General features: G+C 70.3%; 39 protein-coding genes and 6 pseudogenes (1 of these 45 only partly in view). 27 read left to right on the forward strand and 18 right to left on the reverse strand.

Annotated features, from left to right (window positions below):
• The 3 genes in view from StrepF001_RS31740 to StrepF001_RS31750 are tightly spaced (at most 25 nt apart) and all read left to right on the forward strand, a layout consistent with a single transcriptional unit that may run on beyond the window.
• Positions 1–651: the end of an iron ABC transporter permease gene (locus StrepF001_RS31740; RefSeq protein WP_346656971.1), read on the forward strand. Its footprint begins 1,023 nt before the window's first position; only the last 651 of its 1,674 coding nucleotides appear in the window; its start codon lies beyond the left edge, outside the window; the stop codon is at positions 649–651.
• The gene (locus tag StrepF001_RS31745) at positions 651–1,670 is read left to right on the forward strand and encodes an ABC transporter ATP-binding protein (protein ID WP_129801612.1); all 1,020 of its coding nucleotides are present in this window, start codon (positions 651–653) and stop codon (positions 1,668–1,670) included. Before StrepF001_RS31740 ends, StrepF001_RS31745 begins: the two co-directional genes overlap by 1 nt.
• Positions 1,671–1,695: 25 nt before the next feature.
• Positions 1,696–2,493 carry a maleylpyruvate isomerase family mycothiol-dependent enzyme gene (locus StrepF001_RS31750; protein WP_129801613.1) on the forward strand — a complete coding sequence of 266 codons (798 nt, stop codon included), beginning with the start codon at positions 1,696–1,698 and terminating at the stop codon, positions 2,491–2,493.
• A gap of 60 nt (positions 2,494–2,553) precedes the next feature.
• On the opposite strand, the gene StrepF001_RS31755 is transcribed toward StrepF001_RS31750, so the two are convergent.
• The 7 genes and pseudogenes from StrepF001_RS31755 to StrepF001_RS31785 all read right to left on the reverse strand — a co-directional run bounded on the left by StrepF001_RS31755 (position 2,554) and on the right by StrepF001_RS31785 (position 9,278).
• Complete coding sequence (locus StrepF001_RS31755; protein WP_240797768.1) at positions 2,554–3,225, reverse strand: LAETG motif-containing sortase-dependent surface protein; 672 nt, start codon at positions 3,223–3,225, stop codon at positions 2,554–2,556.
• A gap of 196 nt (positions 3,226–3,421) precedes the next feature.
• Positions 3,422–4,549 (reverse strand): LOG family protein, encoded by a 1,128-nt coding sequence (locus StrepF001_RS31760; RefSeq protein WP_129801615.1) that lies wholly within the window; start codon positions 4,547–4,549, stop codon positions 3,422–3,424.
• A gap of 26 nt (positions 4,550–4,575) precedes the next feature.
• Positions 4,576–4,983, reverse strand: a complete 408-nt coding sequence (locus StrepF001_RS31765; RefSeq protein ID WP_129801616.1) for a VOC family protein — start codon at positions 4,981–4,983, stop codon at positions 4,576–4,578.
• Between the two features lie 98 nt (positions 4,984–5,081).
• Positions 5,082–6,463, reverse strand: a pseudogene (locus StrepF001_RS31770) (hypothetical protein).
• On the reverse strand, positions 6,445–7,185 hold the full coding sequence (locus tag StrepF001_RS31775; protein ID WP_129801617.1) for an ATP-binding cassette domain-containing protein: 741 nt from the start codon (positions 7,183–7,185) through the stop codon (positions 6,445–6,447). The pseudogene StrepF001_RS31770 and the gene StrepF001_RS31775 overlap by 19 nt, the downstream one beginning before the upstream one ends.
• 189 nt (positions 7,186–7,374) lie before the next feature.
• Positions 7,375–8,757, reverse strand: a complete 1,383-nt coding sequence (locus tag StrepF001_RS31780) for an aspartate aminotransferase family protein (RefSeq protein WP_165396419.1) — start codon at positions 8,755–8,757, stop codon at positions 7,375–7,377.
• Complete coding sequence (locus StrepF001_RS31785; protein ID WP_129801619.1) at positions 8,742–9,278, reverse strand: Lrp/AsnC family transcriptional regulator; 537 nt, start codon at positions 9,276–9,278, stop codon at positions 8,742–8,744. The genes StrepF001_RS31780 and StrepF001_RS31785 overlap by 16 nt, the downstream gene beginning before the upstream one ends.
• A 165-nt stretch (positions 9,279–9,443) precedes the next feature.
• Between StrepF001_RS31785 and StrepF001_RS31790 the strand changes: the two genes are divergently transcribed.
• Positions 9,444–10,883: a gamma-aminobutyraldehyde dehydrogenase gene (locus StrepF001_RS31790; RefSeq protein WP_129801620.1), complete on the forward strand. Its 1,440-nt coding sequence runs from the start codon at positions 9,444–9,446 to the stop codon at positions 10,881–10,883.
• Positions 10,884–11,161: 278 nt separating this feature from the next.
• Positions 11,162–11,980 carry a universal stress protein gene (locus StrepF001_RS31795; RefSeq protein WP_240797773.1) on the forward strand — a complete coding sequence of 273 codons (819 nt, stop codon included), beginning with the start codon at positions 11,162–11,164 and terminating at the stop codon, positions 11,978–11,980.
• A gap of 14 nt (positions 11,981–11,994) precedes the next feature.
• Here the strand turns inward: StrepF001_RS31795 and StrepF001_RS31800 are convergent, their stop codons facing one another.
• The gene (locus tag StrepF001_RS31800) at positions 11,995–12,342 is read right to left on the reverse strand and encodes a hypothetical protein (RefSeq protein ID WP_129801622.1); all 348 of its coding nucleotides are present in this window, start codon (positions 12,340–12,342) and stop codon (positions 11,995–11,997) included.
• Positions 12,343–12,534: 192 nt separating this feature from the next.
• Positions 12,535–13,584 (reverse strand): lactonase family protein, encoded by a 1,050-nt coding sequence (locus StrepF001_RS31805; protein WP_129801623.1) that lies wholly within the window; start codon positions 13,582–13,584, stop codon positions 12,535–12,537.
• A gap of 290 nt (positions 13,585–13,874) precedes the next feature.
• Here StrepF001_RS31805 and StrepF001_RS31810 point away from each other — a divergent pair, with 290 nt between their 5' ends.
• From StrepF001_RS31810 to StrepF001_RS31830, 5 genes are all read left to right on the forward strand, one after another.
• Positions 13,875–14,924, forward strand: coding sequence for an NAD(P)-dependent alcohol dehydrogenase (locus StrepF001_RS31810; RefSeq protein WP_129801624.1), 1,050 nt, complete (start codon positions 13,875–13,877; stop codon positions 14,922–14,924).
• A gap of 49 nt (positions 14,925–14,973) precedes the next feature.
• Positions 14,974–16,803, forward strand: a complete 1,830-nt coding sequence (locus tag StrepF001_RS31815; protein ID WP_129801625.1) for a glycoside hydrolase family 15 protein — start codon at positions 14,974–14,976, stop codon at positions 16,801–16,803.
• Positions 16,800–18,233, forward strand: coding sequence for a glucose-6-phosphate dehydrogenase (locus StrepF001_RS31820; protein ID WP_129801626.1), 1,434 nt, complete (start codon positions 16,800–16,802; stop codon positions 18,231–18,233). The genes StrepF001_RS31815 and StrepF001_RS31820 overlap by 4 nt, the downstream gene beginning before the upstream one ends.
• A gap of 10 nt (positions 18,234–18,243) precedes the next feature.
• Positions 18,244–18,786, forward strand: coding sequence for a gluconokinase (locus StrepF001_RS31825; protein ID WP_129801655.1), 543 nt, complete (start codon positions 18,244–18,246; stop codon positions 18,784–18,786).
• Between the two features lie 61 nt (positions 18,787–18,847).
• Entirely contained in the window at positions 18,848–19,381 is a 534-nt protein-coding gene (locus StrepF001_RS31830) for a hypothetical protein (RefSeq protein ID WP_129801627.1), read from the forward strand.
• Here the strand turns inward: StrepF001_RS31830 and StrepF001_RS31835 are convergent.
• Entirely contained in the window at positions 19,371–20,528 is a 1,158-nt protein-coding gene (locus StrepF001_RS31835; protein WP_129801628.1) for a serine hydrolase domain-containing protein, read from the reverse strand. The two genes, StrepF001_RS31830 and StrepF001_RS31835, sit on opposite strands and share 11 nt — an antisense overlap.
• Before the next feature lie 377 nt (positions 20,529–20,905).
• Between StrepF001_RS31835 and StrepF001_RS31840 the strand changes: the two genes are divergently transcribed.
• On the forward strand, positions 20,906–22,606 hold the full coding sequence (locus tag StrepF001_RS31840) for a sigma-70 family RNA polymerase sigma factor (RefSeq protein ID WP_129801629.1): 1,701 nt from the start codon (positions 20,906–20,908) through the stop codon (positions 22,604–22,606).
• A gap of 6 nt (positions 22,607–22,612) precedes the next feature.
• Here the strand turns inward: StrepF001_RS31840 and StrepF001_RS31845 are convergent, their stop codons facing one another.
• Positions 22,613–23,299, reverse strand: coding sequence for a glycerophosphodiester phosphodiesterase (locus StrepF001_RS31845; RefSeq protein WP_129801630.1), 687 nt, complete (start codon positions 23,297–23,299; stop codon positions 22,613–22,615).
• A 20-nt stretch (positions 23,300–23,319) separates the two neighbouring features.
• Positions 23,320–24,484, reverse strand: a pseudogene (locus StrepF001_RS31850) (adenosine deaminase).
• A 61-nt stretch (positions 24,485–24,545) separates the two neighbouring features.
• Between StrepF001_RS31850 and StrepF001_RS48575 the strand changes: the two are divergent.
• On the forward strand, positions 24,546–25,781 hold the full coding sequence (locus StrepF001_RS48575) for a hypothetical protein (protein WP_240797769.1): 1,236 nt from the start codon (positions 24,546–24,548) through the stop codon (positions 25,779–25,781).
• A gap of 2 nt (positions 25,782–25,783) precedes the next feature.
• Here the strand turns inward: StrepF001_RS48575 and StrepF001_RS31860 are convergent.
• Positions 25,784–26,367, reverse strand: a pseudogene (locus tag StrepF001_RS31860) (NADAR family protein).
• Between the two features lie 210 nt (positions 26,368–26,577).
• Between StrepF001_RS31860 and StrepF001_RS31865 the strand changes: the two are divergent.
• Genes StrepF001_RS31865 through StrepF001_RS31890 form a run of 6 tightly spaced genes read left to right on the forward strand, consistent with a single transcriptional unit; the run spans position 26,578 to position 33,747 of the window.
• Positions 26,578–28,131 carry a gamma-aminobutyraldehyde dehydrogenase gene (locus tag StrepF001_RS31865; RefSeq protein ID WP_129801632.1) on the forward strand — a complete coding sequence of 518 codons (1,554 nt, stop codon included), beginning with the start codon at positions 26,578–26,580 and terminating at the stop codon, positions 28,129–28,131.
• Between the two features lie 38 nt (positions 28,132–28,169).
• Positions 28,170–29,414: a spermidine/putrescine ABC transporter substrate-binding protein gene (locus StrepF001_RS31870; RefSeq protein WP_129801633.1), complete on the forward strand. Its 1,245-nt coding sequence runs from the start codon at positions 28,170–28,172 to the stop codon at positions 29,412–29,414.
• Positions 29,415–29,419: 5 nt separating this feature from the next.
• Positions 29,420–30,574: an ABC transporter ATP-binding protein gene (locus StrepF001_RS31875; RefSeq protein WP_206306999.1), complete on the forward strand. Its 1,155-nt coding sequence runs from the start codon at positions 29,420–29,422 to the stop codon at positions 30,572–30,574.
• The gene (locus StrepF001_RS31880; protein WP_129801635.1) at positions 30,574–31,497 is read left to right on the forward strand and encodes an ABC transporter permease; all 924 of its coding nucleotides are present in this window, start codon (positions 30,574–30,576) and stop codon (positions 31,495–31,497) included. The genes StrepF001_RS31875 and StrepF001_RS31880 overlap by 1 nt, the downstream gene beginning before the upstream one ends.
• Positions 31,498–32,298: an ABC transporter permease gene (locus StrepF001_RS31885; RefSeq protein ID WP_129801636.1), complete on the forward strand. Its 801-nt coding sequence runs from the start codon at positions 31,498–31,500 to the stop codon at positions 32,296–32,298.
• Positions 32,299–32,319: 21 nt separating this feature from the next.
• Positions 32,320–33,747 (forward strand): FAD-dependent oxidoreductase, encoded by a 1,428-nt coding sequence (locus StrepF001_RS31890; protein ID WP_129801637.1) that lies wholly within the window; start codon positions 32,320–32,322, stop codon positions 33,745–33,747.
• Positions 33,748–33,760: 13 nt separating this feature from the next.
• Here StrepF001_RS31890 and StrepF001_RS31895 read toward each other — a convergent pair whose 3' ends face one another.
• The 3 genes and pseudogenes from StrepF001_RS31895 to gabT all read right to left on the reverse strand — a co-directional run bounded on the left by StrepF001_RS31895 (position 33,761) and on the right by gabT (position 36,235).
• Positions 33,761–34,393, reverse strand: a complete 633-nt coding sequence (locus tag StrepF001_RS31895) for a phosphatase PAP2 family protein (protein WP_129801638.1) — start codon at positions 34,391–34,393, stop codon at positions 33,761–33,763.
• 172 nt (positions 34,394–34,565) lie between these two features.
• Positions 34,566–34,747: pseudogene (locus tag StrepF001_RS48580) on the reverse strand (phosphoesterase); the annotation flags it as partial.
• A 153-nt stretch (positions 34,748–34,900) separates the two neighbouring features.
• Positions 34,901–36,235, reverse strand: a complete 1,335-nt coding sequence (gabT, locus tag StrepF001_RS31900; protein WP_129801639.1) for a 4-aminobutyrate--2-oxoglutarate transaminase — start codon at positions 36,233–36,235, stop codon at positions 34,901–34,903.
• 285 nt (positions 36,236–36,520) lie between these two features.
• Here gabT and StrepF001_RS31905 point away from each other — a divergent pair.
• The 3 genes and pseudogenes from StrepF001_RS31905 to StrepF001_RS31915 all read left to right on the forward strand — a co-directional run bounded on the left by StrepF001_RS31905 (position 36,521) and on the right by StrepF001_RS31915 (position 41,937).
• Positions 36,521–38,636 (forward strand): annotated as a pseudogene (locus tag StrepF001_RS31905) (ATP-binding protein).
• Between the two features lie 128 nt (positions 38,637–38,764).
• Positions 38,765–40,346 (forward strand): annotated as a pseudogene (locus StrepF001_RS31910) (PucR family transcriptional regulator).
• A gap of 145 nt (positions 40,347–40,491) precedes the next feature.
• Complete coding sequence (locus StrepF001_RS31915) at positions 40,492–41,937, forward strand: aldehyde dehydrogenase family protein (RefSeq protein ID WP_129801640.1); 1,446 nt, start codon at positions 40,492–40,494, stop codon at positions 41,935–41,937.
• A gap of 85 nt (positions 41,938–42,022) precedes the next feature.
• Here StrepF001_RS31915 and StrepF001_RS31920 read toward each other — a convergent pair whose 3' ends face one another.
• Together StrepF001_RS31920 and StrepF001_RS31925 are read right to left on the reverse strand one after the other, a co-directional pair.
• A complete protein-coding gene (locus tag StrepF001_RS31920; protein WP_129801641.1) occupies positions 42,023–42,802 on the reverse strand; it encodes a hypothetical protein in 780 nt (259 codons plus the stop codon).
• Between the two features lie 273 nt (positions 42,803–43,075).
• Positions 43,076–45,895, reverse strand: coding sequence for a glycoside hydrolase family 3 C-terminal domain-containing protein (locus StrepF001_RS31925; RefSeq protein WP_129801642.1), 2,820 nt, complete (start codon positions 45,893–45,895; stop codon positions 43,076–43,078).
• Between the two features lie 381 nt (positions 45,896–46,276).
• Here StrepF001_RS31925 and StrepF001_RS31930 point away from each other — a divergent pair, with 381 nt between their 5' ends.
• The 6 genes from StrepF001_RS31930 to StrepF001_RS31955 all read left to right on the forward strand — a co-directional run.
• Complete coding sequence (locus tag StrepF001_RS31930) at positions 46,277–47,971, forward strand: extracellular solute-binding protein (protein ID WP_129801643.1); 1,695 nt, start codon at positions 46,277–46,279, stop codon at positions 47,969–47,971.
• Positions 47,972–47,998: 27 nt separating this feature from the next.
• On the forward strand, positions 47,999–49,033 hold the full coding sequence (locus StrepF001_RS31935) for an ABC transporter permease subunit (RefSeq protein ID WP_129801644.1): 1,035 nt from the start codon (positions 47,999–48,001) through the stop codon (positions 49,031–49,033).
• Positions 49,030–49,965 (forward strand): carbohydrate ABC transporter permease, encoded by a 936-nt coding sequence (locus StrepF001_RS31940; RefSeq protein ID WP_129801645.1) that lies wholly within the window; start codon positions 49,030–49,032, stop codon positions 49,963–49,965. The genes StrepF001_RS31935 and StrepF001_RS31940 overlap by 4 nt, the downstream gene beginning before the upstream one ends.
• Positions 49,966–50,121: 156 nt before the next feature.
• The gene (locus StrepF001_RS31945; RefSeq protein ID WP_129801646.1) at positions 50,122–52,329 is read left to right on the forward strand and encodes a sialidase family protein; all 2,208 of its coding nucleotides are present in this window, start codon (positions 50,122–50,124) and stop codon (positions 52,327–52,329) included.
• A complete protein-coding gene (locus StrepF001_RS31950; RefSeq protein WP_129801647.1) occupies positions 52,329–54,308 on the forward strand; it encodes a beta-galactosidase in 1,980 nt (659 codons plus the stop codon). The genes StrepF001_RS31945 and StrepF001_RS31950 overlap by 1 nt, the downstream gene beginning before the upstream one ends.
• Positions 54,305–54,486: glycoside hydrolase N-terminal domain-containing protein (locus StrepF001_RS31955; RefSeq protein WP_129801648.1), on the forward strand; the 182-nt coding region annotated here is incomplete at its 3' end. The genes StrepF001_RS31950 and StrepF001_RS31955, both read left to right, overlap by 4 nt.

A 54,486-nucleotide genomic window follows, 5' to 3' on the forward strand; every position in this document is an offset into this window, starting at 1 on the left:
GGGACCTTCCTCGTCCCGCCGATCGATGCGATCGGCAATTCGCTCACCTACGCCGTCGTCGCCACCGCCATCGCCGTGCTGATCGGCGGCCTCGCGGCCGTGGCGCTGACCCGGAGGGATGCCGGGCGGTTCGTGCGCGGGTTCGACGCGCTGCTGATGCTGCCGCTGGGCGTGTCCGCCGTGACCGTGGGCTTCGGGTTCCTCATCGCCCTCGACGAACCGCCGCTGGATCTGCGCAGTTCATGGATCCTGGTGCCGCTCGCGCAGGCACTGGTCGGGGTCCCCTTCGTCGTACGGACCATGCTGCCCGTGCTGCGGGCCGTGGACGCGCGGCTGCGGGAGGCGGCGGCGGTGCTCGGGGCGTCGCCGTGGCGGGCATGGCGCGAGGTCGATCTGCCGATGGTGCGGCGGGCGCTGCTGGTCGCGGCCGGGTTCGCCTTCGCGGTGTCGCTCGGGGAGTTCGGCGCGACGGTCTTCATCGCGCGGCCGGACAACCCGACGCTGCCGGTCGCGGTGGCACGGCTGCTGGGGCGGCCCGGCGAGCTCAACTACGGGCAGGCGATGGCCCTTTCGACGATTCTCATGGTGGTGTGCGCGGTGGCGCTGCTGGTGCTGGAGCGGTTGCGGACCGACCGGACGGGGGAGTTCTGATGCTGCTGAGCCTCGAGGGTGCGACCGTACGGTTCGGCGGGCGGGCTGCGCTCGACCGCGTCGACCTGGGCGTCGCCGAGCACGAGGTGGTGTGCGTGCTCGGGCCGAGTGGCAGTGGCAAGTCGACGCTGCTGCGGGCGGTCGCCGGGCTGCAGCCGCTGCATGCCGGACGGGTGGTGCTCGACGGACGGAACCAGGCGGGCGTGCCCGCTCACAAACGGGGCGTGGGGCTGATGTTCCAGGACCATCAGCTGTTCCCGCAACGGGATGTGGGCGGCAACGTGGCGTTCGGGCTGCGGATGCACGGGGCGTCGAAGCGGCAACAGGACGAGCACGTACGGGAGTTGCTGGAGCTCGTCGGGCTGCCGGGTGCCGCGCGCCGGGCCGTCGCCGCGCTGTCCGGGGGTGAGCAGCAGCGGGTTGCGTTGGCCCGGGCGCTGGCGCCGCGGCCACGGCTGCTCATGCTGGACGAGCCGCTCGGCCAGCTGGACCGGTCGCTGCGGGAACGGTTGGTGGTCGAACTGCGGGAACTGTTCGGCCGGTTGGGGACGACCGTGCTCGCGGTGACGCACGACCAGGGTGAGGCCTTCGCGCTCGCCGACCGGGTGGTCGTGATGCGGGAGGGGCGGATCGCGCAGTCCGGTACGCCGCTCGAGGTGTGGCAGCGGCCGGCGGACGAGTTCGTGGCCCGCTTCCTGGGCTTCGACAACGTGGTCGCGGCGACGGTGAGCGGACAGGCCGCGGACACGCCGTGGGGCAAGCTGCCGGTGCCCGAGGAGGCGGCGCAGGGGGCGGGCACGGTCCTCGTACGGCCCGCCGGTGTGCGCCTCGTGCCGGCCGATGCCGGGCTGCGCTGCACGGTGGCCGCGCGCACGTTCAAGGGCACCCATGTCGCCGTACATCTGCAGCCCGAGGGCGCCCCGCGGCTTGAGGCGGCGTGTGCGCTGCGGGAGGCGCCGGAGGTGGGGGACGCGGTCGGGGTCGAGTTCGACGTGGCCGAAATCGTCGTGCTCCCGTGATCGACCGCACCGTAGGGTGCCGCCCATGACGCACCTCGCACACGACCGGTACTGCGACGAAATCGCCCACCAGATATGGTTGCTGAGGTCCGTGGTGACCTCCGGAGCCGATCTGTCCGCCACCGTGCCGACCTGCCCCGACTGGTCCCTGGAGCAGCTCGTACGGCATGTGGGCCGCTCCCTGCGCTGGGTGGAGCTGCTGGTGCGCACCCGGTCCGCGGAGGACATCCCGGAGGATCAGGTACCGGGTGGCGAAGGGCCGAAGACCGAGGGGGACGCGGCCGCGCTGGACGCCTGGCTGGCCGAGAGCGGCGACATGCTCGTCGGCACCCTGCGGGAGGCCGGGCCGGACGCCGAGGTGTGGGGTTGGGCCGGGATCCTCGACGCCGGCTTCTGGGCCCGTCGGATGACCCACGAGGTCACCGTCCACCGTGCCGACGCCACACTCGCCGCGAAACTGCCGTACGACGTCGCGCCCGACGTGGCCGTGGACGCGATCGACGAGTGGCTGCAGATCGTCGAGTTCGTCCAGCGGACGGCTCCGCACGACTCGGCACGGGAGTTGCGTGGCCCGGGTCGGAGCATCCATCTGCACGCTACGGACACCGAGCCTCGGCTGAACGCCGAGTGGTTGATCGAGCTCACCGAGGACGGGCTCGGCTGGCGGCGCGGACACGAGAAGGCGACGGTCGCGCTGCGCGGCCCGCTCACCTCCGTACTGCTCGCCTTCTACCGCCGGCTGCCGCTGGACAGCCCCGAGGTGGAGGTCCTGGGGCAGCGGGAGTTGCTGGAGTTCTGGCTGGAGCGGGCGACGTTCGGCTGAGACGGCTGTGGCCCGCCCCGGGAACGGGACGGGCCACAGCCGGTCGGGCCGGGCGGAGGATCAGCGGTCGCTGCTCGCCCCGCGGCGGCGCATGCCGAAGAACACCGCGCCGCCGCCGACGGCGACCAGGGCGGCCGCGATGCCGGCGATCAGACCGGTGTTGGAGCCGGCGCCGGTCTCGGCGAGGTTGGAGTCGCCGGCACCGGCCGCGGGCGACGGAGCGTTGCTCGCGGTGTCCGCGGGCGCGCTGCTGCCGTCCTCCGAGGCCGACGGGGTCGGGGTGTCGGACTCGGCCGGGGCCGACGGGGTCGCCGACTCCGACGGCGCCTCGGACGGGGTCGGGGTGGGGCTCGGGGTCTCCTCGGTCGTGCAGGCGGTGGCCGGCGTGACCAGGTTCGGCTTGATGTCCTCGTCGACCTGGTTGCCGGCCTTGACGTGGATGCGGTACGTCGCGCCCGGCTTCCAGTCCTCGGCGAAGGTGATCGTGACACCTTCGCGGGAGCCCTTGACCACCTGCTTGCCGACGAGCCGCTCGTCGGCCCCGTTGTTCTCGAGGTAGACGGAGACGGTCGCCGGGGTGCCGGCCGGGTCCTTGTCGGTGACCGTGATGACGCCCTTGGTGCCGTCGCACTCGGCCGCGGCCGAGAACTCACTGATGTGGCAGGCGAGCGCGTTGCCCGCGGCGCCGAGCGCGAGCGCGGCAGAGGCGGAGACGACTCCGAGGATGCGCACGGAACGGCGTGCGTTACGGCGAGTTATGGACACGTTTGTCCTTCATGGGATGCGCGTAATGCGGGGGGTTTGAGGGGGAGATGAGGCGACAGCGTTTGCCGATGCTCACCACCCCCAGGAGACTCACAGGTTTATAAGCGCTCCATAAGGAGTGTCAATCCGTCTGCACATCATGACGATTGGCTTTGCCCGCTTATTAACCGCCGAGACGTTTCAACGCCGCCGGAGCCTCCTCGATTCCGTCGACCAGGGCGATCCGGGCCTCCATCGAACGCTCCCGCGCGAGCGCCCGGAGCAGCGGCCATGTCGGCAGCTTCTCCGTCCAGTGGGCGCGGTTCACCAGGACCATGGGGGTGGGTTCGCCGCGGGACTCGTAGTAGTTGGGGGTGGCGTTGTCGAATATCTCCTGCACGGTGCCGGCGGCGCCCGGCAGGAAGACCACGCCCGCGGTGCAGCGGGCCAGCAGGCCGTCCTCGCGGGTCGCGTTGGCGAAGTACTTGGCGATGTGCGCGGCGAACGGGTTCGGCGGCTCGTGGCCGTAGAACCAGGTGGGGATGCCGACGGAGGGGCCGCCGTCCGGCCAGCGGCCGCGCACCTCGAAGGCGGCGCGTGCCCAGTCGGTGATCGACGGGGTGAACTTCGGTGCCTTGGCGAGGAGTTGGAGGGCGTCCACGAGCATCTCGTCGCCGTACGGAGCGGCGTACGCGCCGAGGTTCGCCGCCTCCATCGCGCCGGGGCCGCCGCCGGTCGCGACGGTGAAGCCCGCGCGGGCCAGCTCCCGCCCGAGGCGGGCCGCGCCCGCGTAGGCCTCCGTGCCGCGAGCCATCGCGTGACCGCCCATGACGCCCACCACGCGGGCGCCGACGAGGAGTTCGTCCAGCGCGTCGGAGACGGCGTCGTCGTGGACCGCGCGCAGCATGGACGCGAAGACGTCGCCGTCTGCCTTCGTCTCCTGGAGCCAGGCGTACGACAGGGCGTCCGGCGTGGCCTCGTAGCCCTGGTCGAGCGAGTCGAACAGTTCGTCGGGGGTGTAGACGAAGCTGCGGTACGGGTCGAAGGGGAGGTCCGGGACGGGCGGGAAGACCAGGGCGCCGGCGGCGCGCACCCGGGTGGCCGCCGACTCGTCCATCGGACAGCCGAGGAAGACGGCGCCCTTGGTATCGACGGACAGCAGTGTGTCCGTACGGTCCGTCAGGTCGACGGCCTGGATCCGGAAGTGGGCGAGGGTCCCCTGTGCGACGACCTCGTCGAACTCGGCGAGGGACTCGATCTCGCGGTCGTGGGAGGCGGTGTGGGGCGCGTGGGCGGGTGGTGTCGGCTGCACCCGCCCATGCTAGGCATGCCTGCGGCTCAGCCCTCGACGGCCGCCGGGTCCATCCACATGACCTCCCAGGTGTGGCCGTCCAGGTCGTCGAAGGCGCGGCCGTACATGAAGCCGTGGTCCTGGACCTGGTCCGACGCCGTGCCGCCCGCCGCCACCGCCTTCTCGACCAACTCGTCGACCTTCTCGCGGCTTTCGGCGCTCAGACAGATCAGCACCTCGCTGGTCCTCGTGGCGTCCGCGATCTCCTTCTTCGTGAACGTCGCGTAGAACGGTTTGGTGAGCAGCATCGCGACGATCGTGTCGCTGATCACGACGGATGCCGCGTTCTCGTCGCTGAACTGCGGGTTGAGCGTGTAGCCGAGCTCCGTGAAGAACTTCTTCGAGGCGTCGAGGTCGTTCACGGGCAGGTTCACGAAGATCATCTGCTGGTACATGTGTGGTCTCTCCCATCGGGCTTGTGCCGTTCGGTGGGGTAGACCCGAGGGCCGTCGGAAACTCATCGGCGGTCGGAGAATTTTTTTCCGTACGAGCTTCAGCGGGCCAGTGGCCGGGCCGCTAGCTCGGCGACGAACACGGCCAGCGGGCCGAACACCGCGAGGAGGGCGCCGGCGCGGAGGGCGGCGGCGCCGCGCAGCATCGTGGCCGGGGCGCCGAGGCGCAGCAGGGCGGCGGTGGTGTCGGCGCGGGCGTGCTTGGCCTCGACGGCGGTGGTGAGCAGGGTGGCGAGCGTGCAGCCCGCGACGAGGAGGACGCCGAGGGTCGTCAGCGGGCCGAAGGCCGGGCCGTCCGGGTCCTGCAGGGTGGCCACGGCGTACGCGGCGGACCCGGCCGCGCAGACGACGCCGACGGGACGGCCGAGGCGGGTGGCTTCCTCCATGAGGACGCGGCCGGCGAGGAGGCGCACGGCGCCGGGGCGGGCTGCCTGGAGGAGGTGGCCGCAGAGGTGGGTGAGGCCTGGGCCGGCCAGGGTCAGGCCCAGGGCGGCCAGGGCCCAGCCGAGGAGCAGGCCCAGGGGACCGCTGGGTGGGCTGCCGGGCATGGAGAGACCGGTGGTGCTGGTGTGGGCGGCGTAGGCCTCTGCGGCCAGGCCTGCGGCGAGGGTGGCGATTCCCCAGGGGAGGGTGGCGGTGGGGTGGGGTGGGGTGCGGGTGGGGGTGGGTGCGGTCGGGGCGGGGGTATCAGGCGCCCAGTGTGCGGCTGAGGGGTCGGTCGCGCTGCCGGCGCTTGCGGGATGCCTCCTCCAGAGGGGGGACCCCAGCGCCCACCCTCCCCACTCTCGGCTTCTCCCCCATTCTCGGCTTCGCTCGAGCGGGGACCCCATGAGCGGGGGGACCCCATCGCCCCATCGGCGCGACTGCCCGCGGTGGCGCGGGCTGGGCGGGGTGGGCGGGACGGGCGACGCGGCTCTCTGGGGCGTAGGACCAGGGCGACCGACAGGGACGCGGCTGCCGGGACCAGGGTGAGGAGGGTCAGGGTTGCGGGGAGGGGGAGTGGGGTGCCCGCGGCGAGGAACTCGGTCGCCGCTCCGTCGAAGGGCATGCCCGTGAGGTCGCCGCGCAGGTGGAGGAAGAACAGCAGGGCCAGCATCGAGCCGAGGGCCGTGGACAGGGCCGTCGTCGTGGCCGAGAAGGCCATCTGGCGGGCCGGGCCGAGGCCGATCGCCGAGAGGCCGTCGCGCGGCCGGGTGCAGGGATCGGTGCGGGCGACGGCCACCGCGAAGTGGACCGTGGCGGCCGCCGGCACGGCACACCAGGCCAGACGGAGGACGGATGCGGCCGGCGTGTCCGGGTGGCTCATCGCGTGGCCGAGGGTGCACAGCAGGAGGAAACCGGTCCCGGCCGATGCCGCAGCCACCAGGAGACGGCGCAGCTGGACGGCCGGGTGGGCGCGGCGGGTCAGACGGAGAGCGAGCACGCCGCCCGGCCTTCCGCCTCGGGGACCGGCGGCAGGTGCACGGTGTTCACGCGCCGCCCGTCGAGCAGGGAGACCGTGCGGTCGGCGAGCGCCGCGGTCTCCGGGTCATGGGTGGCCAGGACCACGGTGATGCCGTGCGAGCGGGCCGCCGTGGTGAGCGTACGCAGCACGTGCCCGCGGTCGGCGCGGTGCAGCGGGGCGGTGGGCTCGTCGGCGAACAGGACCGTCGGGGAGGGGGCCAGCGCACGGGCGATGCAGACCCGCTGCCGCTCGGCCTGACGCAGTTGGTGCAGGCGCCTGCGGGCGCTGTCGCCGACATCGAGACGCTCCAGCCACTCCAGGGCGATCTTCTTGGCCCGTCGGCGGCTGGTGCCGCGCAGCATCAGGGGGAGCGCGGCGTTCTCCCAGACGTTCAGCTCGGGGACCAGGACGGGGGCCGGGTCGATCCAGCCGAAGCGGTCGCGGCGCATCCGTTCCCGGGCGAGGGGGCCCATCCTGTGCACAGGGATGCTGTTGAACCACACCTCGCCGCTCCCGGCCCGCAGCAGTCCGGACAGACAGCCCAGAAGCGTGCTCTTGCCGCTGCCGCGCGGGCCGCTGACGGCGAGGATCTCGCCCTCCTGGACGCCGAGCGAGACGCCTTGCAGCGCAGGGGAGCCGTCGTGGTGCTGGAAATGCAGGGCGCGTGCCCAGAGCACGTCGTTGTCCGGCGGGGCCACCATGGGCGTACTCCTCAGTTGATCCGCTTTCCTGTGCCAAGTCCCCCAAGCGGGGGAACGAAGGCTGGGCCGATCGGTCACTGGCACGCTAGGTACTCAAAGGAGCCGGGCCGGACAGCACACAGCCCCGGGCCGCCGTTTCTCACTCGAACGGACGGCACCGGGGCCGTAGTTGATCACAGCGTCAGTTGATCAGAGCTTTGTCCACGCCTCCGTCAGCGTCGCGCGCAGGATCTGCTCGATCTCGTCGAACGTCTCCTGGTCGGAGATCAGCGGCGGGGCGAGCTGGACGACCGGGTCACCGCGGTCATCGGCACGGCAGTACAGGCCGTTGTCGAAGAGGGCCTTGGAGAGGAAGCCGTACAGGACGCGCTCGGTCTCCTCCTCGTTGAAGGACTCCTTGGTCGCCTTGTCCTTGACCAGCTCGATGCCGTAGAAGAAGCCGTTGCCGCGGACGTCGCCGACGATCGGCAGGTCGTGCAGCTTCTCCAGGGTGGTGCGGAACGCGCCCTCGTTGTCGAGCACGTGCTGGGTGAGGTTCTCGCGCTCGAACAGGTCGAGGTTGGCGAGGCCCACGGCCGCGGAGACCGGGTGGCCGCCGAAGGTGTAGCCGTGCAGGAAGGTGTTGTCGCCCTTGTAGAACGGCTCGGCCAGGCGGTCGGAGATGATGCAGGCGCCGATCGGGGAGTAGCCCGAGGTCATGCCCTTGGCACAGGTGATCATGTCCGGGACGTAGTCGAACTTGTCGCAGGCGAACATCGTGCCCAGGCGGCCGAAGGCGCAGATGACCTCGTCCGACACCAGCAGCACGTCGTACTTGTCGCAGATCTCGCGGACCCGCTGGAAGTAGCCGGGCGGCGGCGGGAAGCAGCCGCCGGCGTTCTGCACCGGCTCCAGGAAGACGGCCGCGACCGTGTCCGGGCCCTCGAAGAGGATCTGCTGCTCGATCTGGTCGGCGGCCCAGCGACCGAAGGCCTCGGGGTCGTCGCCGAAGATCGGGGCGCGGTAGATGTTGGTGTTCGGGACCTTGTGCGCGCCCGGGACGAGCGGCTCGAAGGGGGCCTTCAGGGCCGGCAGGCCGGTGATGGACAGGGCGCCCTGCGGGGTGCCGTGGTAGGCGACCGCGCGGGATATCACCTTGTGCTTGGTGGGCTTGCCGGTGAGCTTGAAGTACTGCTTGGCGAGCTTCCAGGCGGTCTCGACCGCCTCGCCGCCGCCGGTGGTGAAGAAGACCTTGTTGAGGTCGCCCGGCGCGTGGTGGGCCAGGCGCTCGGCCAGCTCCACGGCCTTGGGGTGGGCGTAGGACCACACCGGGAAGAACGCCAGCTCCTGCGCCTGCTTGAAGGCGGTCTCGGCGAGCTCGACCCGGCCGTGACCGGCCTGGACCACGAACAGACCCGCGAGACCGTCGAGGTAGCGCTTGCCCTTGTCGTCGTAGATGTAGGTGCCCTCGCCCCGGACGATGGTGGGAACGGGGGAGTTCTCGTACGAGGACATGCGGGTGAAGTGCATCCACAGGTGGTCGTACGCGGAGCGGCTGAGGTCCTTGGTACTCACGGTTATCGGGTTCCCCACATATAGGTCTGCTTCTTGAGCTTGAGGTAGACGAAGCTCTCGGTGGAGCGCACTCCGGGGATGGCCCGGATGCGTTTGTTGATGACGTCCAGCAGGTGGTCGTCGTCCTCGCAGACGATCTCCACCATCAGGTCGAAGGAGCCTGCGGTCATCACCACGTACTCGCATTCGGACATGGAGGTCAGTGCGTCGGCGACGGACTCCACATCACCTTCCACGTGAATGCCGACCATCGCCTGTCGGCGGAAGCCCACGGTGAGCGGGTCCGTGACGGCGACGATCTGCATCACGCCCTGGTCGAGCAGCTTCTGCACGCGCTGGCGCACGGCCGCTTCGGAGAGGCCCACGGCCTTGCCGATGGCGGCGTACGGCCGGCGGCCGTCCTCTTGGAGCTGTTCGATGATGGCGAGGGAGACGGCATCCAGCTGCGGATTGCCGTTCCGGGGGTCGCGAGAGGACTCGCGGATGTCCCGGGAGGTCCTCTGGTCTGCGCTTCGACTGGCCACGAGCTCACTCTGCACGAGGTCTCGTCGGTTTCGCAAGGCTGGATCGATGAAATTCGTTGTTTACGAGTTCGAGACTTGCGGATTTCGCAGATCTGGCGCGTCGGGGGGTGTTGAAACCGTGGGCTTACGGATTAGGGTGGGTGTCTCAGTGATTGGACACCCGAACTTGGAGGGCCGGCAGTGAGCACCGAGCTGCGTCGTCTGCGCAACTACATCGACGGAGAGTTCCGGGACGCCGCCGACGGACGGACCACCGAGGTGGTGAACCCCGCGACCGGCGAGGCGTACGCCACCGCGCCGCTGTCCGGGCAGGCCGACGTCGACGCCGCGATGACGGCCGCCGCCGCCGCGTTCCCGGGGTGGCGGGACACCACGCCCGCCGAGCGGCAGAAGGCCCTCCTGAAGATCGCGGACGCGTTCGAGGAGCGTGCCGAGGAACTGATCGCGGCCGAGGTGGAGAACACGGGCAAGCCCGTCGGGCTGACCCGCTCCGAGGAGATCCCGCCGATGGTCGACCAGATCCGCTTCTTCGCGGGCGCGGCCCGGATGCTGGAGGGCCGCTCGGCCGGTGAGTACATGGACGGGATGACCTCGATCATCCGCCGTGAGCCGGTCGGCGTCTGCGCGCAGGTCGCGCCGTGGAACTACCCGATGATGATGGCCGTGTGGAAGTTCGCCCCGGCGATCGCCGCGGGCAACACGGTGGTGCTGAAGCCCTCGGACACCACCCCCGCCTCGACGGTCCTGATCGCGGAGATCCTCGGCTCGATCCTGCCCAAGGGCGTCTTCAACGTCATCTGCGGCGACCGCGACACCGGCCGCATGATGGTCGAGCACCCGACCCCGGCGATGGCCTCCATCACCGGTTCCGTGCGCGCGGGCATGTCCGTCGCCGAGTCGGCCGCCAAGGACGTCAAGCGAGTCCACCTGGAGCTGGGCGGCAAGGCGCCGGTCGTCGTCTTCGAGGACACCGACATCGCCAAGGCCGTCGAGGACATCTCCGTGGCGGGCTTCTTCAACGCCGGGCAGGACTGTACGGCCGCCACCCGCGTCCTCGTCCACGAGGCGATCCACGACGAGTTCGTGCAGGCCCTCGCCAAGGCCGCCGCCGACACCAAGACCGGACAGCCGGACGACGAGGACGTGCTGTACGGCCCGCTGAACAACCCCAACCAGCTCAAGCAGGTCGCCGGCTTCATCGAGCGGCTGCCCGCCCACGCCAAGGTCGAGGCCGGTGGTCACCAGGTCGGCGACAAGGGCTACTTCTACGCCCCGACCGTCGTCTCGGGCCTCAAGCAGGACGACGAGATCATCCAGAACGAGGTCTTCGGCCCGGTCATCACCGTCCAGTCCTTCACCGACGAGGACCAGGCCACCGAGTGGGCGAACGGCGTCGAGTACGCCCTCGCTTCCTCCGTCTGGACCAAGGACCACGGCCGCGCGATGCGCATGTCCAAGAAGCTCGACTTCGGCTGTGTGTGGATCAACACCCACATCCCGCTGGTCGCCGAGATGCCGCACGGCGGCTTCAAGAAGTCCGGCTACGGCAAGGACCTCTCGGCGTACGGCTTCGACGACTACACGCGGATCAAGCACGTGATGACGTCGCTGGACGTGTAAGTCGCCGGTTGAACGTGGCCCCGGACGGAGGACGGACCGTCCGGGGCCGCGGTGTGTCCGGGTGATCGGCAAGGTGTCCGGGCTGTGCGGGTCGGCTCGCCGCAGCGTCCACTGTCATGCCACCGCGTCGGCGGCATGCTGCCGCAACGGCCCTGCTCAAGACGTCCGCGCTCTCCCGCCGTTCCCTGATCGCGCGCTGCACGGCCGACCGCCTGGCCGGATGGCAGCAACGCATCGCCGGGGTGAAGCTTGGAGCTGAAGCGAGCAAGGGAGGCGCGGTGGGCAACCTGGTCGTCGTAGGAGTGGACGGCTCGGCGTCGAGTCTTGCCGCGGTGGAGGCGGCCGCCCGGGAAGCGCAGCGGCGCCGTGCGGAGCTGCGGGTGGTGCACGCCTTCAGCTGGCCGGTGAGGCCCATGTACGCGCCGCTGGACCCGTCGCCGCTCAATCGCGTGGTGACGGAGGCGGCGCAGCGTGCCCGGAGCGTGACACCTGACGTGGAGGTCGGGGAAGCGGTGGTGACCGGCGACGCGGTGGCGGTGCTGGAGGCCGAGTCGCGAGCCGCGGATCTGGTGGTCGTCGGCCCCCGGGGTATGGGGGGCTTCATCGGGATGCTGCTGGGGTCGACGGCGGTGTCCCTGGCCGCCCACAGCCAGTGTCCGGTGATGGTGGTGCGCGGGGAGCCGGAGGGCGCCGGGCCGATCGTGCTGGGTGTGGACGGATCCCCTGAGGGCGAGAAGGCGGTCGATTTCGCCTTCGCCGAGGCGGCGCTGCGCGGGACTGAGATCGTCGCCGTGCACGCGTGGATGCCGGACTATGCGCCGGCTGGTACGGGCGCCGAGAGCGGGGAGCGTCTGCTGGCCCAGGCGCTCGCCGGTCGCACGGAGAGATATCCGGACGTCACGGTCAGACACGAAGTGGCGAGCGGTGAGACCCGCGAGGTGCTGATCGAGGCGAGCAAGACCGCCCAGCTCATGGTCGTCGGAGCCAGGGGGCGCGGAGGTTTTGCCGGGTTGCTCATGGGTTCGGTGAGCCAGGCGTTGCTCCACCACGCACACTGTCCCGTCACCGTCGTCCGCGGCAAGGCACGACGTGGGTAAGCCGTCCCGGGTTGTCACGACGCCTTGCGGGCATCCTCAAGGCTGTGCACCATCAGGGTCCACAGCACGAAGACGTCCAGGGCGACGATGAGCATGGCCCACAGCGGATAGACCGTGAAGAACAGCATCTGCGCGATGAGGTTGAGAACGACCAGGGTGATCGCCACCGGTCTCGCCCATGCCTGACCCGTCATCAGTCCGATGCCGGTGAGAATCTGCAGCACTCCGATGATGAGGTGGATCCAGCCCCAGGAGCTGAGATCGAAGACCAGGACGCCCGATCCGGTGTCGGCGAAGACGACGTCTCTGAAGAGCGCGGCCAGGCCCTCGATCAGATTGAACGCGCCGATCACCAACAGCATGACGGCAGCGAAGAAGGTTCGCCTGGTCCAGGGTGTCGGAGTACGCGCGGTGTGCATGGGTGCGGTCTGGGACAAGGCGAGCTCCGGGGTGATGAGTTGAGGCAATCCGTCACCAGCTTGACTGTTCGCCCCGCCACCGCCTCTTGGGCGCGTCGAACAGGTGACGGCACGCCGCCTGTGCGTCGGCCGTCATCAGACGAAGACGACGTTGGATGCCGCCGGGACCGACAAGGAACCTGCGCGGTGAGGGATGCCCGTCGTGGAGTCGACGTCCAACCATGTGACGTCGCCTGAGCGCTCGTTCGCCGCGTACAGACGCGTGCCCGACGGGTGCAGGACCAGATCGCGCGGCCACCGCCCCCCGCACGGCACCGATGCAACCAGGTCCGCCCGCTCGCCGACCGCGTCGAGGGCGAGAACGGCGATGGTGTCGGGGCCACGGACTGCCGCCCACAAGTGGCGTCCGTCGTGTGAGACGACCGGCGCCGACGGAGACACGGCAGCGTCGGTACCGTCCGGGAACAGCGAAGTCGCCCGCACCGGCTCGAGCACCCCGGCAGTGGCGTCCCAGCGGCATGCGGTGAGGGTGGGCTCGAGTTCGCCGAGGACGTACGCATGGCCTCCGGCCGGGTGGAAGGCGAGGTGACGCGGTCCGGTGCCGGGCGGTAGTGAGGTCTCCCCGTGCAGCGTCAGCCTGCCCGCTTCTGCGTCCAGGGAACAGATCCGCACCGAGTCGGTGCCGAGGTCGACACTGAGCACCCAGCGTCCGGAGGGATCGGGAAGCACCTGGTGCGCGTGCGGGCCCAACTGGCGGGTGGGGTGCGGCCCTCCGCCCTCGTGGCGCAACACGTTGCTGGGGGCCTGCGGGGTGCCGTCGGAGGCGAGCGGCAGCACGGTGACGCTGCCGGAGTCGTAGTTGGCGGTCAGCAGGTGACCGTGAGCGACCGCGAGATGCGTGGGTGCCTCCCCGCGCACGGCCACGGGTGCGCAGATGGGGCGGGGCACCGGACCGGCGATGTCATAGGCGGCGACCGCCCCCTGTGCCGTCTCGGAGACGGCGTAGAGGACGGGGCCCGCCTCGGTGTGCCCGACGGCGAGATACGACGGGTCGGCCACGGCATCGACAACGCCGGTTTCGGTCAGCGCCCCGGTCACCGGATCCACGGCGGCCACCATGATTCCGCGCCCGCCGGCTGAGGTGAACGACCCGATGAAGGCTTGCCCTGTGCCCTTGTCACCCACCGCGTCCTCCACCCTTCCTCGCGCGCGAAGCCCGACGCTAGCAGGGGGTTTCTTCACTGCTGCAGCAGGCGATGCGGCGTGTGGGCGTGTTCAGCAGAGTGGCCGTAGGCGTCCGCGGGCGGTCCGATTCAGCGTGGTCCTGCCGTCGGTGCGGCCGGGTCGCGAGCCGACTCAGCCCTTGGCACAGTGGCAGTAGTGAGTGGCTGTTGCGGGCCGCCGGATGTCAGGGGCCGGTTCGCACCGGCAAGCCGCCGGTGCGGCGGTGGTACGCCTGCAGGAAGGACAGTCAGGTGAAGGCGTTCGTGATGAAGGAGATCGGGCGGGTGGGCTTCATGGAGAAGCCCGTTCCGCAGCCGGGTCCGGGCGACGCTGTCGTCCAGACGACGAGGGCCCTCATCTGCACGTCCGATTCCCACACCGTCCAAGGTGGCATCGGTCCGCGGGAGAACCTGACGCTGGGCCACGAAGCGGTAGGCATCGTGCATGCCGTGGGCAGCGAGGTGAAGGACTTCCGGCCCGGCGACCGTGTGCTGGTGGGTGCCATCACCCCCGACTGGGGTGACCTGGCCTCTCAGAACGGATATCCGTCGCAGTCCGGAGCACCGCTCGGAGGCTTCAAGTTCGCTAATTCCAAGGACGGGGTCTTTGCCGACTATTTCCACGTGAACGAGGCCGACGCCAATCTCGCGAACATCCCCGACGCCATCAGTGATGAAATGGCGGTCTACTGCGCCGACATGCTCTCGACCGGCTTCATGGGGGCGGAGAAGGGGAACATCCCGATCGGCGGAACAGTGGCCGTTCTCGCCCAGGGCCCGGTGGGTCTGATGGCGACTGCAGGGGCCAGGCTCCGCGGTGCCGGCCTGGTCATCGGAGTCGAGTCGGTTCCCGACCGGCAGAAACTCGCGCGTACGTACGGTGCGGGCGAGATCGTGGACTTCACCAGCGAGGATGTCGTCGAGCGGATCCTTGAACTGACACGGGGCGAGGGAGTCGACACCGCCATCGAGGCGCTCGGCGCGGATGCGACGTTCCAGACCGCAGTGAAGGTCACCAAGCCCGGGGGCACGGTCTCCAACATCGGCTATTTCGGAGACGGGGAATTCGTGCGCATCCCCCGGGTCGAGTGGGGCGTCGGCATGGCCGACAAGACGATCGCCACGGGACTGTGCCCTGGCGGCAGGCTCCGCATGGAGCGACTGCTGCGGGTGCTGGAGAGACAGCTTGTCGACCCCTCGCACATGACGACCCATGAGTTTCGCTTCGACGACATGGAGCGGGCTTTCGAGGTCTCCGACAAGAAGCTCGACGACGTCGTGAAAGTAATGATCACATTCTAGCCGGGCTTATCGGGTCGCCGGCTGACGGCGCTGCGAAAAGAGAGACGGCATGCACGATCCCGACCCCCCCTTCCGCCCGGTTCGCAGGCGGCACGGCTATCTGCCGCTGGAGGATCTCGGCCTCATCGGTGACGGTGCGACGGCTGCGCTGGTCGGGCTGGACGGTTCCATTCCGTGGATGTGCCTGCCCCGCTTCGATGCCGAACCGCTGTTCTGCGGCCTGCTGGACCAGGCACGAGGAGGGCACTTCACCCTGGCACCGGAGAACCTGGTCGAGGCGCGGCAGCGTTACGAGCCCGACACCGGCGTACTGACAACGGAGTTGCGCGGCGCCGACGGCCTGGTCCGCGTCACCGATGCGCTGGTCCTGCGCTCTGGGGCCGACCTCACCGACGACGCCCCCGCTGACCGGGCCGAGCTTGTCCGTTCGGCTGTGGTCCTGCACGGGAACGTACGCCTGCGGATGGACCTGGAGCCCCGGGGCGGCGGGCAGGCCCAGGCGTTGTTCAGCGGGCTGGAGGTACGGCCGTCCCGGCGCCCTGACCTGCGGCTGCACCTGCGCTCCAACCGTCCCCTGACCGGCCTGCACAGCACTCATGACCTCCGGCAGGGCGAACGTCTCGATCTCGTGCTGTCCTGGGGCCGCTTCCATCGCCACCATCGGTTCGACACCGACGCGATGCTGCGGGGCACCGCCGACGCGTGGCGCCGCTGGATGCGGCATTTCCAGTACCACGGCCCGGAAGAACCGCTGGTCCGACGGGCGGCCATCACACTGAAACTGTGCGACGACTGGGCCAACGGCTCGCTCGTGGCGGCCCCCACCTCCTCCCTGCCCGCACCGATCGGCGGGATCCGCAACTGGGATTACCGCTACGCCTGGATCAGGGATGCGGCCTTCGCCGTGTTCGCGCTGCGCCGCATCGGCTTCGAGGGTGAGGCCGACGCCTTCCTCGGATGGGTCCTCGACGCTTTCGAGTACAGCCGGCGGCCTCGGATCATGTACGCCCTCGACGGCAGCCCGGTGCCCGACGAGGTGGAGGATGCCGAGCTGGAGGGCTATCAGCGCTCCGCCCCGGTGCGATGGGGCAACGGCGCAGCCGACCAGCGCCAGCACGACGTCTACGGCGAGATCCTGGACTGCGCCGACCAGTGGCTGCGTTCCGGCCGGGACATCCAGCCCCCGCTGTGGGCCAGCCTGGCCGGGCTGGCCGACGCCGCAGGACAGGCGTGGCGACAGCCGGATCAGGGGATCTGGGAGGTACGCAACGAGGGCCGGGTGTTCACGTATTCGGCGGGGATGTGCCAGGTGGCCCTGGACCGGGCTGCGACGATCGGTGAGCGGCTCGGCTTGCCCGGGAACGTCGCCATGTGGCGGGCCTCGGCCGAAGAGCTGCGCCGGCTCATCCTCGAGGGGTCCTGGGACGAGGAGGCGCAGAGCCTGAGCGTGCATCTCGACGGCGGCGGCGCTGTCGACGCCAGCCTGCTCGCGCTTCCGCTGCGCCAGGTCGTCCCCGCGGATCACCCGCGGATGGTGGCCACCGCCACGGCCGTCGCCGAACGCCTGTCGGCCGGCGGGGGCCTGCTCTACCGCTATCTGCACAAGGAGTCACCCGACGGCCTGGCCGGCGACGAGGGTGCCTTCGTGCTGTGCAGCTTCTGGCTCGTCGACAACCTCATCGGCCAGGGCCGGATCGAAGAGGCCGAGGAGCTGTACGCCTCGTTGTGCGCTCGAGCGAGCCCGCTGGGGCTGCTGTCGGAGCAGATCGACCCGTCCACCGGAGAGTTCATGGGTAACTTCCCCCAGGCATTCAGCCACATCGGGATCACCGCCAGCGGTGTGAACCTCGCCCGAGCGAAGGCAGGCGTCAACGCATGATCAACCGGCTCGCGATCTTGGGTGCGACAGGTGACCTCAGCGCACGCTACCTGCTGCCGGCCCTGGTCGCGCTGAGGGCGACAGGAGACCTCGGCGACCACTTCCGGTTGACCGGCGCGAGCCGGGAGGACTGGGACGACGAACGGTACCGGGAATGGGTGACCGCGCAGATCGACCGCCACGGTGGGCACTGTCCAGCCGACGCCAAGGCAGCGATCGCGGCTGCGACCCGCTATCAGCGGGCCGATGTCACCAACCCCGCCGACATCGCCTCGGTCGTCGCCGGTGAGGGCCCCGTCGCCGTCTACCTCGCCCTCCCTCCGGGCCTCTTCCCCGTGGTGGTCTCCGCGCTGCACCGGGCAGGCCTGCCGGAGGGCAGCCGGATCGTGCTGGAGAAGCCCTTCGGCGAGGATCTGGCCGGCGCACAGGAGCTGAACCAGCTGCTGGCCGACCTCGTCCCCGAGCAGGCCGTGTTCCGGGTCGACCACTTCCTGGCCATGACGACCGTCCAGAACGTGCTCGGCAGCAGACTCGCCAACCGCGTGCTGGAGCCCATCTGGAACAGCACCCACATCGCCGAGGTGGACATCGTCTGGGACGAGACCCTCGCACTGGAAGGCAGGGCCGGCTACTACGACACCGTCGGGGCGCTCAAGGACATGGTGCAGAACCATCTGCTGCAGTTGCTCTGCCTGGTGGCCATGGAACCGCCCATCACCCTCGGCGAGCGCGACCTGCGCGACCGGAAGGTCGATGTGCTGCGGTCCGTGCGACTCCTCACCGAAGACGACGTCGTACGCCGCACACGCCGTGCGCGCTATCTGGCCGGCCGGATCGGAGACCACGACATTCCCGCCTATGCCGACGAGGAAGGCGTCAACCCGCGGCGCCGCATCGAGACTTACGCCGAGGTGGAGCTGGAACTGGACAGTTGGCGCTGGTCGGGAACAACCTTCCGGCTGCGCAGCGGCAAAGCACTGCGTGCGGACCGCAAAGAGGTCGCGGTGCGCTTCCGCTCCGTGCCTCATCTGCCCTTCGGTCACAGCGGAGAACCCCGCCCCAACGTGCTCCGCTTCGGGCTCGAACCGGAAGGCCTGACCTTCGACCTGACAGGCATCGGCTCCCACCCCAACACCCTCGCCCCGCTGTCGCTGACCGCGCAGTTGGAACCACCCCACCTCCCCGCCTACGGCCGGCTCCTGCTGGACGTCCTCAACGGGGACCCCGCCATGTCCATCCGCGGTGACGAGGCCGAAGAGGCCTGGCGGGTCCTGACACCCGTACTGAGCGCATGGCAGAAGGATCTCGTTCCGCTCGAGGAGTACCCGGCGGGTTCCGACGGGCCGGCTCCCCGGCCCTACGGAAGCGGGCAGCAGCGGCGCGGTGAGCTGCTGCATGCTGAAGCGGCGCCGCCGGGCGATGCGCCCTGAGAGCACTGTGATGTGCCTCGGCGCTGAGCGTCGATCCCCGTGCATCGTGGTCACAGGTGTTGCCGGGATCGGCAAGAGCACGGTGGCGCGCCTGCTCGCGGAGCGGCTGAGCGTCCCCTTTGCGGAGGGTGACGATTTCCACTCACCGGCCGGGATCGCCAAAATGTCGGCCGGCACTCCGCTCGATGACGCGGACCGGCAACCTTGGCTGGAGTCCATCGGGCGCTGGTTGCACGAGCGCGACGCAGCGGCCAGCGGCGGCGTGGTGACCTGCTCCGCGCTGAAGCGACGCTACCGGGACACACTGCGAGCGGCCTGTCCAGATGTCTTTTTCCTGCACCTGACAGCCGGCCGCGAGCTGCTGGCAGACCGGATCAGCCGGCGCAGCGGCCACTTCATGCCGATATCGCTGCTCGACTCACAGCTTGCCGCGCTCGAACCGCTCGGCCCGGACGAGCGAGGGGCCTCGCTGGACGCGGGCCCGGATCCCCACACCATCGTCAACGCGGCGGTGGACCTGCTGACGTGGCAGGTCCGTGGGAAGCCCGATTGATTCTGCGGGCAGGGCCCGGAAGCGTTTTGAACATGTTCAATTTCAGGCGTACGCTCCCGCCATGAGCGACAGAGCCGCCCTGCTGAAGGGCATCCGTGCCTGGCTGGTCTTCTTCATCGTCTGCCTGGTGCTCAGCGGCGCCACGGCCTTCCCCCTCGTCCACGAACTTCGCTGGACCGAGGACCTGCTGCGGTCCCTGTCGGCGCAGGAGCACCTGCCGGGGCTGATGGACTGGATCGAGCGAGTACGACGCGGGGTCGACACGGCCGACGCCGAGTACCCCTTCCTCCTGTACGGCACGGACTGGCTCGCCTTCGCGCATCTCGTCATCGCGGTCGCCTTCTACGGCCCCTACCGCGACCCGGTCCGCAACATCTGGGTCGTCGAGTTCGGGATGATCGCCTGCGCCGGCATCATCCCGCTCGCCCTCATCTGCGGGCCGATCCGCGACATCCCCTTCTGGTGGTCGGTGATCGACATGTCGTTCGGCGTCTTCGGGGTGATCCCGCTGTACGTCGTACGGAAGAAGATCAAGCGGCTGGAGGCGCTGACCGCGCCTTGGGCGCCTCCAGCCGCCGCCGTCGTCAGCGGTTGAACGCCGGGAAACCGAAGCGCTGGACGATGGCCAGGCCGTCGCCCTTCGCGTCGGTCGAGTTGACGGAGTAGACCAGAGTCCGGGACAGGTCACGGGTGGCCGCCACGACCGTGTGATAGCCGGGGCGGGATCCCGTCTTGCCCCAGATCTCCCGCCCGTTCAGCTCGAAGCGCTCCAGGCCCATGCCCATCGTCGCCCCCGGCAGGTCCGGGACCGTGAACATCTGCGTCAGCTGCGGCTCGGGCACGACACGGCCGTGGAACAGGCCCACCAGCAGCCTTTCCAGGTCCGCCGTAGTCGAGATCATGTCGCCGACCGCCCAACGGTCGGACATGTTCCAGTCCGTCACGTCCACCAACTCTCCGTCGATCCAGTCGTACCCGCGGTTGTGCGGGCCGTGGACGCGGGGGTCCGGGCCGTCGGGGAAGGACGTGTGCCGCATGCCGAGCGGGCGGAAGATTCGTACGGCCGCCTGGTGGGCGTACGAGTCGCCGGTCACCTTCTCGATCAGCATGCCGAGCACGGTGTAGTGGATGTTGCCGTACCGCTGGTGCTCGCCGGGCGCGTGGTCGGGGTCGGGGCCCTTGGCAACCGACGCGGCCACCACCTCCTCGGGAGTCAGCGTCTCGAAGCGGTGCTCGTAGCCGTCGTCGACGTTCTCACCGAGGGACGCCCCCGGCTGCAGCCCGCTCGTGAAGTTCAGCAACTGCCGTACGGTGACGGGCTCGAAGTCCTCCGTCAGCAGCCCCGGCAGATACTGCTGCACCGTGCCGTCGAGGGAGATCCGCCCCTCGGCGGCGAGTTGCAGCACGATCGCCGCTGTCACGATCTTCGTCGTCGAACCGGCCCGGAAGCGCGCTTTCTCGAGCGCCGGAGCCCCGGTTTTCGCGTCACGCACCCCGGCCGCTCCGTGCCAGCTCCCCTTGCCGCCCACGCGGATCAGCGCGGCCGTCGCGTCCTTGTCAGGCAGTCCGGCGAGCGCGGCGCACAGCGCCTTGATGTCGGGACCGGCCGGATCGGCGGTCTCGATCGCCTGCGCGCTGCACGACGACGCGGGCCGCGCGGAGGCCGTACCGGCCAGCGGCAGTGCGGTCAGGGTCAGGGCGAGCGCGGAGGTGAGGAGGGCCGGGAGGGGGCGTACGGGCATCTGCTGCTCCTGAAGTCGGTGAGACGTCCGGTGGAATGTCCGTGATCATCGTCGGGCCGTACGGCCCCGGCCGGATCGTCGGTGAGGAGGGCCTGCGACCCTGGGGAAGCCCGGAGCAACTGCCGTACAAAAACCGGACGTTGTAAGGGGTCGCCCCTACGGGTCCCGGTCGGCGACGCTCCCCGCCGTCCGTCACCGAAAGCCGCCCGTCGCCGAAAAAGTGTTATCCGCCCCCGCTTCACCGCGTCTCCACTCGCGTCCCTCATCCCCCCGCACCCGGGAGCCGCCCCCATGTCCCGCCCGTACCCGAAGTGGAATGTGACCTCCGACATAGCCAAAAGTGCTGGTCAGGCTGAGAAGGTGCGTACGGGCAGCAAGTGAGCCGGGAGAGGACGTACGTGGACGAGGGAGCCGGCAGGCAGTGGCGCTCCACCATCGCGGCGGCGCAGGCCGGTGACCGGCATGCGCTGGACGAGCTGGTCGAGGGCTGGCTGCCGCTGGTCTACAACGTGGTCGGGCGCGCCCTGAACGGCCACGCCGACGTCGACGACGTCGTCCAGGAGACCATGCTGCGCGCCGTCGACAACCTCGGCTCGCTGCGGGACCCGGACAGCTTCCGCTCCTGGCTCGTCGCCATCGCCATGCGGCAGATACGGGACCGGGCCCGCCGTAAGCAGCCCGCCCACCTCGACGAGTCGGCCGCGCGCGAGGCCACCGACTTCGCCGAACTCACCGTGCTGCGGCTGCAGTTGGAGGGGCAGCGGCGTGAGGTCGCGGAGGCGGTGCGCTGGCTGGACGACGAGGACCGGCAACTGCTGTCGCTCTGGTGGCTGGAGGTCGCGGGCGAGCTGACCCGGCGCGAACTGGCCGCGGCGGCCGGGATCAGCCGGCAGCACGCCGCGGTGCGCGTCCAGCGGGTGAAGGAGCGGCTGGAGACCGCGCGCGGCATCGTACGGGCGCTCGACGGCGCCTGCCCCGACCTGCGTGAGCTGACCGCCCGCTGGAACGGCCGTCCCGACTCGATCTGGCGCAAGCGGCTGGCCCGGCACATCAGGGGCTGCGGCTACTGCGGTGACACCCGCGAGTCCGTCGTACCGGCGGAGCGGCTCCTCGTCGGCATCGCGCTCGTCCCGATCCCGGTCGGCTTCACGCTGTCGCTGGCCCTCGGCGGCAAGACGGCGGTCGCGGCCACGGCCACGGCGACCTCCGTCGGCTGGTCCGCGAAGGTGATGGCCGCGATCACCCAGCCCGCCGTTGCGGTGACGGCCGGCGCGACGATCGTCGCGGGCGGCGCGTACGTCGTCACCCAGACCCCCGACGCCCCGCCGCGGGCGGTCGCCCCGACGGCGTCGAGCACGGCCCGACCGCCGTCGTCCCCGGTCCCTTCCGTGACCCCGTCGGCCACGCCTTCACCGTCGCCGTCGGTGACGCAGCGGAAGGTCGAGCTGTACGGCACGGTCGTCGACGCCGTCGACCGGGCCCCGGACCCGAACGCCCGCCCCGCGGCCCTGCCGCACCGCCCCGAGTCCGGCATCACCAGCACCTGGGGTGCGCGGGCCGTCATGCAGCACCGCGGCGAGAGCGTGACGCTCAGCGGGCAGGGCTATGTCCTGGTGCGCTGGCAGATCGCGCCGCACGACCGGCCAGGCGGGCTGACCATGCCGACCTGGACCGGTCTGAAGGGCAAGATCTTCCACGTTGCCTCCGGTGGCGGCCGCCGCATGGACGACGTCACCGGGGAGGCCGCCGACGGCGGCCCCGTCACCGGCATGGGCGGCCCGGACACCGGCTACACCGTCCTGCCCGACGGCACCCAGCAGATGTGGCAGAACGAGTACTTCTACGTCGACGGCACCGTCACCCTCCACCAGAACGAGCGCGGCGCCTCCTACGGCCTGACCGTCTTCCCGTCGAGCTGGAACGCCGTGCACGAGGACATCAACTCCGGGCCCTCCGAAGGCGCGAAGCGCTACGGCCTCGTCCGCGACACGGGCAAGGACGACACCCCCGTACCGCAGTACGTCACCCGCACCACCCCGGCCGACCCGGCGACGGTTCCTCAACGGTCCCGCGTGTAGCGCGGGTCAACGGAACGTGCGCAGCGCGCACAGGGCGTCGATGCGGTTCGTGGTGATCGAGTCGACGCCCATGCCGAGGAGCCGGCGCATGGCGCGTCGGGTGTCGGGGGTCCAGACGGAGAGCAGGTAGCCGTCGCGGTGGACGCGGGCTGCGAGGTCACGACCGACCAGTGGGAAGCGGTAGTTGAGCCAGCGCGGGCGTACCGCGTCCAGCAGTGCGGGGCGCGGCGGGGCCAGCGTCGTCCAGGTCAGGGCGATCTCGGCGGCCGGGTCGGCGGCGCGCACGGCGAGCATGGCGGAGGGGCCCGCGCAGTAGTACACGCGGTCCTGGGCCCCGCAGTCGCGCACGACGTCCACGACCCGGCGCGCCGCCCGCACATCGGGCGTGCCCGGCAGGTCGAGCATCACCCGGCTGCCGTCGGTCGCCGTGAGCGCCTGGGCGAGCGTCGGCACCGCGCCGTCGGTGAGCCCGTGCACCTCGTCCGCCGACAGCGACAGCAGCGGCCGGTCGTGCTCCCACAGCCGCTTCAGCGTCTCGTCGTGCAGCAGCACGGGCACGCCGTCCCGAGTGAGCCGTACGTCGATCTCGACGGCGTCCGCGCCCAGTTCGAGCGCGGTACGCAGCGAGTCGACCGTGTTCTCGGGATGGTGGTAGGGGGCGCCGCGGTGGGCCACGGCAGTCACGTTCGGCATGAGGTCAATTCCGGTGGTGGTCAGGACGCGAGCCAGGCCGAGGTGTAGGTGTCGATCTCGGCCGCCAGGCTCGTCTTGCCGGCCTCGTCCAGGAAGGACGCCTCGACCGCGTTCTTCGCGAGGTCGGCGAGACCCCGCTCGTCGAGGTCGAGGAGCCGGGCGGCCACGGCGTACTCGCTGTTGAGGTCGGTGCCGAACATCGGCGGATCGTCCGAGTTGATCGTGACGAGGACGCCGGCGCGGGTGAACTCCTTGATCGGGTGCTCGTCGAGGGTGCGGACCGCGCGCGTGGCGATGTTGGAGGTCGGGCACACCTCCAGCGGGATCCGGTGCTCGGCGAGGTGCGCCAGCAGCTTCGGGTCCTGTGCGGAACTGGTGCCGTGCCCGATGCGCTCGGCGCGCAGGTGAGTGAGGGCGTCCCAGACCGTCTGCGGGCCGGTCGTCTCGCCGGCGTGCGGCACCGAGCGCAGCCCGGCGGCGATGGCCCGGTCGAAGTACGGCTCGAACTGCGGCCGGGGTACGCCGATCTCGGGTCCGCCGAGTCCGAACGACACCAGTCCCTCGGGGCGCACCTTGTCGTCGGTGGCGAGCCGCGTGGTCTCCTCGGCGGCCTCGAGACCTGCCTCGCCGGGGATGTCGAAGCACCAGCGCAGTACGGTCCCGAAGTCCGCCTCGGCCGCCTTGCGGGCGTCCTCGATCGCCTCCATGAAGGCCTGCTCCTCGATGCCGCGCCGGGTGGAGGAGAAGGGAGTGATGGTCAGCTCGGCGTACCGCACCTGCTGCCGGGCCAGGTCCCGGGCCACCTCGTACGTCAGCAGCCGGACGTCCTCCGGGGTGCGGATCAGGTCGACGACGGACAGGTACACCTCGATGAAGTGCGCGAAGTCCGTGAACGTGAAGTAGTCGGCCAGGGCCTCGGGGTCGGTGGGCACCTTGGAGTCGGGGTGGCGGGCGGCCAGTTCTGCGACGATCCGGGGAGAGGCGGAGCCGACGTGGTGCACGTGCAGTTCGGCCTTGGGCAGTCCGGCGATGAAGGCGTGCGGGTCGCGGACGCCGGGTACGGCGGATACGGCGGCGTGGTCGGTCAAGGTTCCTCCCCGGGAACGGCGTCCCCGGCCGCGGTGGCGGCGGGACGCGGGTGATCGGCTGATCGGTGACTCGGGGATCATCGTATGCCGGGCCCACACGGCAGATGCCAGGGCCGTAGCATGCTTCGCGGCACGCACGACAGAGGGGATCCCCGCGCATGTCCGACGACAGGCAGCCGCCGGCAGCGCCGGAGGCCAGCGCCGCGCCCGCGTCGGCGGGCCGGGACGACGGCGTATCCGGTGCGGCGGCGAGCGGTCGGGCCCCGAGCGGTGCAGTGCCCGGCAGTGCGGCTGCCAGTGGCGCGGCGTCCGGCGGTGGGGCCCCGAGCGGTGGGGCGGCGAGCGGTGGGGCGGCGAGCGGTGCGGCGCCCGGCGGTGCAGTGCCCAGTGATGCGGTACCCCGCGACCCGTGGGCGCCGCCGCAGCGGTCGGCGTATGACGGGACGCCCGAGGTCGTGTTGGACAGCGGCGCGATTCCGGAGGTCCAGCAGGACCGCGACACGGCGTTCGGCATATCGCAGGTCGGCGAGACGGTGCCCCTCGTGCCGCCGGACGGGGAGGCCTCGCCATCGCCCCGGACCCCGTACGATGCGGACGCGGCCCGGCAGGGCACGCCGCCGCAGGTCCCCCTCGACAAGCACCCCGCCGCAGCTCCCAGCCCTGAGCCGAACCCCTGGGCACCGCCGGCGAACGACGTCATGGGCGGCCCCGGCGACACGATCGTGTCGAGCGGACCCGTCAACCCGGCCGGCCCCTCCGTCCACGACCAGCAGACGATCACGTCCCTGCCCGCCGCGGACAGCCCCCCGGCAGCCCAGGCCCCGCAGGGATGGGCAGCACCGACCGCCCCGTCGACGGGCGCACCCCAGCAGGCGTGGGCCGCCCCGACCGTGCCGCCCAGCTCAGGCGGCCCGTACGATGCGTTCCCGCCGTCGGCCCCCACCGCCGGCAACCCGTTCGCCGCGCCCACCGCAGGTGTCCTGCACCCCCAGGACGGCGCCGTCCCGCCTCCGCCCATAGCCCCCGACGGCCCCGGCCAGGTCCCGTACGGCTATCCCGGCGGTCACGGCTACCCGGGCGGGCCCGGCTACGGCAGCCCGCACACGCACGGCGCCCAGGGTTACTACGGCTGGCCCGGTGCACAGGCGATGCCCAGCAACGGGCTCGGCACGGCCGGGCTCGTGGTCGGCATCGTGGCCGCCGCCGGCTTCTGTCTGTGGCCGGTGGCGATCATCCTGGGCATCCTGGGCGTGATCTTCGGCGCGGTCGGCCGCAGCAGGGCGAACCGCGGCGAGGCCACCAACCCCGGCCAGGCCCTCGCCGGGATCATCTGCGGCATCGTGGGCATCCTCCTCGGCGCCGGCTTCGGCATCCTGGTGCTCATGAACCCGTAGGGCTACGACCCGGCGTTTGGCTCAGCGCTCCGCAGCCTCTCCCGCGCCTCCATCAACGCGAACCCCAGGAGATTCGGCCCCCGCCACCGCTCCGGATCCGACGCGGCCTCGTCGTCCGCGGCGAGCCCGATGCCCCACACCCGGTCCACGGGGCTCGCCTCCACCAGCACCCGCGCCCCGGTGTCGAACAGGTACTCCCGCAGATCCGCATGCGCGCCGAACTTGTGGACGCTGCCCTCGACCACGATCCCGAAGCGCTCGCGCTCCCATATCGACTCGTCGAAGCCGCGCACGAGCCGCCCCGCCTTCTTCGCCTGCGCGGGATGCGCAGCCGCCAGCACCCGGCGCTCCGCCTCCGCGTCCTCGAACAGTCGCGCCTTGGCGGCCATCATCCAGTGCTCCGCCGTCGCGTACTCCACCTCGTCCACCGTGAACGGCGACGGCCACCACTGGCTCAGACAGCTCGGACCCACCCGCCCGACCGTGGCCGGTGCCCCCAGAAGTGCAGATACTTGATGTGCGCCCCCGCGCGGACCTCCCTGACCAGGGCGTCCACGGAATCGATCTTCCCCGTGATCCTCTCCATGCATGCGAGTCTGGCAGGCACCACTGACAGTCCGTCCCTCCTTTTCCATGTCGACTCGACACCTGGTCGACAGATTCCGTCGCGTAACCAAAAGGCAACAACGGAATCACTTGTTGGACGCCATTGGCTCTGTCAGGATCGGCACTCAAATCGAGCTGGAGCTACGCCACCCACCCCGTGAGCAGCGGGGCGACGGCGGAGGAGAGCGACATGCACAAGCCGGGCAGGACCACCCCGGAACGATTCCCCGCCCAGGACCGTTTCGCGGACGGCGCGCAGTACATCGCCGGCCGCCTGACGAAGGGCACGTCCGGTCGTACGCACACCGTCGTCGACCCGGCCACAGGTGAGGACGTGTACACCTACGAGCTGGCCGGCCCGGACGATGTGGACGCGGCCGTCGCCGCGGCGCGCGACGCCTTCCCCGGCTGGTCCGGCGCGACCCCTGGCGAGCGTTCCGACGCGCTGCACCGCTTCGCGGCGGTACTCGCCGACCGCGCGGAGGACTTGGCCCGCGCCGAGTCCCTGCAGTGCGGCAAGCCGCTGAAGCTGACCCGCGAGTTCGACGTGCCGGGCACGATCGACAACACCGCCTTCTTCGCGGGTGCCGCCCGGCACCTCCAGGGGCAGTCCGCCGGCGAGTACTCCGGCGACCACACCTCGTACGTCCGCCGCGAGCCCATCGGTGTCGTCGGCTCCATCGCGCCCTGGAACTACCCCCTCCAGATGGCCGCCTGGAAGATCCTCCCGGCGATCGCCGCGGGCAACACGATCGTGCTGAAGCCCGCCGAGCTCACCCCGCTGACCTCCCTCCTCTTCGCCCAGGCCGCCACCGACGCCGGAATCCCCGACGGTGTCATCAACATCGTCACCGGCACCGGCAAGGAGGCCGGCGAGCACCTGGTCGGCCACCCCGACGTGGCCATGACCTCCTTCACCGGCTCCACCGCCGTCGGCAAGCGGGTCGCCGAGATCGCCACCGCCACCGTCAAACGGCTCCACCTGGAGCTGGGCGGCAAGGCACCCTTCGTGGTCTTCGACGACGCCGACCTGGAGGCGGCCGTCCACGGCGCGGTCGCGGGCGCCCTCATCAACACCGGGCAGGACTGCACGGCCGCCACGCGCGCGTACGTGCAGAGGCCGCTCTACGAGGCGTTCGTCGAGAAAACCGCCGAACTGATGGAAACCGTCCGCCTGGGCGACCCCTTCGCCCCGGGCACCGACCTGGGCCCCCTCGTCTCCCACGCCCAACGCGACCGCGTCGCCGGGTTCGTCGACCGGGCACGTGACTACGCGCGCGTGGTGACGGGCGGCGAGGCACCACAGGGGAATCTCGAGAGCGGCGCGTACTACCGCCCCACCCTCGTCGCGGACGCGTCCCAGGACAGCGAGATCGTCCAGTCCGAGATCTTCGGACCGGTCCTCGTCGTCCTGCCGTTCGACGCCGACGACGAAGGTATCCGGCTCGCCAACGACACCCCGTACGGGCTGGCCGCGTCCGCCTGGAGCCGGGACGTCTACCGCGCGGGCCGCGCCACCCGCGAGATCAAGGCGGGCTGCGTGTGGGTCAACGATCACATCCCGATCATCAGCGAGATGCCGCACGGCGGGTACAAGCAGTCCGGCTTCGGCAAGGACATGTCCGCGTACTCGTTCGAGGAGTACACCCAGATCAAGCACGTCATGTTCGACAACACTGCGGTGGCCCGCAAGGACTGGCACCGCACGATCTTCGGGGACCGACAGCCACAACAGGCCGCCTGACCCGCGGCCGCCGACCCTCCCGAAAGGGCACCACGCGCATGGAGCAGTACGAGCCCGACCGCCTGTCCGCGGCCCAAGCGGCCGCCATGCGGCGCAGCCTGCGCAGCGGCAGGGCCTCCCTCACCCGCCGTTCCCTGCTGCGCGCCTCCGCCGGTGGCGCGCTCGCGGTCGGCGGCCTCGGGGCGCTGAGCGCCTGCGGCATCCCCCCGGCGGCGAAGACGTCGGGCGTGTCGTCCGAGGACCACTCGGCGAAGGAGAAGACCGTCAACTTCTCCAACTGGACCGAGTACATGGACGTCGACGAGAGCGAGAAGCACCACCCGACGCTCGACGAGTTCAAGCGGCGCACCGGTATCACGGTCAAGTACACCGAGGACATCAACGACAACGTCGAGTTCTTCGGCAAGATCAAGCCGCAGCTCGCGGCCGGCCAGGACACCGGCCGCGACCTGATCTGCGTGACCGACTGGCTCGCCGCGCGCCTCATCCGCTTCGGGTGGGTCCAGAAACTGGACCCGTCCAACCTGCCCACCGCGTACGCCAACCTGTCCCAGCAGTTCCGCAGCCCCGACTGGGACCCGGGACGGGCGTACTCCTACCCCTGGACCGGCATCTCCACGGTCATCGCCTACAACAAGAAGGCGCTGGACGGCGTCGAGGTGAAGTCGGTCTCCGACCTGCTCGACAACCCCAAGCTCAAGGGCCGCGTCGGCTTCCTGTCCGAGATGCGCGACAGCGTCGGCATGACGCTGCTCGACATGGGCAAGGACCCGGGCAAGTTCACCGACGACGACTTCGACGCGGCGATAGCCCGCCTCCAGAAGGCCGTCGACCAGGGCCAGATCCGCCGCTTCACCGGTAACGACTACACCTCGGACCTCACCAAGGGCGACTTCGCGGCCTGTCTCGCCTGGGCCGGTGACGTCGTCCAGCTCAAGGCCGACAGCCCCGACGTCGACTTCCTCATCCCGGACAGCGGATACATGACGTCGACGGACAACCTGCTGGTGCCCAACAAGGCCCGGCACAAGACCAACGCCGAACGTCTCATCGACTACTACTACGAGCCGAAGCCGGCCGCGCAGCTCGCCGCGTACATCAACTACGTGTGCCCGGTCGACGGGGTGAAGGCGGAACTCGCCAAGATCGACGAGGACGCGGCCAACAACCCGCTGATCCTCCCCGACAAGGAGATGGCCGCCAAGTCTCGCGCCTTCCGCTCCCTCAGCTCGAAGGAAGAGACGGCCTACGAAGAGAAGTTCGCGAAGCTCACAGGGGCGTGACGACGATGACGACGACCAACAGCAGCGGCGACGTCCGCCTCTCCGGAATCAGCAAGACCTACGGCTCCTTCACCGCCGTACACCCACTGGACCTGACCGTGCCGCAGGGCTCCTTCTTCGCCCTGCTCGGCGCGTCCGGCTGCGGCAAGACCACCACCCTGCGCATGATCGCGGGCCTGGAGGAGCCGACGTCGGGCACCGTCTCGCTCGGCGACCAGGACGTGACCCGTCTGCCGCCGTACAAGCGGCCGGTGAACACGGTCTTCCAGTCCTACGCCCTCTTCCCGCACCTCGACATCTTCGAGAACGTCGCCTTCGGCCTGCGCCGGCGCGGCATCAAGTCGGTGAAGAAGCAGGTCGAGGAGATGCTCGACCTGGTCCAGCTGGGCGAGCAGGCCCGCAAGAAGCCGCACCAGCTCTCCGGTGGCCAGCAGCAGCGCGTGGCCGTAGCCCGTGCGCTGATCAACCATCCCGAGGTGCTGCTCCTCGACGAGCCCCTCGGCGCCCTCGACCTGAAGCTGCGCCGTCAGATGCAGCTGGAGCTCAAGCGCATCCAGACCGAGGTCGGCATCACCTTCGTCCATGTCACGCACGACCAGGAGGAGGCCATGACGATGGCCGACACGGTCGCCGTGATGAACGCGGGCCGCGTCGAGCAACTCGGCGCCCCCGCCGACCTGTACGAGAACCCGCGGACGACGTTCGTCGCCAACTTCCTCGGCACCTCCAACCTGATCGAGGCCGAGGTCGACACCAGGAGCGGTGCGGAGATCGTCCTCAAGGCGGGCGGCGGCAAGCTCACCCTGCCGTCGGAGCGCTGTTCGGCGCCCACCACGACCGGCGGCAAGGTGCTGGTCGGCGTACGCCCCGAGAAGATCTCCCTCACGCACGCCGACGACGCCGGCGAGATCCCGGACGGCCGCAACCGCGTCACCGGCAGGATCGCCGACGCCAGCTTCACAGGCGTCTCCACGCAGTACGTCATCGACAGCCCCGCCGGCGCCGAACTCGCCGTCTACGTCCAGAACGTCGACCGCGACACACGCCTCGCCCCCGGCGCCGAGGTCGTCCTGCACTGGAGCCCGGCGCACACCTTCGGCCTGGACGCGTCCCAGGACATCGAGGCGGGCGTCGAGAAGGTCGAGGAGGAGACCTCCTGATGGCCGCTGTCACCGAAGCGCCACCTCTGGCGCCCGTTCCGGCGAAGAAGCCGCCACGCAAGAGGGGCCGCTGGACGCCGTACCTGCTCCTGCTGCCCGGCATCCTCTGGCTGCTGGTCTTCTTCGCGCTGCCGATGGTCTACCAGGCTTCCACGTCCGTGCAGACGGGCTCCCTGGAGGAGGGCTACGAGGTCACCTGGCACTTCGCCACCTACTGGAACGCGCTGTCCGAGTACTGGCCGCAGTTCCTGCGCTCGGTCCTCTACGCCGGCACCGCCACGGTCCTGTGCCTGCTGCTGGGCTACCCGCTGGCGTACCTGATCGCGTTCCGCGCGGGCCGCTGGCGGAACCTGATCATGATCCTGGTGATCGCGCCGTTCTTCACCAGCTTCCTGATCCGTACGCTCGCCTGGAAGACGATCCTCGCGGACGGCGGCCCGGTCGTCGGCGCCCTGAACTCCCTGCACGTCCTGGACGTCACCAGCTGGCTCGGTATCACCGCAGGCGACCGGGTACTGGCCACCCCGCTGGCGGTGGTGTGCGGTCTGACGTACAACTTCCTGCCGTTCATGATCCTGCCGCTCTACACCTCCCTGGAGCGCATCGACGGCCGGCTGCACGAGGCCGCCGGCGATCTGTACGCGCGCCCCTTCACGACCTTCCGCAAGGTCACCTTCCCGCTGTCGATGCCGGGCGTCGTCTCCGGCACCCTGCTGACGTTCATTCCGGCCACCGGTGACTACGTGAACGCCGATCTGCTCGGCTCCACCGACACCCGCATGATCGGAAACGTCATCCAGTCGCAGTTCCTGCGGATTCTGGACTATCCGACGGCGGCGGCCCTCTCCTTCATCCTGATGTTCGCGATCCTCATCATGGTCACGCTCTACATCCGCAAGTCGGGGACGGAGGATCTGGTTTAAATGGCCTTCGTCAACTGGCTCAAGCGCCATCTCGTCGTCATCGCGGGACTGTTCACGCTCGGATATCTCCTGCTCCCGAACGTCGTCGTCACGGTGTTCTCCTTCAACAACCCGAAGGGCCGTTTCAACTACGAGTGGCAGGAATTCTCCACGGACGCCTGGACCGATCCGTGCGGCGTCGCCGACCTGTGCGGCTCGCTGTCGCTCAGCCTCCAGATCGCGCTCTGGGCGACGCTGGGCGCGACAATCCTGGGCGCGATGATCGCCTTCGCACTGGTGCGGTACCGCTTCCGCGCGCGCGGGGCCGTCAACTCGCTGATCTTCCTGCCCATGGCGATGCCCGAGGTCGTCATGGCGGCCTCGCTGCTCACCCTCTTCCTCAACATGGGTGTTCAGTTGGGATTCTGGACGATCCTGATCGCCCACATCATGTTCTGCCTCAGCTTCGTCGTGACGGCCGTCAAGGCACGGGTGATGTCGATGGACCCGAGGCTGGAGGAGGCCGCCCGGGATCTGTACGCAGGCCCCCTCCAGACCTTCCTCCGGATCACCCTGCCGATCGCGGCACCCGGAATCGCCGCGGGCGCACTGCTCGCCTTCGCGCTCTCCTTCGACGATTTCATCATCACCAATTTCAACGCGGGCTCGACCGTCACCTTCCCCATGTTCGTATGGGGCTCCGCGCAGCGCGGAACGCCCGTTCAGATCAATGTCATCGGTACGGCCATGTTCCTCGTCGCCGTACTGCTCGTACTGGCCTCCATGGTCATCAGCAGCCGGCGCACCAGGCAAAAGGCGTAAACCCTGTAGGGAGTTGAAATCATGGCCCCAAGCGCCATGAGCCCCAGAGACAACTGGACGAAGTCCCTTTCCGAAGCCCAGCCGGTCCCGTACTGGCTGGACGACCCCGGCAGGCCCCATCCCGAGCCCGCGCTCACCGGCGCCGAGACCTGCGACCTGCTGGTCGTCGGCGGTGGATACAGCGGACTGTGGACCGCTCTGGGCGCCAAGGAGCGCGACCCACAGCGGGACGTGATCCTGCTGGAAGGCCGCGAGGTGGGCTGGGCCGCCTCCGGCCGCAACGGCGGCTTCTGCGCCGCCTCCCTCACTCACGGCCTGCCCAACGGCCTCACCCGCTGGCCCGACGAGATCCACAAGCTTCAGGAGCTGGGCGCCCGCAACCTCGACGAGATCGAGGCGGCCCTCGCCCGGCACGGAATCGACTGCGACTTCGAGCGCACCGGCGAGATCGACGTGGCGACCGAGACGTACCAGGCGTGGGAACTGCGCGACTGGTACGAGGAGATGGAGCGCAGGGGCCTCGCCGAGGACGTGGAGTTCCTGGACGCCGAAGCGGTGAGGGAACAAGTCGACTCACCGACCTTCCAGGCGGGCCTGTGGGACCGCCGCGGCGTGGCCATGCTCCACCCCGCCAAGCTCGCCTGGGGCCTGAAGCGGGCCTGCCGTGACCTCGGCGTACGCATCTACGAGCACACTCCCGCCCTCACCCTGAAGTCGTACGGCGCCGGCATGGCCGTACGCACCCCCTACGGCGAGGTCCGCGCCCGCAGGGTCGCTCTCGGCACGAACATCTTCCCCAGCCTGGTCAGACGGGTGCGGTCGTACACCGTCCCCGTCTACGACTACGCGCTGATGACCGAGCCGCTCACCGCCGGACACCTCGCGTCGATCGGCTGGAAGAACCGGCAGGGCCTCGGCGATTCGGCGAACCAGTTCCACTACTTCCGCCTCTCCGCCGACAACCGCATCCTCTGGGGCGGCTACGACGCCATCTACCCGTACGGCGGCCGGGTGCGCGCCGAGTACGACGACCGCCCGGAGACGTACGCCAAGCTCGCCGGGCACTTCTTCACCTGCTTCCCGCAGCTGGAGGGCGTCCGCTTCACCCACGCCTGGGGCGGCGCGATCGACACCTGCTCGCGCTTCTCGGCGTTCTTCGGCACCGCGCACGGCGGGAAGGTCGCGTACGCGGCGGGCTACACGGGCCTCGGTGTGGGCGCCACCCGCTTCGGTGCCGATGTGATGCTGGACCTGCTGGCGGGGGAGCGCACGGAGCGCACCGAGCTGGAAATGGTGCGCAGGAAGCCCCTCCCCTTCCCGCCGGAGCCCTTCGCATGGACCGGTATCGCTCTCACCAAGTGGTCGCTGGCCAGGGCGGACGCCCACGGCGGCCGGCGCAACCTGTGGCTGCGGACGATGGACCGGCTGGGCCTGGGCTTCGACAGCTGACCTGTGCTCCGGTTCACTCCGGCTGAGGACCGGACGTTCGACGGCTGCCTCGGCCGACGAACGTCACGAACCCGCCGATCAGCAGCGCACCGAGGCACCAACTGGCCACGACGTCCAGTGGCCAGTGGTAACCGCGCCGGACCAGCCCGTAGCCGACGCCGAGATTGACGGCGAGGCAGCAGAGTACGAGCGCACGTCTGACGTACGGGCCGTGCAGCCGGGGGAGGAGGAGCAGGGCCGCACAGCCGTACGCGACGACTGCGGTCGCGGTGTGACCGGAGGGGTAGTAGCCGGTGCCGGGCGGGACGACCGGGGTGCCCGGGCGGTCGGTCAGCTCCTTGAGCGGGACGACGAGCGCCGGGACGAGCGCCATGAGGACGGCGGCTGCGACGCCCGGCAACCACCAGCGCTCCATCCCCGCCCCCCGCGCCCGCCAGGCGGCGTACACCCCGGCGATCGCGAGAACGGGCACGGCAACCTGCACATTGCCCAGATCGGCGAGGAGTTCGGAGCACCGGTCGGGCTGGACGAGCACCCGACTGAGCCGCTCGTCCAGCCCCACCAACGGCCCGTCGGCGACGACCTGCCAGGTGATCAGCGCGAAGAGCACGACGGGCAGGGCGAGCAGCAGAAGAACAGGGAGCACGGGGAACAGCTTCGCAGGGGGCCGATCGGATTCAGGAACTGCCGCCCGCCCAATAGGAGGCGCCAGCTGTCCAGACCACTGGCGTCAGCCGCTCTCCACCCCGGACACGCTGAAGGGCCGACGCAAAGGGGGGGTGTGCGTCGGCCCTTCAGGGGCGTACCGCTCCCAGGCGGCCGTCCGGACCGGAACGTCGCGCGCCCCGGGGGGTCTGGGGCGGGCGACTGTCCGATCGGTGAGGAGACCCGGAGCCTTCAGGCACCGGTTGTGTGCGCGAGGGCACGACCAGGTCGAAGCTGGGGACGCCCCGGCCTGATGTCACCCACAGTCCCCTGTGGGCGGGGGTGTATCTCTCATCTGGGTAGAACCTACGACAGGGGGTGCGGGTGCGACAGACGGAATCCCGTCCCGCCATCCACCTCGCACACGTTCTTCACACGCTCTGCCGTGAGGCCTGTCTTTCGGATCGTCCCTGGACCCCGGCGCCGGAATCGCGCCGGGGCGGAGGGCTCAGATGCGGGCGAAGGCCTGCTCGATGATGTCGAGGCCCTCGTTCAGCAGGTCCTCGCCGATCACCAGCGGAGGCAGGAAGCGCAGCACGTTGCCGTAGGTGCCACAGGTCAGGACCAGCAGTCCCTCGGCGTGGCAGGCCTTGGCGAGTGCGGCGGTGGCCTCCGGGTCGGGCTCCTTGGTCGTACGGTCCTTGACCAGCTCGATGGCGATCATCGCGCCGCGGCCGCGGACGTCGCCGATGATGTCGAACTTCTCGGCCATGGCGGTGAGGCGGGCCTTCATGACCGCCTCGATGTGCTTCGCCCTGGCGTTGAGGTCGAGCTCCTTCATCGTCTCGATCGAGCCGAGTGCGCCGGCGCAGGCGACCGGGTTGCCACCGTACGTACCGCCCAGGCCGCCCGCGTGCGCGGCGTCCATGATCTCGGCGCGACCGGTGACGGCGGCCAGCGGCAGACCGCCCGCGATGCCCTTGGCGGTGGTGATCAGGTCCGGGACGATGCCCTCGTCCTCGCAGGCGAACCACTGACCGGTACGGCAGAAGCCGGACTGGATCTCGTCGGCGACGAAGACGATGCCGTTGTCGGCGGCGAACTGGCGGATCGCGGGGAGGAAGCCCTTGGCCGGCTCGATGAAGCCGCCCTCGCCGAGCACCGGCTCGATGATGATCGCGGCGATGTTGTCCGCGCCGACCTGCTTGGACATCTGGTCGATGGCCTGCGCGGCGGCCTCCGGGCCGGCGTTCTGAGGGCCGGTCGGCCAGCGGTAGCCGTACGCCACCGGCACCCGGTAGACCTCGGGCGCGAACGGGCCGAAGCCGTGCTTGTACGGCATGTTCTTCGCGGTCAGCGCCATGGTGAGGTTCGTACGGCCGTGGTAGCCGTGGTCGAAGACGACGACGGCCTGGCGCTTGGTGTAGGCGCGCGCGATCTTGACGGCGTTCTCGACGGCCTCGGCGCCGGAGTTGAACAGCGCGGACTTCTTGGCGTGGTCACCGGGCGTCAGCTCGGCGAGGGCCTCGGCGACCTCGACGTACCCCTCGTACGGCGTGACCATGAAACAGGTGTGGGTGAAGTCGGCCAGCTGCGCGCTCGCCCGGCGTACGACGGCCTCGGCGGACGCGCCCACGGAGGTCACGGCGATGCCGGAACCGAAGTCGATCAGCCGGTTGCCGTCGACGTCCTCGATGATGCCGCCGCCCGCGCGCGCGGTGAACACCGGCAGCACGGAGCCCACACCCTGGGCGACCGCGGCGGTACGGCGGGCCTGCAGTTCCTGCGACTTCGGGCCGGGGATGGCGGTGACGACGCGGCGCTCCTGCGGGATTGCGGTCATGAGGGCTCCCTGATGATCTTGCGTACCGGGCATTCCGGGTGAACCGGAAGTTCCGGGTGGGGATTTTCGGACGCTTGCCTTCTTTCTTCGCAGGCTAGAGCCGTGGATCGGACCTGGGCATGCTCCATGTGGGCGTTGTCGCCGGAACGGGTTGTCCGTGGTGGACATGGCGCGCCGCGAACACATCACCGCAGGCCCGGCCGCGTAAGCGGTGAACTCCCCTTGGGAGGGCGTTAGATTGACTCGCTGATGGTGGACGGAGCGGCTGGTCAGGGGGCAGGAGCGATGGACAGCGACGGGACGCGGGACACGCGGGGTACGCATGCGAATCCTGTGCCCCGGCCGGCGATGCCGCCGGATCCGCCCGCGGTACCACCGCGGCCGACACGCGCGCCGGCGCAGCCGGACGGGTCGGCCTTCCTTGCGTGGCTGCGCACCGCGCGGCCGGAGGCGGCGCCCGGAGTCTGGCGGTTCGGGCATCAACCCCGGCCGGAGGAGGAGCCCGAGCAGATTCCGGCTCGGCAGTTGCTGAGCGGGGCGTTGATCGCGTTTCTGGTCGGGTGGCTGATCTGGTCGCTGCTGTGGAACGGCTACCTCGGCGGCTGGTGGCTGCTGCCCCTGTACGCGATGATCCCCGACTCCTGGGCGCAGCCGCACAGCTTCGGCGCCGTCGTGGCCGTCTACGCCTACTACGTGATCATCGCGCTGATCATCATGATCGGCGTGGGCCGGCTCGGCCGGTGGAGCGAGATCTGGCGGCGCTACGGCCCGCCCGCCTGGCGCCGCACCCCGACCCGGCGAGTCAGCGGCCGCCCCCCCCGAACAGGACCCCGCCGAGTGGCCCGCGCTGCGCGCCGCCGGTGCCGTCGACGCCGCCGAGCGGCTCGCCGCCGACGCCCGCACCGGGCTGATGCGGGACGTCGACCACGCCCGGATCGCCCGCGCCTGGCAGGGCGTACGCAGCGGCCGGCACAGTCTCGCCACCTTCACCGGCGCGGTCCTCAAGGACGGCGCCGCCGCCTGCCTGCACCCCTCCGGCGAACGCGACCTGCCGACCCGGCTCGTCCGCCACGACCTGCTCACCGGCCAGGTCCGGCTCGGCACGACCGCCGACGATGCGCGCAACCCGTACGCCTACCGCGGCACCGGCCTCGCCCTCGGCCCCGACCTGCTCGGCACCTCACTCCTTGCCGTCGGCCCGGCCGGCTCCGGCAAGACCGGCACCGTCGTGCGCCCGCTCGCCGAGTCGCTGTGCCTGCAGGCGCTCGCCGGCCGGGCCGCCGTCGTCGTGGTCGGCGCGGCGGGCGCGGGGCTCGGTCCGGCCGAGGCGTACGACGTCGTCGTACGGATCGGGAACCCGGAGTCCGTGTACGACCTCGACCTGTACGGCGGCACCACCGACCCCGACGAGGCCGCGGCCGTGCTGGCCGAGGCGCTGGTCGGGGACCTCGCCGACCCGCACCCGGGCAGCGACAGCCGCCGCTCCACGACGGTCCTGGCGCAGCTCCTCGGACCGTTCCGCGCGGTCCACGACCGCTTCCCCTCCGTACCCGAGCTGCGGCAGCTGCTCGACGGCGCGCCCGGACCGCTCGCCGCACTGCGTACCGCCCTCCAGGACGCCGGGCAGGAGTCGCTGCTGCGGGAACTCGACGCGCGGGAGCGGCAGATGGGCCACCCCGGTGATGTGGGCGGGGTGCTGGCCGACCGGGTGGCGCTGCTCGACCGGCCCGCTTTCGCGGGTTTCTTCGACACGTCCGGGCAGTCGCGGCCGTTCTCGCTGAAGGCCCTCGACCACCCGGTGCGGGTGCGCATCGACCTGCCCGAGCGGGGCCATGCGGACGCCTCGCGGATGCTGGCGCGGCTGGTGCTGGCGCAGTTCACGGCGAGCGTGCCCGCACGGGAGGACCGTTCGCTGTTCGCCTGCCTGATTCTGGACGACGCGACGGGCGTGGTCACGCCGGAGGCTGTACGGGGCATCCAGCGGCTGCGGTCGGCGGGCGCGGGCGCCGTGCTGACCCTGCGCACCCTCGACGACGTACCGCGCCCGCTGCGCGGCCCCCTGCTCGGCGCCACCGGATGCCGGGTGGCGCTGTCCGGCCTCACCCCCTGGGACGGGCAGGACTTCGCCGAGGTGTGGGGCAAGGAGTGGACGGAGACGCGGGACGTCACCGACCGGCAGATCATCGCCGAGACGCCGGCGGGCAAGGCCGTGCACATGCTGCGCCGGGTCATCACCGGAAAGGCGCCGACCGCGCGGGCGGTCACCGTCCGCCAGGTCGAGCGGGAGCGGTGGTCGGCGTCCGAGCTCGCACACGGGGTGCCGCCGGGGCATGCGGTGCTGTCGCTGACGAACGTGAAGGGGGAGCACGCGCCGCCTCTGCTGGTGGATCTGCGCGACTGAGGTTTTTCACGGGCAGCGGGACCGTACGGTGAGGCAGAATCGACACAGGTCGTTCATACGTGGCGGCCAAAAGATCACAATGATCATCCGATCTCCTGACCACAACCGCAGACCGACCTGAAGGCCCCATGCCCCCGACGCTCGCCTCCCTCGTCCACCACTCCGCGCTCAAACTCACCGTGCGGGCGGGCGAGGACCGCCTCGACGTGCCCGTCCGCTGGGCGCACTCCAGCGAGCTTGCCGACCCCGTCCCGTACATGGAGGGCGGGGAACTGCTGCTGATCACCGCGCTGAAGCTGGACGCGGAGGACCCGGAGACGATGCGCCGCTATGTGAAGCGGCTGGTCGGAGCGGGGGTCGTCGGGCTGGGCTTCGCCGTCGGGGTCAACTACGAGGAGACGCCCAAGGCCCTCGTCGACGCGGCGCAGGAGGAGGGGCTGCCGCTCCTCGAAGTCCCCCGCCGCACACCCTTCCTCGCCATCACCAAGGCGGTGTCGGCCGCCATCGCCGCCGACCAGTACCGGGCGGTCACCGCGGGCTTCGCCGCCCAGCGGGAGCTCACCCGGCAGGCGCTCACCGACGGTCCGGAGGGGCTGCTCGCCGGGCTCGCCGCCCAGGTCGACGGGTGGGCGGCGCTGTTCGACGCCTCGGGTGCCGTCGTCGCCGCCGCGCCGGAGTGGGCCGCCCGCCGGGCCGCCCGCCTCACCGCCGACGTGGAACGACTGCGCGAGCGCCCCGCGCCGGCGAGTGCTGTGGTCGGCGGACCCGAGCACGAGGACCGCGTCGAGCTGCACACCATCGGCACCGGCCGCCGCCCCCGCGCCGCCCTCGCCGTCGGCACGGCCGCGGCCCTCGGCACCGCCGAGCGCTACGCCCTCCACTCGGCCATCGCCCTGCTCACCCTGACCACCGAGCGCTCCCGTTCCCTGCAGGCCGCCGAGCAGCGGATCGGCGCGGCCGTGCTGCGCATGCTGCTCGCCGGGCAGCCGGACCACGCCCGTGGCGTCGCCGGTGACCTGTACGGCGGCCTCCTCGACGCCCCGTTCCGGATCGTCGTGGCCGAGTGCCCGTCCGGGCAGGCGGGCCTCGCCGGGATCGCCGAGGCCGTGGAGGCGGCCGCTGCCCGATCGGGGGAGGCGGTGCTGGTCGTTCCCGAAAGCGAGCGGGAGCGGCTGGTGGTGCTGGCCGCGGACGGGGGCGCGGCGGTCGAGGCCTGCGGGGAGTACGCGACCGGTCGGGAGCGGCGCGGCGGGGCAGGAACAGGCGGTGGGGGAGGAGGACGACCTGGTCGTCGGCCTGTCGGCGCCGGCCGGGCCGATCGCCGCGGCGGCCGCGTACAAGCAGGCCGAGCAGGCCCTGTCGGTCGCCCGGCGCCGGGGCCGGGTCCTCGTCGAGCACGAGCAGCTCGCGGCGGGCTCGGTCCTGCCGCTGCTCGCCGACGACGCGGTGCGCGCCTTCGCCGACGGTCTGCTCCGTGCCCTGCACGAGCACGACGCCACCGGCCGCGGCGATCTGGTCGCCTCTCTGCGGGCCTGGCTCTCCCGGCACGGCCAGTGGGACGCGGCCGCCGCCGACCTGGGCGTCCACCGGCACACCCTGCGCTACCGGATGCGGCGCGTGGAGGAGATCCTCGGCCGGTCCCTGGACGATCCGGACGTACGGATGGAGCTGTGGCTGGCGCTGAAGGCGACGTCACCCGAATCCTCCTAGCCCCGGATCGGCCAAACCGGCGTACCCGCCTCCACCACTGCTACGAATCGGACAAGCGCCCCCGCGCCCGTGCCGCCCTACCGTGGACGACGACATACAAGAGCACCACCAGCCACCATCAACGCGGAAGGGCACGGGCCACATCATGACCTCCACCCACGCCTTCTGGCTCGCCGACCGTCAGGCCACCGGCGAGGACAGCTTCGACGTCACCTCCCCGTGGGACGGCCGCATCGTCGGCAAGGTCAGCGTGCCGACCGCGGACCAGGTCGAGGAGGCCGTGGCCGCCGCGTACGCCGTCCGGGACTCCTTCGCCGCCACCCCGGCTCACGTCCGTGCCGCCGCCCTCGACCACGTCAGCAAGCGGCTGGTCGAGCGCACCGAGGAGATCGCCCGGCTGATCTCCGCCGAGAACGGCAAGCCGATGAAGTGGGCCCGCGGCGAGGTCGGCCGCGCCGTGTCGGTCTTCCGGTTCGCGGCCGAGGAGGCCCGCCGCTTCAACGGCGGCGAGGCGCAGCGCCTCGACACCGACGCCGGCGGCCAGGGCCGGCTCGCCCTCACCCGGCGCTTCCCGAAGGGTGTCGTGCTCGGCATCGCGCCGTTCAACTTCCCGCTCAACCTGTGCGCCCACAAGGTCGCCCCGGCCATCGCCGCCGGCGCGCCGATCATCCTCAAGCCGGCGCCGGCCACTCCGCTGTCCGGCCTGATCATCGGTGAGCTGCTCGCCGAGACCGACCTTCCGGCCGGCTCCTGGAGCATCCTCACGGTCCCCAACGAGGCCATGCCCGCCCTGGTCCAGGACGAGCGCCTCCCGGTCATCTCCTTCACCGGTTCCGAGAAGGTCGGCTACGCGATCATGGACTCGGTGCCGCGCAAGCACTGCACCCTGGAGCTGGGCGGCAACGGCGCGGCCGTCGTCCTCGCCGACTACGCCTCCGACGAGGACCTCGACTGGGCCGCCAACCGCATCGCCACCTTCTCCAACGGCCAGGGCGGCCAGTCCTGCATCTCGGTGCAGCGCGTGATCGCCGACGCGTCCGTCCACGACCGTCTGCTGCCGCGCATCGTCGCCGCGGTCGAGGCCCTGGTCACCGGCGACCCCTCCGACGACACGACGGACGTCGGCCCGCTGGTCAGCGAGGACGCCGCGAAGCGCGTGGAGTCCTGGGTCGACGAGGCGGTCCAGGCCGGCGCGAAGCTGCTCACCGGCGGCAAGCGCGACGGCGCCTCCTACGCGCCGACCGTCCTCACCGACGTACCGGCCGACGTCACGATCGCCTGCGAAGAGGTCTTCGGCCCCGTCCTCACCGTGCAGAAGGTGAACGGCGAGACCGAGGCGTTCGCCGCCGCCAACGACTCCAAGTACGGCCTCCAGGCAGGCGTGTTCACCCACGACCTCCAGGCCGCCTTCCGCGCCCACCGCGCCCTCGAGGTCGGCGGCGTGGTCATCGGCGACGTGCCCTCCTACCGCGCCGACCAGATGCCCTACGGCGGCGCCAAGCAGTCCGGCGTGGGCCGCGAGGGTGTGAAGTTCGCGATGGACGACTACACGTACGAGCGGGTGCTGGTCCTCACCGGTCTGGCACTCTGACGACATCCACGGTCCGACGGCCGGAGCCTGCTGTGCGGGGGCTTCGGCCGTTGTCGTACACGCCCATTCCGACGTGCGGAAACAGTCAGGTGCCGTCGGCGGGATGGCCCGGGCGGGGGCGCATCAACCGCAGATCCTCGCCCCAGGCGTCCAGCGTGGACCCATGGCCGGCGTCCCGGGCCACTGCCTCAACCTGTGCGAAAAGCCGTCGCTGCACGTCCACGTCACCCGTGCCCGCGATCTGTCCGATCGTGGCCAGCAACACGCCCGTGTTCCATTCCGGCAGAGGGAACCTTTCCAGCTCCCACTCCAGGTACTTGTTGTAGGGGCGCGGACGACGATCGAGGGCGAACAGCAGCTCCAGCAGGAAGCCGATGCTGTCGGCCGCGTCGAGGCGTGCGGCGAGCAGGTGGCCGTCGCGGGCGTTCTTCACCGACCGATAGAGGGAGTTGGCATAGGCGTCCAGCCAACCAGCTGCCGCTCGCGACGCCTCACCGATGTCGAGTCGTCCTTTGCCGGCGATGATCTTTGCGATCTCGCCGTCAAGTCTGTCGAGCAGGACACGGCCCCGAGCGAGGGCATACCGCTCCCAGCCACCGATCCTACGGAAGCTCTCCACCGTCGTGACCATGAGATCGAGCTCAGGGGAACGATGACCATCGAGACCTGCGAGGTCGGTGTTCGCGTCGTCGGCGAGGATGACGTAGACATCGTGATCGGACTGCTTGGTGGCCATGCCGTCATGGGCCTGGGAGCCCTTGAGAACAAGCCCGACGACGTCCGGATCGGCGACGGCTCGGGCGACAAACGCTTCATAGGTCAGCGGCTGCACGTGGTGATCTCCAGTCGGTTTGACGGTGGGCATGCCTTGCCGCCCTCGCCGTCACGCCGACAGCAGAAGGGCCGCTCCGTCTGCGGCAGCCATTGCGCCGCCGCCCTGAAGATCAACGCACGTCCGGCACCATACCCAGCCGTGGCAGTTACCGGCAGCCTCTTTTCTCCGGGGTCCTCTGTCTAATGGGAACCATTTTCATGTACGGTGGGGTTCTGGCGACGCGAGCTCGCCGTCCCCGAAGGGGCCCGGCACCGATGCCTTCCGGTGCCGGGCCCCTTCTCTGTGTCGGCCTCGTCCGGATCCTCAACCGGAGAAGCCGACGTGCGCGAGCCGTAGGGGGCCGCGCAGTCTGAGGTGGACGTCGTGTACGCCCTCGGCGACGATGCCGGCGTCCACGGCGGTGTAGTCGTACGGGCCCGAGGGGGGTGTCTGCAAAGTCGCCAGGGTCGGTCCGCCGTCCAGGGACAGCTCGATCGTGCCCTCGCCCGCCACCCGGACGGTCACCTCCGTCACACCGGGCCCGAAGTCGCAGGCGTGATAGATCAGTTCGCCGGTCCCGCCCGCCACTGGAGTCACCGCGTCGCCGGATGTCTTCGTCCGGTCGACGATCTCGGTGCCGCTCTGCTCGTCGAAGTCGGCCGCGTCCAAACCGAGTTCGGTGACCCGGCGTGGTGCGGCGGGCTCGCCGGTGAGCGTCACGGTCGTGCGAAGACGGATGTCCTCGCTGGAGGCGCCGACCAGGATGTCGTACGGGCCGGGCTCCAGGCGCCACCGGCCGTGGGCGACGTCCCAGAACTCGAAGGCGGTCAGCGGTAGTTCGAAGGTCAGGTGCGTCGTCGCACCGGGGGCCAGGGTGATCCGCCGGTGCCCGAGCAGCTCGCGGCGCGGCCGGACCACCGACGGGTCGGCGGCACGCGCGTACAGCTGGGTGACCTCGTCGGCGGTCACGTCGCCGGTGTTGGTGACGGTGAACGAGATGTGGGCGGTGTCGCCCTCGACGTGGGCCTGTACGTCCGCGTACGAGAAGGACGCGTAGGACAGGCCGTGGCCGAAGGGGAACAGTGGTGTGCCCTCGAAGTAGAGGTACGTCTGCCGGCCGCCGATCACGTCGTAGTCGAGGAGGTCGGGCAGGTCGGCGTCGTCGGCGTACCAGGTCTGCGGCAGGCGTCCGGCGGGGGAGACGTCGCCGGCCAGGACGCGGGCGAGGGCGGTGCCGGCGGCCTGGCCGCCGTGCGCTGTCCAGAGCACGGCCGAGAGGCGGCCCGGGGCGATCGCGTACGGGTAGGCGGAGACCAGCGTCAGCACCGTGCGCGGGTTGGCCGTGCGGGCGGCGCGCAGCAGGCGTTCCTGGTGGGCGGGCAGTCGCAGCGTCGTGCGGTCTTCCGTCTCGCGGCCGTTGATGTGGGGGTCGTTGCCCGCGATCACCAGGACCACGTCCGCCTCCGCGGCGGCCCGCGCCACCGCCTCCTCGCCGCGCTCGACGACGACCAGTTCGAAGATCTCCGGGTTCTCCTCGGCAACCTTCACGCCGTCGGCGGCGACAGAGACGGGGTGGCCCGTGCCCAGGTGCCTGAGGAGGTGACCGTTCTCGTGGGGTTCCAGGCGGAATGTCTCCTGGATGATCCAGCCGCCGGGCTGGTCGGCGGAAGCGCGCAGGTAGCCGTCGTCCGCGACGGAGAGGTAGCGGCCGTCCGGCGCGCGCAGGGTGAGGATGTCCTCGCCCCAGTCGACGAGGGCGAACTCCGTGCCGGTGGCGTCGGTGGTCAGCGGCGGGAGGTCGGTGCGGCCGGCGAGCAGCGCCGGGTCGAGGGCGCCCTCGGCGCCGCGGACCTGGTCGTCGGCCTCCTCGGCGGGCGGCACATGGAGGAAGGTGCCGTCGCCCGTCCTGAGCAGCACCCAGTCCACGCCCTCAGCGAACTGCACACGCTCGGCGCCGAACCGCTCGTACAGGCCCTCCAGAGGTGTGGACCGGTGCAGGAGGGTGCCGCTGTACCAGTCGAGCTTGCACTCGTCGGCGAGCAGACCGACGACCGCGATGCGGGTGTCGGGGGCCAGCGGGAGCAGACCGTCGTTCCGGAGCAGGACGATCGCCTGCTCGGCGGCCTCCTGGGCGAGCGCACGGTGCTCCGGGGTGTCGAAGGCGCCGGTTTCGTCGTATCCGTCGAACTCGCCGAGCCGGAAGCGGACCGCGAGTTGGCGGCGGACCGCGGAATCGATGTCGACCTCGGTCAACAGGCCCTGAGCCAGGGCGCCTTGGACCCGCACGATGATCTTCGTGCTGTCCGTGCCGTGGTCGGTGAAGCTGTCCACGCCGGCGAGCAGCGCGGCAGCGGTCGCCTCCTCGTGCGTGTCGTAGTAGTGCTCGAAGTCGACCAGGTTGGAGGGCGCGCCCGCGTCCGAGCAGACCAGCAGGTCCTCGTCGGTCCAGGTGCGCAGGTGCTCGCGCAGATAGGGCGAGACGTGGTTCGGGCGGCCGTTGACCAGGTTGTACGCCGGCATCACCCCGGCCACCGCGCCCGCTTCGACGGTCTCGCGGAAGGCCCGCAGGTCGTACTCGTGCAGCACGCGCGGGCGGACGGACGACGACGAAGTGGCCCGGTCCGTCTCGTTGTTGTGCGCGAGCCAGTGCTTGAGGACGGGCGCGGTGCGCCAGTACGTGGGGTGGTCGCCGCGCAGGCCGAGGGTGTAGGCGGTGGCGATCGCCGAGGTCAGCTTGGGGTCCTCGGAGTAGCCCTCCTCGTTACGGCCCCACAGCGGGTGGCGCAGCAGATTCACCGTCGGCGACCAGACGTTGAGGCCGACCCGCTCGTCCCGGGCACGCATCGCGCGCACCTCCTTGGACACCGCGTCGCCGACCCGGCGTACGAGGTCCGGATTCCAGGTCGCGCCCAGGCCCACCGCCTGCGGGAACACCGTCGCCGGGCCCATCCAGGCAACTCCGTGCAGCGCCTCCTGCCCGGTGCGGAAGGCTGCGATGCCGAGCCGTTCGACGGCGGGCGCGAACTGGTGCAGGAAGAAGACCTTTTCGTCGAGGGTGAGCCGCGACAGCAGATCGTCGATGCGCTTCGCGAACGGCAGGTGCGGATCACGGAAAGGCGGCGTAGGCGGCGTTTGTGCGGTCACGTGGGGTTCCCCTTGCGATGGAGCGGCGAGGCGCTTTCGAAGCGCTTCGATGCTCATTCGGCATGCGGGCGGGTGTCAAGACACCTCGGGGCAACAACTCCGGCTCCCCGTCGACATTGCATGGCGCATATGAGGTCGGTTCGATACCCCAAACCTAGGAGGAATGTTGGGAGCGACCCTTGTGCACCCCCGGGTGTTCACTTAACCTCGCAGCAACATCGAAGCGCTTCGACGACGAGGGCTCTGCCGCCGGGAGGTGCGCATTCCTCGGCATTCCTCGGCATTCGTCGGAGCACCGCTTCAGCTCAGCCAGTTCCACTCGAGACACCGCAGCCGACGGCCACCGCCGGGTGTCCTGGTGCGCCACGAAGGGTTGACGCAATGACGCCGAACGCCGCTTCCGCCTCCTCCGCGCCGAGCCGGAGAAACTTCCTCGCCTCCACGGCGGTCGCCGCCGTCGCGGTGGGCGGGGGAATGCCGCTGCTGGCCGCCTGTGGCGGTTCGGGCGGCGGATCGCGTGAGGGAACCACGTCGGGCAAGGACGCCAAGAAGCTGCTGCCGGCGTACGTGGCCAGCAACGTGGTGACGCCGGACATCCCGTCCAAGAACGGTTCGTCGATGGGCTTCACCGCGAAGCTCGACGTCGCCACCCTCAAGACCTCGGTCCCGAAGAAGCTCGGCAAGGGCGGCAAGGTCACCATCATGTCGCCGTTCTGGGGCTCGCCGCCGAAGGGGAACAACCCCTACTACACGTCGATGAACGACCTGATCGGCGTCGACGTCCAGTGGCGGAACCAGGACGGCAACACCTACGACCAGAAGCTTGGCGCGGTCCTCGCCTCCAGCGACGTCCCGGACGTGGTGGTCGTCCCCGGCTGGAACATGATGGGCAAGATACCCAGCGCCATCATCAGCAAGTTCGCCGACCTCGGTCCGTACCTGTCCGGGGACAAGGTCAAGGAGTACCCCAACCTCGCGGCGATCCCCAGCGACGCCTGGCAGCGCTCCATCTTCGGCGGCAAGCTGATGGGCCTGCCGCAGCCCTCCCCGTCCGTCCAGACCATCGTGCCCCTCTACCGGCAGGACATCTTCGACAAGGAGGGCTACGAAGTCCCGCGGTCCGCCGATGAGTTCCTGGCCCTGTGCAAGGAGATCACCAACGCCAGAGCCAAGCGCTGGGCCTGCGGTGACATGAAGTGGACCGCGATGAACACCTTCGGCGTGCTCGGGGGCGGGGAGAAGCCGCTCTGGTGGAACCTGGTCGACGGCAAGCTGATCAACCGCATCGAGACCCCGGAGTACCTGGAAGCCCTGGAGTGGACGCGCAAGCTGTTCGCCGCCGGAGTCGTCCACCCCGACTTCGAGCTGGGCAAGAGCCAGGCGACCGACCCCGCCCCCAAGTTCGCCGCCGGCGAGTTCCTGATCTGGAACAACAACATCGTCAACTGGTGGGGGGTGCAGGCCCAACAGGCCGCTCAAAACCCTGACTTCAAGGTCTGGGGCATGGACATCTGGAACCACGACGGCGGTGACCCGACGCTGTACGCCCAGAACCCGGCCGGCATCTTCGCCTTCGTCAACAAGAAGGCCTCCGAGTCCGTCATCCGCGACGCCCTGGCGGTCGCCAACGTCACCGCGGCGCCGTACGGCACCAAGGAGTGGATGATGACCAATTACGGCGTCGAGGGCACGCACTACACGATCGAGAACGGCATCCCTGTCAAGAACGACAGGGGCAACAACGAGGTCATCAACGCCTACGTCATGGTGGCGAGCCCCGCCGCGACCACCGCCCACCCCGACTTCCCGGACGTCACCAAGGGCATGGTCGAGTGGGAGCAGCGGATGGGCGCCTTCACCAAGAAGTCGTCCTTCTGGGGCCTGCAGATCGCCGAGCCCTCCCGCTACACCAACCTCGCCAACAACTTCGAGCAGCTCGAGGACGACATCGTCCGCGGCCACAAGAAGATCAGCGACATGCAGCAGGCCGTTTCCGACTGGAAGAGCAAGGGCGGCGACAAGCTGCGCGACTGGTACAAGAAGCTTCTCGACGAGAACGGCTCGGCGGCGAACTGACCAGGCTCTGAGGCAAGGAGAACGGCCGTGTCCCACAGCACGGTGCCTCGGAGCAGCGCCGAGGCCAGCACGCCGGTGAAGACTCCGGTGGCGTCCGCTGACGCCACCGGGACCCAGAAGGAACGAGGCTCAGGCAAGCTGAGCCTCAGGCACAGGTTCAGACGCGACCGCGCCCTGATCCTCATGACGCTGCCGGCCATCGTGCTGGTCCTGGTCTTCAACTACCTGCCCATCCTCGGCAACGTCGTCGCCTTCCAGGACTACGACCCCTACATCAGCGACAACGGCATCGTCTCCATCCTGAACAGCCCCTTCGTGGGCATGGAGAACTTCCAGCGGATCTTCGAGGACTCGGCCTTCTGGAACGCCGTCGAGAACACGCTGGTGCTGTTCTTCGTCCAGCTCGTGCTGTTCTTCCCGATCCCGATCCTGCTCGCGCTGCTCATCAACAGCGTGGTCCGGCCCCGGGTGCGGGCCGTCGCGCAGGCGGTTCTCTACCTGCCGCACTTCTTCTCGTGGGTGCTGGTCATCGCCGTCTTCCAGCAGATGTTCGGCGGCGCGGGGATGCTCTCCCAGCTGCTCAGGCAGAACGGGTACGACGGCCTCAACATCATGACCAACCCGGACACCTTCCCCTTCCTGCTCACCGCGCAGAGCGTGTGGAAGGACGCCGGGTGGGGGATCATCGTCTTCCTCGCCGCGCTGGCCTCGGTTCCTCAGGACCACTACGAGGCCGCCGCGATGGACGGCGCCGGACGCTGGCGCCGCATGTGGCACGTCACGCTTCCCGCCCTGCGCCCGGTGATCGCCCTCCTCCTCGTGCTGCGCGTCGGCGACGCCCTGACCGTCGGGTTCGAACAGATCCTGCTGCAACGCGACGGCGTCGGACCGGGCGCGGGAGAGGTCCTCGACACCTTCGTGTGGTGGAACGGTGTGCGCAACCAGGACTTCGGCTACGCGGCCGCCGCCGGCCTGATCAAGGGCGTGGTCAGCATCGGCCTGGTCCTCGCCGCGAACAAAGTGGCCCATCTCATGGGCGAGCAGGGGGTGTACAAGAAATGACCGCCGTCATCGACAAGCCGGCCGGCAAGCCCCGCTGGTGGGAGGCGCCGCCTCGGCCGGCGTGGGAGGAGCCGCCTTCCAGGGCCGGGGTCGCGGGCAAGGGGGTTGCCCTGACGTTTGCCTGCCTCGCGGTTCTCTTTCCGCTGTGGATCGTCGTCGTCACCAGTCTCTCGTCGCGCAAGACGATCGATGAGGCGGGTGGCCTGGTCATGGTGCCCAAGGGCATCACCTTCATCGCCTACAAGGAGTTGCTCAGCGGCGGCCAGGTCACCCGCGCCGCGATCATCAGCATCCTGGTCACCCTGGTCGGCACGCTGTTCTCGATGGCGGTGTCCGTCCTGTGTGCCTACGGCCTGTCCCGTAGCGGGTCCCTCGGCCACCGCTGGATCCTGATGACGCTGCTGGCGACCATGTTCTTCAGCGCCGGCCTCATCCCCACCTACCTGCTGGTGCAGTCCCTCGGCCTGACGGACAGCTATCTCGCGCTGATCCTGCCGAGCGCGATCAGCGTCTTCAACATCCTGGTGCTGCGCGGCTTCTTCATGGGGATCTCGCAGGAACTCATCGACAGCGCGCGCATCGACGGCGCCGGGGACTTCCGGATCCTCTGGCGGATCGTCATGCCGCTGTCGCGGGCGGTTCTTGCGGTGATCACGCTGTTCTACGCCGTCGGGTACTGGAGCGCCTGGTTCAACGCGTCGCTCTACCTGAACGAGCAGGACATGATGCCGTTGCAGAACGTCATGATCCAGCTCGTGCAGAAGCAGGAAGCGCCGGTCGGTCTGAGCCAGGCCATCAGGACAGGTCAGCTGTCGGGGCTGGCCATTCAGATGGCGGTCATGGTGATGGCTCTGCTGCCCGTGGCTGTGCTGTCGCCCTTCGTCCAGAAGCACTTCAAGAAAGGCATGCTCACCGGAGCGGTCAAGGGCTGAAGCCCGAGCGGGTGGGGTTTGGGGAGCTGCGGTTGTGTTTTGGCCGCGGGTTGGTTGTGGCTGATCGCGCCCACGCGGCGGAGCCGCATATCGATACAGCCCCGCGCCCCTTTGAGGTTTCTCTACGTCCCCCCATCTTCCAAGTCGAGGTATGTCATGCGCACGTCCCGACCCAGCAGACGCGCCGTCCTTGCCGGGACTGCCGTCGCGCTCACCGTCGTTCCCGTCCTCGGAAGCCCGGCACAGGCAGCCCAAGCCTCGGCCGCCCCCACCTACCGCTGGCGCACCGTCGTCATCGGCGGCACCGGATTCATCACCGGCGTGCTGTTCCACCCCTCCGTGCGCGGTCTCGCCTACGCCCGTACGGACATCGGTGGCGCCTACCGCTGGGACGACCGGGCGGCCCGCTGGACCCCGTTGACCGACCACCTCGGCTGGGACGACTGGAACCTGCTCGGCGTGGAGGCGATGGCGGTCGACCCCGCCCACCCCGACCGGCTCTACCTGGCCCTCGGCACCTACGCCCAGCCCTGGGCCGGCAACGGCGCGATCCTGCGCTCCGAGGACCGCGGCGCCACCTGGAAGCGCACCGACCTCACCGTGAAACTCGGCGCCAACGAGGACGGACGGGGAGCCGGCGAGCGGCTGCTCGTCGATCCGCGGGACAGCGACACCCTGTGGCTGGGCACCCGGCACGACGGTCTGCTCAAGTCGACCGACCGGGGCGCCACCTGGGCAGCCGCGACCGGCTTCCCGGCGACACCGAGCGCCTCCGGGCAGGGCATCACCCTGCTCGTCGCGGCCGGGCGGGCCGTCTACGTCGGCTGGGGTGACGGGGACGGGACGTCTCCCCACCTGTACCGGACCACCGACGGCACCACCTGGCACCCCGTGCCCGGACAGCCCACCGGTACGTCTGCCAAGGTCCCGATCCGCGCCGCCTACGACCGCCACACCCGCGCGCTGTACGTGACGTACGCCGACGCCCCCGGCCCCAACGGCCAGTCCGACGGCAGTGTGCACAAGCTGGCCACCGTGACCGGCAAGTGGGCCGACGTCACGCCGGTGAAGCCGGGCGGCCCCGCCCCCGACGGCGCCACCGACACCTTCGGCTACGGCGGCGTCGCCGTCGACGCCCGTCGCCCCGGCACCGTCGTCGTGTCGACCAACAACCGCTGGGCCGCCGTCGACACGCTCTACCGTTCCACGGACGGCGGTCGCACCTGGACGTCCCTCAAGGACTCCGCTGTGTTCGACGTCTCCGAGACTCCTTACCTCAAGTGGGGTGCTGACGAGCCGAAGTTCGGCTGGTGGATCCAGGCGCTCGCTGTCGACCCGTACGACTCGAAGCACATCGTCTACGGCACCGGCGCCACCCTCTACGGCACCCGTGACCTGAAGAACTGGGCCCCGCAGATCCGCGGCCTGGAGGAGACGTCCGTGCGCCAGCTGATCTCGCCCCCGGTCGGAGAGGCGCACCTGATCAGCGGGCTCGGGGACATCGGGGTGATGTACCACGAGCGGCTCACGGCGTCCCCCTCCCGCGGCATGGCGACGAACCCCGTGTTCGGGTCGGCGACGGGACTCGCGCAGGCCGCGGGCAGGCCGGTGTACGTCGTGCGCACCGGGTGGGGCGATCACGGCAACGGCGCCTACTCGAACGACGGCGGGCAGACCTGGGCGCCCTTCGCGGCCCAGCCCGACATCGCCAAGAGCGCACCGGGGCCGATCGCCACCAACGCCGACGGCAGCGTGCTGCTGTGGTCCTTCGTGCACTGGGACGGCACGAAGTACGCAGCCCACCGATCCGCCGACAACGGCGCGACCTGGTCCGAGGTCTCCTCCTTCCCGAAGGGCGCCACGCCGGTCGCCGACCCGGCCGACCCGACGCTCTTCTATGCGTACGACACCGACACTGGAACGCTATACGCCAGCACTGACAGTGGCCGTTCCTTCACCGCCCGTGCGACCGGACTGCCCTCCGGGGACAGCCAGTTCAAGATCGCTGTTGCTCCCGGGCGCAGCGGCGATCTATGGCTCTCCACCAAGTCGAACGGTCTGTACCGCTCCACCGACGGGGGCGTCACCTTCGCCAAGGTCGCCAGCTGCTGGGCCTCGCACACCCTCGGCTTCGGCATGGCCGCCGACGGCGCCGACTACCCCGCGATCTACCAGGTGGGCTCCACCGAGGCCATCACCGCGGTCTACCGCTCCGACGACGAAGCGAAGACCTGGGTGCGGATCAACGACGACGCCCACCAGTGGGGCTGGACCGGCGAGGCCATCACCGGCGACCCGCGCATCCACGGCCGCGTCTACCTCGCCACCAACGGGCGCGGAATCCAGTACGGGGAGCCCGTCTGATGCCCACCCGCAAAAGCCCCGCGCTCTGCGACGCCACCCGCGGCCGCATCCTCTTCGGCGGCGACTACAACCCCGAGCAGTGGCCCGAGGAGACCTGGCACGAGGACGTCCGCCTGATGAAGGACGCCGGCGTCAACTCCGTCACCCTCGGCGTCTTCTCCTGGGCGAAGCTCGAACCCCGCCCGGGAGTACGGGAATTCGGCTGGCTGGACCGGCTCATGGATCTGATGCACGCCGCCGGCATCGGCGTCGTCCTCGCCACCCCCACCGCCTCACCGCCTCCCTGGCTGGGCCGCCTCCACCCGGACACCCTGCCCCGCGACGCCGACGGCCGCGTCGAGCACTGGGGCGGCCGTCAGCACTTCTCCCACTCCAGCGCCACCTACCGTCGCCACGCCGCCGCCATCACCGAGGACCTAGCCGCCCGCTACGGCGGCCACCCCGCCCTCACGATGTGGCACATCAACAACGAGTACTGCACCGCCGACTACGGCGACGAGGCCGCCGAACGCTTCCGCCGCTGGCTCCAGGACAGATACGGCACCCTCGACGCCCTCAACACCGCCTGGGGCACCGCCTTCTGGAGCCAGGGCTACGACACCTGGTCCGGCATCCTGCCCCCGCGCCACGCCCACTACATGAAGAACCCCACCCAGGTGCTCGACTTCCGGCGCTTCACCTCCGACATGCTCCTGGAGTGCTACGTCGCCGAGCGGGACATCGTCCGCCGGCACTCCCCGCACATCCCGGTCACCAGCAATTTCATGCCGCTGTGGATCGGCCAGGACGCCTGGCGCTGGGCCGAGGAGGAGGACGTCGTCTCCGTCGACCTCTACCCCGACCCGCGGGACCCCCTCGGCGCACAACAGGGTGCGCTGGTCCAGGACATGACCCGCTCCCAGGCGCGCGGCCCCTGGATGCTGATGGAGCAGGCGGCCGGTCCGGTCAACTGGCGTGGTGTGAACCATCCCAAGCCGCGTGGCCTCAACCGGCTGTGGTCCCTCCAGGCCGTGGCGCGCGGTGCGGACGCCGTCTGCTACTTCCAGTGGCGGCAGTCCCGGCAGGGCGCGGAGAAGTTCCACTCCGGGATGGTCAGTCATGCGGGGGAGCAGGGCCGTACCTTCCAGGAGGTCAAGCAGCTCGGCGCCGAGCTCGCACAGCTCGGCGAGGTCACCGGTACGCACATCACAGCCGACGTCGCGATCCTGCACGACTGGCACTCCTGGTGGGCCGGCGCCCAGGAGGGCCGCCTGTCCACCGAGGTCGACCACCCAGCGGTCCTGGGCACCTGGCACCGCGCCCTCTGGGAGGCGCACCTCACCACCGACTTCGCCCATTCCGAGCACGACCTGTCCGGCTACCGCCTCGTCGTCGTCCCGCAGCTCTACCTCCTCACCGACCGGGCGATCGAGAACCTCCTGACGTACGTCCGCGGGGGCGGCACCCTCGTCTGCGGTTTCCTGACCGGCGTCGCCGACGAGGACGACCGGGTGCGGCCGGGCGGTATGGACGGCCGGCTGCGCGAGCTGTTCGGCATCCGCACCCTGCACGAGTGGTGGCCGCTGGACGCGGGGGAGACCGTCGAGTGCGACGGCTTCCGCGGCACGCTCTGGTCGGAGGAGATCGAAGCCGCGACGGACGCCGACGAGACGATCCCCTACAAGGGCGGCGAACTCGACGGACTGCCCGCCGTCTTGCGCAGGGGCAGCGCCTGGTACGTCTCCACGCTCCCGGAGCCGGACGCCCTGAAGGGCCTGCTCACCCGCGCCGCCGCCGAGGCCGGCGCCCGACCGGTCGTCGACGGCCTCCCCGCCGGCGTCGAGGCGGTACGCCGCGGTGAGCTGCTCTTCGTGCTCAACCACGGGCGCGAGCCGGTCACCGTCCCCGTCCCGGGCACCCTGCACGACCTGCTCACCGACACGTCGGTCACCGGCGAGGTCCGCCTGGACCGCTACGGAGTGGCGGTGCTGAAGCCATGACCCGGTCCGGCCCCGTCCACGGCACCTGGGAACCGCGCCCGGCCGCCCGCTGGGAGGACGCCTTCCTGAGCGGCAACGGCCACCACGGCGTCCTCGCGTTCGGAGATCCGAACGACGACCGTGTCATCGTCACCCACCACACCCTCGTACGCCCCAACGGCGGCGAACACGCCCGCCC

The organism is Streptomyces sp. F001 (assembly GCF_004187715.1).
In the GTDB taxonomy this organism is placed as follows: domain Bacteria; phylum Actinomycetota; class Actinomycetes; order Streptomycetales; family Streptomycetaceae; genus Streptomyces; species Streptomyces flavusporus.

Excerpts from the sequence above, each read along its gene's own strand:
- StrepF001_RS31745 (WP_129801612.1), top strand. The coding sequence starts at position 651 with ATGCTGCTGAGCCTCGAGGGTGCGACCGTACGGTTCGGCGGGCGGGCT.
- StrepF001_RS31750 (WP_129801613.1), top strand. The coding sequence starts at position 1,696 with ATGACGCACCTCGCACACGACCGGTACTGCGACGAAATCGCCCACCAG.
- StrepF001_RS31765 (WP_129801616.1), bottom strand. The coding sequence starts at position 4,983 with ATGTACCAGCAGATGATCTTCGTGAACCTGCCCGTGAACGACCTCGAC.
- StrepF001_RS31775 (WP_129801617.1), bottom strand. The coding sequence starts at position 7,185 with ATGGTGGCCCCGCCGGACAACGACGTGCTCTGGGCACGCGCCCTGCAT.
- StrepF001_RS31800 (WP_129801622.1), bottom strand. The coding sequence starts at position 12,342 with ATGCTGTTGGTGATCGGCGCGTTCAATCTGATCGAGGGCCTGGCCGCG.
- StrepF001_RS31815 (WP_129801625.1), top strand. The coding sequence starts at position 14,974 with ATGCACGATCCCGACCCCCCCTTCCGCCCGGTTCGCAGGCGGCACGGC.
- StrepF001_RS31820 (WP_129801626.1), top strand. The coding sequence starts at position 16,800 with ATGATCAACCGGCTCGCGATCTTGGGTGCGACAGGTGACCTCAGCGCA.
- StrepF001_RS31825 (WP_129801655.1), top strand. The coding sequence starts at position 18,244 with ATGTGCCTCGGCGCTGAGCGTCGATCCCCGTGCATCGTGGTCACAGGT.
- StrepF001_RS31830 (WP_129801627.1), top strand. The coding sequence starts at position 18,848 with ATGAGCGACAGAGCCGCCCTGCTGAAGGGCATCCGTGCCTGGCTGGTC.
- StrepF001_RS31835 (WP_129801628.1), bottom strand. The coding sequence starts at position 20,528 with ATGCCCGTACGCCCCCTCCCGGCCCTCCTCACCTCCGCGCTCGCCCTG.
- StrepF001_RS31845 (WP_129801630.1), bottom strand. The coding sequence starts at position 23,299 with ATGCCGAACGTGACTGCCGTGGCCCACCGCGGCGCCCCCTACCACCAT.
- StrepF001_RS48575 (WP_240797769.1), top strand. The coding sequence starts at position 24,546 with ATGTCCGACGACAGGCAGCCGCCGGCAGCGCCGGAGGCCAGCGCCGCG.
- StrepF001_RS31865 (WP_129801632.1), top strand. The coding sequence starts at position 26,578 with ATGCACAAGCCGGGCAGGACCACCCCGGAACGATTCCCCGCCCAGGAC.
- StrepF001_RS31870 (WP_129801633.1), top strand. The coding sequence starts at position 28,170 with ATGGAGCAGTACGAGCCCGACCGCCTGTCCGCGGCCCAAGCGGCCGCC.
- StrepF001_RS31875 (WP_206306999.1), top strand. The coding sequence starts at position 29,420 with ATGACGACGACCAACAGCAGCGGCGACGTCCGCCTCTCCGGAATCAGC.
- StrepF001_RS31880 (WP_129801635.1), top strand. The coding sequence starts at position 30,574 with ATGGCCGCTGTCACCGAAGCGCCACCTCTGGCGCCCGTTCCGGCGAAG.
- StrepF001_RS31885 (WP_129801636.1), top strand. The coding sequence starts at position 31,498 with ATGGCCTTCGTCAACTGGCTCAAGCGCCATCTCGTCGTCATCGCGGGA.
- StrepF001_RS31890 (WP_129801637.1), top strand. The coding sequence starts at position 32,320 with ATGGCCCCAAGCGCCATGAGCCCCAGAGACAACTGGACGAAGTCCCTT.
- gabT (WP_129801639.1), bottom strand. The coding sequence starts at position 36,235 with ATGACCGCAATCCCGCAGGAGCGCCGCGTCGTCACCGCCATCCCCGGC.
- StrepF001_RS31915 (WP_129801640.1), top strand. The coding sequence starts at position 40,492 with ATGACCTCCACCCACGCCTTCTGGCTCGCCGACCGTCAGGCCACCGGC.
- StrepF001_RS31920 (WP_129801641.1), bottom strand. The coding sequence starts at position 42,802 with ATGCCCACCGTCAAACCGACTGGAGATCACCACGTGCAGCCGCTGACC.
- StrepF001_RS31930 (WP_129801643.1), top strand. The coding sequence starts at position 46,277 with ATGACGCCGAACGCCGCTTCCGCCTCCTCCGCGCCGAGCCGGAGAAAC.
- StrepF001_RS31940 (WP_129801645.1), top strand. The coding sequence starts at position 49,030 with ATGACCGCCGTCATCGACAAGCCGGCCGGCAAGCCCCGCTGGTGGGAG.
- StrepF001_RS31945 (WP_129801646.1), top strand. The coding sequence starts at position 50,122 with ATGCGCACGTCCCGACCCAGCAGACGCGCCGTCCTTGCCGGGACTGCC.
- StrepF001_RS31950 (WP_129801647.1), top strand. The coding sequence starts at position 52,329 with ATGCCCACCCGCAAAAGCCCCGCGCTCTGCGACGCCACCCGCGGCCGC.